The following is a 57,671-nucleotide window of genomic DNA, read 5'->3' as shown; positions in this document are numbered from 1 at the left end:
CCATTTCCAAATCCCCATGCTGCCATTAATCCTATTACCAATCCGTTACTGATTCCCGGTTTCCAAAGGGTCATCTGAAGATAAAATGCTATAAACAGAATAAGGACGCCTACCTGCAATACTCTCTTTCCATATTTTATAATCAGACGGGAAGCCATTACAGAAGAAACGACAAATAAAATCCCCGGAGCGATAAAATACAACCCGGAATCAAGGGCTGAAATGCCAAGCCCATTCTGGAGATACACCGCACTCAATAATAAATAGGCGGTATGCAGCATAAAGTGAAATAAAACGGCCGTTAATCCGATATTAAAATCTTTTATTTTAAATAATCTAACATCAATCAAGGGGTTTCCGCTTCTGCTTAGCTTCATTCTTTGATTATAAATGAAAATAACAAACAGCATAAAAGACAGTCCCAACAGTCCGAAACTCCACAACGGCCATCCAGCCTCCCGCCCCTGAATCAAAGGATAGATAAGGGAAAACAGAGCCAATGTGAGAATGAGTATTCCGGTATAATCAAATTTTGTACTTTCATGTCTGGGGGTTTCAGTAACGTATTTGTGTGTGGCCCAAAGTGTAATGATTCCTATTGGAAGATTGATAAAGAAAACCAGCCTCCAGCCTTCTATCACCCAATGTGTATCTGATAAATAGCCCCCCAGCACCTGCCCTATCGCAGCGGCTGTACCCAAAGTAATTCCGTATAATCCAAATGCTTTTGCCCGTTCTTTGGTATCTGTAAAAAGCACCTGAATGAATGCTATTGTCTGCGGAACCATAAATGAAGCGCTTAATCCCTGAAAAAATCTTGTAACGTTCAATTGGAATGCTGATTGTGACAATCCACATAAACAGGATGCTACGGTAAAGGCAAACATTCCCCAAAAGAAAACTTTTTTCCTTCCGAAGTGGTCTCCAGCCCTGCCTCCTGTAATCAGAAAAGCAGCATACCCGAGAAGATATCCGGCAATCACGAACTGCATTTCGCCATCGGTGGCATGAATTCCTTTTTTAATCGTGGGTATTGCGATATTGATAATAAATACATCGATAACGGAAAGTAAGGGAGCAGCCAGAACAATGATCAGTTCCAGCCATTTATTGGTTGTGGGTTTCATTTTAAATCAGTTTTTGAATAATTTTTTTTGCAGATTGTATTTCATCCGGCTTTTTAAAAACAGAAGCGGTGACAATGGAGCCTTCCAGCATGACATAAATTGTTTCTGTTAATTCTTCATCTGTAAGAGTCTTTTTGTGACCGGAATTCATAACAAGAGTCCTGATAAAATTTTTGCTGTGAACTTTTGTAGCCTGAATCTCTGCTAAAACCCTGGGATCGCTTGTTCCTGCTTCATCATTGGCTTTGATAAACGGACAGCCTCCATACTGCCTGATTTCCTGCCGTTTGGTATGGTGATCAAAAATAGCCAGCAGTTTTTCCTTCGGATCACTCACTTCGCTAACGCTTGCTTCAAGCCTGCTAAACCAAAGCTGATGCATGCGCTGGATATAGGCGACCAATAGATCTGTCTTTGTTTCAAAATGTTTATACAAAGATGCTTTTGCAATATCAGATTCACTGATGATCTGATTAATACCTGTATTACTATACCCTTGCTCGTAGAATAGTTTTTCTGCGGTATCTAAAATTTTGTCAATGACAACCTGTCCTCTCTGTTTCATGAAGCAAAGGTATGTAATAAATAGACAAAGTTGTCTATTTATTGTTTTAGCTTTTCTCTATCTGCTTTATTGATTTTGTCTTCTTTGATCTTAAAAAACCCCAGCATCATTTAAAAAATAAATGATGCTGGGGTTCTATATTTATCATAAAAGTGTCATATTTCCTATTTACTGAAAGGAAGTTCTAAACTCCAGTGGAGAAAGAAGTGTTTTACTTTTAAAGAGTTTTGTAAACGACTGTGGGTGCTCAAAACCTAATTCATAAGCGATTTCACTTACAGATAAATCTGTGGTAGAGAGTTTTTCTTTAGCCTTTTCAATCAGTTTTTCATGGATCAACTGCTGAGTGCTTTGGCCCGTAAGCGTTGTTAATAAACGGCTAAGATAATTGGGAGATATCCCAAGTTCATTGGCAACAAACTGAACCGTAGGCAATCCTTTTGAAACCAAATCATTATCACTAAAATAATGATCCAATAAGGACTCTAAGCGGTTAAGAATAGTATGATGGGTAATTTTTCTGGTAATAAACTGCCGTTCATAAAACCTTTCGGAGTAATTGAGTAATGTTTCAATATGGGAAATGATAATATTCTGGCTGAACTTATCAATCACAGCATGGTATTCCTGCTCAATATTTTCTATAATCCGATTGATGGTAAGCTCTTCTTTTTTTGAAAGAAACAAAGCTTCATTCACGGAATAATCAAAAAAGTCATATTGTTTGATCGTTTTAGCGAGCGATGTTCCCCACAGAAAATCAGGGTGAATCAGGAGCATCCAACCGGATTGTTTTTCCTGGGGACCTGCTTCCGCTTCAATTCTGAAAACCTGATTGGGCGAAATGAAAAATAGGGTTCCTTCATCAAAATCATACTCCTGCTGGCCGTATTTTAACTTACCATTGATTCCTATTTTTAAAGAAATCTGATAAAAATCCAGCATCCAGTTGACCTCTCCAATATCTGAAGGCCGCTTTACATCTTTATAGTCGATCACACTGATCAGCGGATGCTCGGGAGGTGGCAGCCCTCTTGAACGGTGAAATTCTGTGATACTCTTTATTCTTTTTGTAACCCGTCGTTCCATGTCTATAAAATTACAAATTGTTTTTACAGGACACCTTATTATTTCCCTTATCAGCATTAGAAGTTCAATTAACAGAAAAAATCAAAGGTTTTTAAAACTTGTGTGAACGTACTCTACACAAAATATTCTCTTAAGCTTACTTAAGTGTGTATATCTTTTGTGACTTTTGTGGTTCACTATTTACTTTTCATCATGATGATAAGCAGCAGCAAATTCCTTTGCAAAATCTACCAGTTTTACTTTTCCTAAAACAGGCTGATGCTGATAATAGTCTTCATAGAGAATTCCGCTTCCCTGAGCTGCCTGAGTTTCTACAAAACCTCTCGCTACCTGTTCATTGAAACCGATATTAAGCCAGTTTTTTAATAATTCTTCATCTGAAATCACCTTCCACTCTAAATCCGGTTTACCGATAGATTCTCCCAGCGCTTTCGTAATTTCATCAGGAGAAACCTCATCACTGGCTACATAGCGCACTTCCCTTTCTACAAATGGTTTCTCCATTTCTTCAGCGACAACATCTGCAATATCCAATGGAGAAACCCAGGGCTCTTTTTGATCTCCCCCCCAATTGGAAATAATTGCTCCTTTGTTTTTTATCGTATTAATGAACGAAAACATATTGAAGTAAATACCGACAGGCCGAATGAATTTAATCACAACATCATAAGCCAATTGTCTCAAAATCTGTTCTACATGATAATGAAATACAATAATACCTGTCCCTTTATCTGTATGGGCTCCAATACTGCTGAGGTGGATAATCTTCTTCACTCCCGAACGTTCCACGGCAGTTTTGTAATTTTGTCCAATTCTACTGATTTCTCCGATAAAATCAATGTTTTTATCAAACATATCACCTGCCGCTTCCATTGTTTCCATTAAATAGACAATATCCGCTCCTGTAAATGTTTCTGTGAGAAAGTCTACATCAAACATACTTCCTATAGCGGCTTTTGCACCCAACGCTCTGATAGAACCTGCCCGTTCTTCATTACTGCTAATCACCGTTACTGAATGTCCTTTTTGTATAAGTTCTTTGGTAAGCGGTTTTCCGATGTTCCCGATGGAACCAGTTAAAACAATATTCATTTCTTTAATTTTTTGTTGATGTAAAATTCCGAAATGTACCTAAAAGAGACTTCGCCGAATCTATCTTCTTCTTAACCAAAAGAAGAATGTGAGCGGATACCAGGATAAAGCTCTTAATCCCTACTCTTATCATTCTTCATGCTATAAAATAAATTAAAAGTCTACAAAATCAATAGACTTATTGTGTTAATTTTAATTCACCGTGAAAAAGGTTCTTTTTTATAATTTTTTAACATTTTCTAACTCAACTACAACCTATTGTTTTTCAGGTAAATAAATCAATAAAAATATCTTTTATTTTATTAACCTACTAATTTAGTAGACTAATATGATTTATCTCATACTCCTCTTTAATCCTGATTTACCAATTATTAAATAATTTTGACCCAGTTAAAAAAAACATAAACTTTATTCTCATGAATAAGAATACCTTTAATTCTTACTATTGCACCCTTCTGACGGCAGCTCCTGTACAGCATCAATGTTCTGTAGTGTCATGCCATTCACAGCACAACTGTATTTCTCAAAATATGTGCTTTGATATGATGTGCAAAATAATGATGTCATAGCTTTCTAAAAGATACATTCATTACTGTAGGAATTAAAGCCAAAGTCAAGGCTTATTTAATCCGGGTACATCTCCTGTAAATTTTAATATTTTATTTCTTACCACCTCCCTGAAAAAGGAGGCAGGAAATCTCATTTTTTCTTACAGAGATCAACAGTAATACACAGTTCAATTTTAACCCTAGATTAATATATAATGAAAAAGAAACAATGCAAACTTGGTGTATTGGCCTTACTCCTATTCGCGGAATATGGTTTTGCACAAAGTAAAGACAGCCTTTCCAAGGAAACCTCCATAAAAGAAGTCGTGGTGGTAGCTTTTGGAAAGCAGAAAAAAGAAGAAATCACAGGATCTGTACAGTCATTGAAGGCCAAAGACCTTTCTAATCTTCAGAACGGAAATATCCTTCAGGGAATTGGAGGAAAAGTAGCAGGGGTACAGGTGATTTCCTCCGGACAACCGGGCTCCCAGCCCACCATCAGAATGAGAGGAATAGGTTCTATCAATGCATCCAGTGACCCGCTAATTGTACTGGATGGTATTCCGTACAGCGGAAACCTGAACAGTATTGCGTCATCGGATATTGAAAGTATTTCATTTCTTGAAGATGCTTCATCAAATGCTTTATATGGTTCCAGAGGGGCTAACGGAGTTATTATTGTCAATACAAAAAGAGGTAAAAACAAAGGGTTGAGTATTGAAGCAGATGTAAGAACCGGGGTCAATTTCAGATCTATTGAAGACTATTCAGTCTATACCTCTCCACAGGATTATTATACCGCCTATTACAACAGAGCCAGAATTGGTGAGATTGCAAGACTGAAACAACCGGGCGCTGTTCCTTCCGGCCCTAGTCCCCATGATGTAGGACTTGCCGCACTAAACAAACTGGGATATGATGCTTATAATATACCATTCAACCAGCTGATTTCAAAAGATGGATCTTTCAATCCTGATGCCAAATTATTATACCAGGACAACTGGAAAAAACTGCTTTTCAGACCGGCTTTGAGAAGAGAAGCGACTGTAGGTATCAATGCCAATAGTGATCAGGTAAAATCATATACTTCCCTTAATTATCTGGATGATAAAGGATATTTAATTTCTTCAGGTTTTGAACGATTCGGGATCAGATCGAATGTAGACTATTCTATTACTTCAAAATTGAAGCTGACAAGTGCTTTATCTTATACTTACAGCAAGCAGGATTTTGGGGAAACGGGAGGCTTTTCTAATCCTTTCCAGTTTGCCAGAAATATTGCTCCTTTTTATCCTGTCTTTCTTAGAGATGATAACTATCAGAGGCTTTATGACAATAATGGAAATGCCTTATACGACTATGGAGACGGTCAGGGACCCAACGGAGCTACAAGATCTTATGCCGTTTTTGAAAACCCTGTCGGGAACCTTCAAAAAGACAAGTCTCAGATCATAAGTAATATTACCAACCTTAACCTTGGTTTAAATTACGAAATCATCAAAGGACTAGATTTCACTTATAACTTTGGTGCTTATCTCGAAAATACCAGAAACCTGCAGTTCGGAAATACCGAAGGAGGAACTTCATCTTCTGTAGGCGGTACCATTTCACAAGGGTCTAATTTTAAATATACACTGAACCATCAGCAATTGCTTACTTATCAGAAAAAGTTGGGAAGTCACAGCTTTAATATTCTGGTTGGGCACGAACTGAATAAGATAAAAGACGATGGGTTTTCAGGATCAAAACAGCAGCTTTTATTACCCAATTCTCAATCTTTTGACAATGCCGTGAAGATTACCGACTTATCAGGAAGCGGATATGAATATGCTGTAGAAGGATATTTTACGAGATTACTGTATAATTATGACGGGAAATATTTCTTTAATGCCAATATCCGTAGAGACGGTTCTTCAGTCTTTTCTCCGGAAAGCAGATGGGGAAATTTCTATGGACTGGGACTGGCATGGAATATTGCAAAAGAAGATTTCCTTAAAGACAACACTGTCATTAATTCTTTAAAATTAAAAGCTTCTTACGGACAGCAGGGAAATGACAACATTCTTCTGAGTGGTTCCAGCAGAGATTATTATGCTTATCAGGATATCTACGGAATTAATAATTTCGGGGATGACAAACCAGTTCTATCTCTTAAAAAGCAGGGAAATAAAGACTTAAAATGGGAAACTTCCAAAAACCTGAATGCCGGTTTTGAAATCTCGCTTTTAAAAAACAGAATAAACTTGAATGCAGATTATTTTGAAAGGAAAGTATCGGATATGATCTATACCCTTCCTCTTCCTCCATCCAATGCAGGTTATTATGTAAAATACGGAAACATTGGAGATATGACGAACAGAGGTGTTCAGGCTAATATAAGTGTAGATATTCTTCGTGGTGATGAGTTCCAGTGGAGTATTTATGCCAATGCCACACATTATAAGAATAAGATCACCCGATTGCCAGCCGAACAAAGAAATACAGGTTTAGTTTCCGGATTGTTTATTCTGGCAGAAGGAGGAGACCGGTACACTTATTTCCTTAAGGAATTTGCCGGGGTAAATCCTGACAATGGTGACGCTCTATGGTACCGTACCTCTATAAATCCTGTCACTCAGAAAGAGGAAAGAACAGTGACCAACAATTATAAGGAAGCTACAGACTATAACACCGGAAAATCAGCTATTCCGAAGGTATATGGTGGATTCGGAACCGATTTTAGCTATCAGAGATTCAATCTGGCTGTGAATTTTGCATATCAATTTGGCGGATATGGTTATGATGATGTATACAGAAGTTTATTCCATTCTGACAGCTATGGTTCTAACTATTCTACAGATCTTGATAAAACATGGACTCCAGAAAATCCAACTGCCGCTTTACCAAGGGTAGATCTTAATGCAACCAATCAAAACGGAAACTCTACGCTTTATCTGATCAAATCAGATTATATCAGTCTTCAGGATATAACCCTTTCCTATCAGCTTCCTGATGGTTTTGCACAACAAGCAGGTTTATCAGGACTTAAAATTTATGTAACGGGAAACAACCTGTATCTGTGGTCTAAAAGAAAAGGATACGATCCAAGAACCTCGTTGACAGGAGTTTCGGATTCATATCGATATTCTCTGTTGTCCAGTGTTTCTTTAGGCTTTAAACTTAACTTTTAAAAGAATGCAATGAAAAAAATAAAATACTTTATAGCAGCGGCAGCCATAGGCTTTATTACTGCCAGCTGTGCCAATGATCTCAATACCTTACCGGAAGGTGATATTTCCGGTGAACAGCTGAATAACGACTCTTCTACTCCGGAAAAAATTCTGGGCGGCGTATATCTTGACCTTCGCAGTAATGGGGCCGGTGGTACTACCGTTCATTCAGATTTCGGAATCATGGGGGTCAAAGCAGGAGCTGACCTGATGTCCAATGATGTCATCCAGTCTACCAACCAGCATTTGGGAATGTTTTATAATTATGAGGCAACCAATGCCAGCAATATCGCTTCTGAGATTGTATGGACTACTTTTTATGCAAGAATATTTGTGATCAACAAGCTGCTTGATGATTTAAATAAAAATGCCAATGCAAAGAACAGAGCAATCGCAGGACAGCTGCTTGCTTTGAGGGCTTATTCCTACTTTTATCTGGTTCGTTTCTATGCTAATGATTATAATGGTCATCAGTCTGAACCGGGACTTCCATTGGTTCTTACAGCAGCCAATCCAAGCCAGGGTTTACCAAGATCAACGGTTTCTGAAGTATATGTACAAATCAAAAAAGATATTGAAGAGTCTATTGGTCTTTTAGATACATATGCGCGCCCATCCAGAGCCCAGATAGATCAAAGAACCGCCAAAGCCATTGCAGCTGAGGTATTTTTGCAAACCGGAGATTACGCAAAAGCAATTAAATACGCTGAAGAAAGTAAGCAGGGCGTTGCCCTTATGACGGAGGACGATTATACCTCTACCGGATTTTCCAACATCAATAATCCTGAGGTTATATGGGGTTTTCATAATACAATTTCCACGATGAGTATCGGAAATTATTATGCTTCATTCTTCTCCATGTTTGATAATACCAACGAAGGATATGCCGGTGCTGCACAGATCCGTAAGCTGATTGACAAACGTCTTTATGAAGCGATCCCGGCAACAGATTACCGTAAAAAAGTATTCAACGGCAGTCAGAATGCCGCTTATACTTTTAACGGAAAAACAAAAAATTATCCGCCTTACGTAAGCTGGAAGTTCAAAGATCCTACCCTTTTTGAAGGAGATTATATTTACATCAGAGCTTCCTCATTGTATTATATACAAGCAGAAGCCCTTGCCAGACAGGGAAGAGAAACGGAAGCAAGACAGGTATTATTCGACATTACATCGAAAAGAGATAAGGCCTACACGCTGTCTACAAAATCAGGCAATGAGCTGATCAATGAAATTGTCCTGCAAAAAAGGATAGAACTTTGGGGTGAAGGCTATGCATGGTTTGATATGAAAAGATTAAATACTCCTTTAGAAAGAGTATACACACGAACGAATCACACTTTTGGAAGGTTTAACCTGACACCAGATAAATTCCGATTCCAGATTCCAAATAAAGAGATTAATAATAACCCACAAATCAAGCAGAATGAGTAGATAAACCAAAAACAATTTTACATTCAAATATATTCAGTGACGAGGCGCCATTTACTTGTAAATGGTGCCTTTTTTATTGATTAAGGTAAGGTGCTGATATTTTTTTGACTTTCACTTGCTAAAAATCTTTGATTTTTTCGCGCCTTAAAATTATACATAGAATTAAAAAAACTTGCGCCTTTGCGATTTCCAATATAACCTGTTACTCTTTATGTTTTTTTGGAAAATCGCAAAGGCGCAAAATGCTATTAAAAGCCTGCTGCAAGGCGCAAAGATTTTATCTGCGATAAAATTGAATACTGCTTATTTCCAAGTCTCTTGCAAATTATTTATTTTATAACAATATCAGATTTGTAATTGTCTTTTACCAGCTCACCGTTTTTATACAGCCGCTGGTTGATTACCTTCCCTTTTTCATTAAAATAAAGCCACAAAGCATTTTTTCTTCCTAAAGAATCCAGGCGCCCCATTTCTTTCGGCATTTTATTATTGTGAAGAATCTGTACTGGAAACAATCCTTTCAGGTCTTTCAACGAATCCATTTTTTCGGGAATCAGTTCAGATTCATTGCCAATTTTGAATATATATTGATTTCCTTTGCCGCTTTTTAAAATCAGTTCATCCCCTGAAACCTCATATTTTCCGTCTGAAAAAGGAGCTGTCATAATCTGGTCATAACTTACATGCTCCGTTTTTAAAAATTCAAAAGTTCCATTTTTGATATAAAGAGAATATTCTCCGTTCCCAGATTGCAGCTCAACATATTTCGGATATTCTTTATCTTTTTTACAGGAAATAATGGAGACAAGAAGTATAGAAAGGCTAATAATTTTAATTTTCATGGAAACTAATTTATTAAAATATTTAGAATAAAAGGAAATACATATATTTGGAATCTTTTTCATTCCCACATCCCAGTTTTCAAGCAATAAAAAATAAACAATGACCAAAACAAAATTACTTTTCACAGGTGTATTTTCTACCTTGTTATCTATTACTGCAGCAGCGCAGAAAAAAAACACTTATACTCATAAAATCGACAGCATTATAACAGCTTCCAATCCTTTACCATTCAACGGGGTTGTTTTGGTTGCCCAGAAAGGGAAAATACAATATCTGAAATCTAATGGCTACAGAGATTTTGAAAAGAAGGTTTCTTTAAAAACAGATGACCAGTTTGAAATCATGTCAAATTCAAAGCAGATCACCGCGGTGCTGATTTTACAGGCTGCTGAACAGGGAAAACTCAACCTTCATATTCCTATAAAAAAATACCTGCCCTCACTTACACAGACCTGGGCAGATACGGTTACAATACATCACCTTCTGAATCATACTCACGGTATTACAGATATAAATAAACCTACCGCTTTCAAAACCGGTTCCCAATTCAAATATGGTAATCTTTCTTATAGGCTGTTGGGAGAAATTCTTAAAAACACGACCGGAAAAACCTTCACAGAATTGGCCAACTCTCTTTTCAAAAAGCTAAAAATGGATCAAACATTTGTTTACAATACCAAGAATAAGCAGGCTCTTGTTCCCGGCTATATGAACAAAAACAATCAGTTTGAAAAAGTGAAAGAATCATTTCTGAATGATGATTTAGCTCCTGCTGCAGGTGTCATCTCTACGGTACAGGATCTCGCAAAGTGGGACCAGGCACTATTCAAAGGAAAACTTCTCTCTCCGGAGTTTCAAAAACAGATGCTGACCCCTTCTACAACCTCTCAGCACAATGTCTTTGGAAAAGAAAGTATGGGATTCGGATATAATGTGAGATTTATCAAAGAAGCGGGCTTAGATTATTTTGCTGTAACGGGTCTTGGTGACGGATTCACCTGCCTTAATGCCTACTTTCCTTCTACAGATACCACTTTGATTATCCTCGAAAACCAGATGCCTGAAAAAAGTGAATATTGGAGCTTTAAGGAAGCATCAATCAAGAATGTAGTCCTGAAAGCGATTACCTTTAAGTAAATCAAGAAATCATTCTATAAAGCATCTGTCAGAGATCTTAAAACATACTGCCATCAATTTTATCTCAGATAAAATCCTTGCGCCTTACAACAGATATTTTATACTATTTTGCGCCTTTGCGTTTTCAAAAAAAATATAAAGAGTAACAGGTTTAATTGGAAAATGCAAAGGCGCAAGTCTTTTTTTGATCTTACATTTTTTAAGGCGCAAAAAAATCAAAGATTTTTAGCAAGAATAATACCTTTTCAAAACTTTTGTTTTAATTATAGAGAAGGGTTTTTCTATTACAAATCTGTAGAATAAGCCCCCCAGAATACAAGCGAAAAGACACAGAAGAAGGCTTATGTTATCTGACGTTTCAAGTTTAAAATAATGGAGAGATTCCTGTACCATATGAATAATCCCTTTATGTGAAAGGTAAACAGCATAGGATAAAGCTGCCAGCTGAGCGGTAATAGATGACCTCGATCTGTATAGGAAGGATGATTTTGAAATTGCTGCCATAAGGATTATTCCATAGCTTACCGCCACCATTGTAAATCCCAATACAGAAGCTGTTTTGGAAGCCTGTTCATTGCATACCCAAAATGAGATTCCCAACAGCATGATTCCAAGAAAGAAAAGTTTATTTCCATTCGCTTCAACCATTTTTTTAAATACTGATGAATACTGCATAAGATAGCCGATCAAAACTCCTATCCCAAGTCCGTCCAGCCTTGTATGTGTGGGATAATATATTTTCATGTACCATAATTTCCAGAAATCTGAGGAGGCGGTATCTGCTTCTGTGATCAATTCATTCCATGCCATCAATCTGGCCATTAAAGAAAATCCGATAACCGCTATGATCACCAATCCCAGATATTTAAATAATCTGGTTGGCAGTACTGTTACAAGCACCAAAGGAAGGATAAGATAAAACTGTTCTTCGATACACAATGACCATGCATGGGAAAATGTACCCCGGTTGATGACATCCAGCCCGTAATTTTGTGTGAAAGTCAAAAACTTCCATAAAGGGGATAAAGATTCCCGTTCCCTGAAAAAAGGAAGCGTAAAATAGAGAAATACGGTAAAAAAATAAGGAGGTATGATCCTGAAAAACCGTTTTATATAGAATTCTTTCAAACTGATTCCACCCTTGTTTTCTATCTCTTTAAACAGCTGCCCTGAAATCAGAAAACCACTTAAAACAAAGAAGAGATCCACTCCCGTCCAGCCAAATCCCCCGATACTGTCGATCCAGTCAGGATGTTTAAATGCGCGGTAATGGTACATCAATACAAGTACAATAGCAGCAGCTCTCAGATGATCCAATCCGTAAAGTCTTTCAGAACGTTCTGTCATTATTTTTTATGCAAATGTTGACAATTTCCAGTATACTTTCTGATGAAGAGTTTAGACGACACGATATCTAACATCAATAGCAAAATTTGCCATCTGTATCATGAATAATGCTGTCTGCCATTAATTTCAAGCATTTAACATCACTTTTCCATAATGTCACTTAAGATTTTATATTTTTGATGATGATGAAAACTCCGTCAGAAATCCAGCTCAGACCAAACGTTTATTTCCAGTTATTCTTCTGGACGGCTTTATTTTTATTCGGAACCGCAAAAATGTATGGAGAATATGATGGTGGAATTTTTAAAGAAGTGTTGATTTACAACTTTTGCCACTGGATTTTTCAGATTATAGGAGCCAATTTCATCTATTTTATCCTGATCCGGCATTTTTTTGACAGGAAAAGGTATATAGAATTTTCGCTGTATCTTATTATCAGTCTTTACCTTATCTCTGTCATCAATAGGTTTTTTCTTGTTTATATTGCAGAACCACTCTTCACCAATGAAGTCAAAGACAGCATATTCGATATTTTTACTGATATCCCCTATCTTTTAATGCACTATACATTCACGATTATCAGTGGCGCATTTATTTTTATTTCCATCATGTTTTTCATACGGTATAAGGATGAAAAGGAACATACTATCAAATTGCAAAAAGAAAAAACAGAACTGGAATTACAATCTCTCAAATCTCAGCTCAATCCCCATTTTCTCTTTAACACTTTGAATAATATTTATTCTCTGTCAATGAGCCATTCTGACAAGACTTCACAATCTATCAGCCAGCTTTCAGATATTCTGGATTATATTTTGTACAAAGGGCAGAAAAAATGGGTGCCTGTTTCCGATGAGCTGGCGATTATTGATCATTATATTGCGCTGGAAAGTCTTCGCTACCATGATGAAAGATTAAAAATAGATAAGCATATTGTTCTCAACTCACAGAATACTATTCCACCACTGTTGTATCTTACTTTGGTAGAAAATGCTTTTAAACATGGGGCAGGGAAAAGTTCAGGAACCACAGCAATAAAGATTGAATTGGAAACCCATACCCAATATTCTGTTTTTAAAATTGAAAATACATTCCCCGGTCATCAGCCCGAACATGAAAGAGGAATTGGACTGCAAAATATAAAAAGACAACTGGAATATCACTATCAGGGAAATTTTACTTTCCAAATCTCACAGGAAAACAATATTTTTAAAGTTGAAATAACCACTCCTCCACATTATGATTAATTGTATCATTGTAGATGACGAACCGCTGGCAGCGTCATTACTTGAAAACCATATCTCAAAGATTGACGATTTAAAACTGATTGGAAAAGCTGAAAATGCAATGCAGGCTTATAAAATATTGCAACATCAGACGATAGATCTTATGTTTCTGGATATTCAGATGCCTGATTTGAATGGAATAGATTTTTTAAAATCACTGCCCCAAAAGCCCAAGACCATCTTCACCACAGCCCATCGGGATTTTGCCATTGAGGGTTTTGAACTGGAAGCAGTAGATTATCTTCTGAAACCAATTACTTTTGAACGTTTTTTCAAAGCGGTAGAACGTATTCTGAGAAACTCAGCTGAACAGAAAGAAGACTTTATCATTATCAAAACAACAGGAATGCAGCGGAAAATATCCCTTTCGGAAATTCTTTATTTTGAAAGTCAGGGAAATGATATCAAAGTGGTGCTGGCCAACCAGGAAAGTTTTATTTCAAAAACTAAGATAACAGATCTTGAAACGACCTTGTCCGGCAAGGATTTCATAAGAATCCACCGGTCTTTTATCATTAACGCTCAATTCGTTACTGCATTCAGTAATCATGAGGTTCTGCTTGGAAGTCATCAAATTCCTGTGGGGAGAAGTTATAAAAATGAATTTGATACTTTTATCGCTATTATTTCTAAGCGTTCTATCAATACCTAAAAGAATATTTTTCACAATCTTCTAAAATTTAATTGGTTACATTTGGATATACTGAAAGCAAATACAACAAATTGTTGAAAAGTTCCGAATTATAAAACCATGAAATATGAAAAACAGATTCTTTATTCCCTTATTTTCAACCTTATTATGCTGTTTAGTATGGACTAACACTTTCGCACAATCAAAATCTTATACACCAGTCTCTCAGGAGCTCTACAATACCATTATGAAAAAGGACAGCATTCTTTTTAGCGCTGCCAACTCAGGAAATATTGAAAACCTTAAAACATTTTTCACTGAAAATCTTGAGTTCTTCCATGATGTTGGCGGCCTTGCAAACTATAAAGAAACTATTGATAATTTTACCAGGGTAGCTAAAAACTATGCATATACCCGAAGAGTTTTAGTTCCTGGATCAGTGGAAGTATATCCTATTAAAGAGTATGGAGCCATACAAACCGGGACACATCAATTTTGCCGTCTGGAAAATGGTTCCCTGATCAATTGTGGAACATTCAAATTTGTTCATATATGGAAACAAACCCCAGATGGATGGAAAATCTCAAGAGTGATCAGCTATGGACATTAAAATAATTAAATTTTATTTCTATTTAAAAAATTACTCACTATATATCAGCAGATTAAGATAAAAAATCACTCCAATCAATAATTTTAACATTTGTTAAAGCAGCAACACCCTTACAATATAAAACACTGTAAATAAACAGATTACAACCAAATTCACATACAATGATTTGCATAGCATTATTACAGCAACCTGTATGGATATTAAAAAAAATAGTTATTTTTGCTCCAATTGAATAAAATTGCTTTTTACGCTTTTTTATTAGTAAATTTATGTGCACCAAGTTGTAAAATATTAAAATTCATTTCATGAGAAAAATAATTCTACTTATTACATGTATGTTCGGTATTTCGGTTTTCTCACAGATAAAAGTGTTGAAAAATGAAAGTTTGGTGGAAATTGGTAAAGATAATTCCGTTGGTCTCTATAAAAAGGAAGATAAATTTACAGTCAACTACCAGGATCTGAATACCAGCAACCTGAATACGATCCGATCTTTTTCATTCCAGAATCTCAATGGGGATGTCACGGGGTTATTTAAACTTATTATAGATGGTTTTATCTCTACTCCGGATGAGAATATTGTATTGGAACTTCCCAATGATATCATCGAGCTTCATTATGAAAAGAATTATGGACAGCAGACCGTACAGTTTATCCAGGTCATCAACAAAAACCGAAAATATATAGGGAAATCACAGTTTTTGAACCAAAAACAAGTGGAGAAAATTTTTGGAAGAACCAATGGAAAGTATGCGATGTATGAAAAGCCTTCAGCCGTAAGCCCAACGGCGAATAAAGGAGCTTCTAATACTGCTTCTAACGCTACTCCCACAACAGGGGGAGCCAAGAAAAAATCAAGAAAATAAGTATATTTTATAAATATTGCGAAACTCATTCCATCGGATGAGTTTTTTTATTTTATTTTTGCAGAAAGACATTATAACTTATGCCGCTTCAGATAATCAATTTAACCAAAAAATTTGGGGAGCAGACTGCCCTTGACAATATCAACATTTCTATTGATCAAAATGAAATCATCGGACTTCTTGGCCCCAACGGTGCCGGAAAATCTACCTTGATGAAATCTATTGTCGGAGCACTGAAAATTGACCAGGGAGAGATCATTTTCAACGGTTTGAATATCTCTGATCACGAGATTGAAAGCAAAAAGAAAATAGGCTTCCTTCCTGAAAACAATCCTCTTTATCTGGAAATGTATGTGAAAGAATACCTTCAGTTCGTCGCCAATATTCACAAAATCTCTGCATCCAGAGTAGATGAGGTAATAGAACTGGTAGGAATTACTCCTGAAAAATCTAAGAAGATCGGGCAATTATCTAAAGGGTACAAACAACGTGTAGGACTTGCACAGGCGATTATTCATCAGCCGGATTTACTGATTCTGGATGAACCTACGAACGGTCTGGATCCTAATCAGATCATTGAAATCCGTAATGTCGTAAAAGAAATTGGTCAGCAAAAAACTGTTTTATTATCTACTCACATCATGCAGGAAGTAGAAGCGCTTTGTTCAAGAGTGATCCTTATCCATAAAGGGAATATTCTTCAGGACTGCCCTATTAATGAGTTTAAAGGTAAGTTTGAAAGCCTGGAAGATGCTTTTGCTAGTTATACCGCATAAAAAATATGAAATCGCCCGAAATTTTTTCGGGCGATTTTTTTAATTTTTAATGATATATCCTACTGGTACTTTCATGTGTAAAATCTCATACTTTTTATAGTGGACCCAGAATTTATTTCTGTTATGAAAATCCTGGTTCATGTATATCGTATCTTTTTGCGGCATAAGCACTATATAAATATTCTTGTCAAGGGTTCTTATTTTCTCACTTACAACAGTAATATTTGACAATTCTCTTTTTGAAAAAGATAAATTACTCTGCTCGATTTTCGAAGTCTTTATATTCTCTATAAGCTCATTCTTAATCAAATGATCGCGTACTCTATCCATTAACATAAGTGAAATAAAACTAAAAAGAGTAACTAGCAAGGCTCTAGATTCTTTTTTAAAAATCTTACAATAAGTATAAATAAGGAAGGAAATAATAAAACTAATAATTAGAAGTGCAATAATTGACTGAACTATATAAATCATTACTAAAATTTATTGCTTAATTTTTCTAAAATTAAGAATTGTTATCCGGTTTTTCTTCAATTACAGAAACCGTTTCCACATTTTTCTTCTGAACCTGTTCCAGCAGTTGAAGTCCCAGAAGTCCGCTGATTCCGCCATTTGCAGAATCTCCGCTTCCCCCGATAAGAACATCAGGCATTATTTTCACATTTTGTGAAGCTATATTTTCCATTATTTTCAATTGGGTAAAATTATTGCCGCCCATGGCTTCCACTGATAATTTATAAGACTCCGCATTGGACTTACCGATGGCAAGAATTTTTTCCGCTTCTGCATTACCGGTTAATGAAATTTGTTCAGCACTTGCTTTTGCCAGCAATTCTATCTTTTCAGCTTCGGCTTTGGCGAGAAGTCTCGTTTTCTCGGCTTCACCTGTTGCTAAAAGCTGCAATCTATCTCCTTCGGCATTCGCCTGTAGTCTCACGGAATTGGCATCTCCCGTTGCCTTTTTCACCGAAGCATCTGCAATTCTTTCCGCAATTAAAACTCCCTGATCTGCCTTTACAATTTCCTTCTGCATATCAGCAACAGCCGTCTCTTTTTCCAGCGCCTGACGCGTTTCCTGAGCCAGCATTTCAGTTTCATAAGTAATTTTCTGTTCCTCTGCCAATTTTCTGTCCGTTAAAGTTTTCATTAAACTTTCAGGAGGAACAATCGCTCCAATTAAAGTATCAACTGCATTTACATTATATTGTTCCAAAACACTGCTGATATGGTCTTTTGCCGATTGCTGTCTTTCTTTTCGGGTTCCCAAAAATGCAATCACATCACTATCCTGCGCAGAGTTTCTGAAATAATTTCCAATCGTTGGCTCTAAAACCTGGCTGACAAGATTGATCATATTTCCAAAACGGGCAATCACCTTTGGAGCTTCATACGTAGGAATATGAATGATTTGCGAAACATCAAGATTGAAAGGAAAACCGTCTTTACTTCGTACCGTAATGGTTGAAAGATTTTTATCGAGCTGGTGAGATTCTATTCTTTCAAAAGCCCAGTTCAATACTAAATTGGTGGTAGGAACAAGTTCAACCTTCATAATATAAGGGTTAATCGGATATTTCCCGGGACCAATAGGTTCGGCCCAAACGCCTTTACGCCCTTTTTCAACAATATTTCCATGCTTAAAATCAACTCCGCTCAAATCTTTTCCTTCTTCTCCCACATAGCTGATAATTACTCCAACATGGCCAATCGGAATTTCCGTCATTTTCACCATTTCAACTTTTGTAAACCATGGATTTAAGAAGTAAGAACCCGCCAGGATCACCTGCTCCTGAAGACCTTTGTAGCCGCCATTATTTAAAAAAGTATCAACATCCTGAAACTTATTATGGTCATTGATAATTTTACCTGCAATCTGACCTTCTTCTAAAGGACTTCCCTCCATTGTCGTGATAACTCCTACTGCATTATCAGGAATCTGAGTCATATCCGTTAATTCTATTTCAAACAACAACGTATTGATTCTGTAAGATCCCGGTGCAATAATCGCAGTTTGGCGACCTTTTCGCCCTCCGTTTCTTAAAAAAGCTTCAGCATCCTGAAAAGAATCACAGTCGACTTTTCTAGCTAAAATCCTTCCTGTTTCTAATTCTGCACCATCTTTAGCTAATAATAATCCTATTTTACCGGTCGGGATCACTATAAAAGGCTGAAAATCGATAGAATACTGCCATATCCATTTTCTGAAATAAACCCCTGGAGCTAATGTCTGAGCCTGAAAACCAGCTTCTCCATTGGTTGCGATAATTCTTCCTTCCGGAAGTTCCTGCTTACCCACCAGTACGAATTTTTTGGTAACTAAACCGATTCTGTCCTGAGGCACAATGATTAATCCAAAGAAAATTCTCAAAATAAATTTGTAAAAAATTACGCACAAAAGTGCAATTACGGCCGGAATCATCCAGCCATGAAAAGCTAATTCCATAGTTTGTTTGTTTTGTTTTTGATTAAATTTGAAAACAGGGATTGTGCTCTGGTTCTTCGGAATACGAAAAAACAGAGTAAGAATTATATGATAATTCTTTCGAAAAAATTAAGAAGTTATAGGAGGAGATGTATTAAAAATCGTGAAGATGATTTCTGATACTTTTAATAGAAAAAACTTAAAGTTAATTAGTTTCATTTTGATAATAAAGGAACGAGATCCTTTGATGGTACAAATGTACATAAGAAAAGTATTCACTTGTTTCAGAATCTGGCAATATTTCACAAATAAAACGATAATTAATTGAAAATCAGATCTATTATTTTCTAAAACCAAACATTTTGTGACCTCAAACGTCTCTTTACCAGCCTTATACTTCTTCTTTACAATTGAAAAATGGCGCTATATTTGATAGAGTCTGAAATGTTAACCAATAACCATTTAATATGATAAAGCATATTTTATTAGGAACCTTCTGCTTAGCTCAGTTTTCTTTCGTGGCTGCTAAAGAAGTTCCGAACCCGAAAACAGATCATTTTATAACCTCTTCTGCCCTTCAGCAGGTCCCTAAGACGGTTATTATTAAAACTAAAAAGTTTAAGATCAGAATCGACAAGCAGCCCAACGGCAAATACCTTTACCAATCATGGAATGCCAATGCAAAGATTACAGCAAAACCTAGCATGATCATCAGCGATGGTGAACTGATTCCTGATGGTTCAGGAGGGAATTATTATATTGCTTTCAACAATGAAGGTCACAGTTACCAGATCTGGAGAAATTACCTTACAGATTCTGCGAAAAAAGCACCTTATACATTGGTGGTAAACGATGCTAATGATCGTGAAATCGTGCGTCAGGATGGATATGTCGTTAAAAATTAAGTATAAAGGTGGGAAGAGGGAGGATTGAAGATGGAAGTTATTATTGTCTTTCTATAACTATCATTTAAGAACTCAAAATTACTTTCCTTTCTTATAAAATAAAAATCCCGCACTGGTGCGGGATTTTTTATGTTCCGGATTGTCTTAATTCTGTAAATAGACTGCTCTCTTCATAGCTTTCTTTGGCTGCCTTGTAACCAATATTGAAAATCTCTTCCAGTTTGTCTTTTCTGCGTTCAAAAGTTCCGTAGGCAGCTAGTTTCTGGGAAGAAATAAACCAGTCACAGTAGTCAAATTTTATTTTTTCAATTCTGTAGGAAAGAAGGTCATAAGAACGGGAAACAATGGCTTTGATTGAGTTCAGATCTTTGATCTTAGCTTCATTGGGTGGAGATACAAATACACCGATCAGCTTATCACAATCATCCCGGATGATATCAGCAGGAAAATTGTTCAGCACTCCTCCATCACAATACATTTCCTCACCAATAATGTAGGGAGTCGTTATTCCGGGAATGGAGCATGAAGCAATGATGGCATCAACGATCTCAAAATCTTTGTCAAAAATCTTCTGGGTTCCGGCAACGAGTTCTGTTGCTACAATTTTCACTTCTATATCCAGATCTCCTAGTTTCATTTCATGAAAAATAGGTTTCAGATAGTTTCTGAATATGATTGAAGAAACGAGTCCCGGCTGATTGAATGTAAAGTGTTTCCAGTTGAAAAAATAGATGGAATTAAAAAATTCCAGAATTTCTTCCGGCGTTTTTCCGATGGCATGAAGACAGCCTACAATAGATCCGGCACTACAGCAGGAAAGAATATCAACCTCAATATGTTTTTCCTGTAAGAATTTTAATACTCCTGCATGAGCGATTCCTTTGGTACCGCCACCCGATAAAACAAGTCCTACTCTCTCCGAATTCATTGAATAAATGTAAGGAAACAGCCCGAGATAATGAGATTAATTTTTATAAATATGTTGATTTTAAAATTATTTTAATAAAATCTATAATATTCCGTCAAAAAATTCACTACAAAAAATCAGAATGGGATTAATTTGTAGTGCTCCTATGATGATCAATTAATATGTTTTAATACCAAACCTCACAGGTTTTTGAAACCTATGAGGTTTAGTTTACTATATTTCAGATTAGTAGTAATGAAAAAAGCCTGGATTTCTCCAGGCTTTTATGATATAGATTTTTGTATTTCAGATTAAATGTGAATCACTTCACCGTAAGCAGCAGCAGCAGCTTCCATAATTGCTTCAGAAACTGTTGGGTGCGGGTGAATAGACTTGATGATCTCGTGACCTGTAGTTTCCAGTTTTCTAGCTACCACAGATTCAGCAACCATATCTGTTACTCCTTCACCGATCATGTGGCATCCTAACCACTCACCATATTTAGCATCGAAAATCACTTTGATAAATCCGTCTGTATTTCCGTTTGCAGTTGCTTTACCACTTGCAGAAAGAGGGAATTTACCTACTTTGATTTCGTATCCTTTTTCTTTAGCCTGCTTTTCAGTAAGACCTACAGAAGCTACTTCAGGGTGACAATATGTACATCCAGGGATATTACCATAGTCGATTTTTTCAACGTGCATTCCTTTGATTTTCTCAACGCAAGTGATTCCTTCTGCGGAAGCAACGTGAGCCAATGCCTGAGTTGGGATGATATCTCCAATTGCATAGTAACCCGGTACTGAAGTTTCGTACCATTCGTTTACCAATACTCTTCCTTTGTCTGTCTGGATTCCTACTTCTTCTAATCCGATGTTCTCGATATTAGCAGCAATACCTACAGCAGATAATAAGATATCAGCTTCAAGAGTAATGTTTCCATTAGCTGTTTTTACATTAGCTTTTACTCCTTCACCACTTGTATCAACGCTTTCTACAGAAGCATTGGTCATGATTTCGATCCCCGTTTTTTTCAGAGATTTCTCTAAGTGCTTAGAGATTTCTTCATCTTCTACAGGAACGATATTTGGCATAAATTCAACAACAGTTACTTTAGTTCCCATTGTGTTATAGAAATCAGCAAATTCTACCCCGATCGCTCCAGAACCTACAACGATCATAGATTTTGGCTGCTCAGGAAGAGATAATGCCTGTCTGTATCCGATTACTTTTTTACCATCCTGTGGCAAGTTTGGTAATTCTCTTGAACGAGCTCCTGTAGCAATGATAATATTGTTTCCTGAATATTCAGTTACTTTACCATCCTTATCTGTAACAGAAACTTTTTTTCCTTTCTGTACTTTTGCAGTACCAAGAATTACGTCAATCTTATTCTTTTTCATTAAGAATTCGATTCCTTTGCTCATTTTGCTGGCAACACCACGGCTTCTCTGAATCACATTCGGGAATTCAAAGCTTGCCTCCACTTTATTCAAACCATAATCTTCAGCATGGTTGATATAATGAAAAACCTGAGCAGATTTCAATAAAGCTTTAGTTGGAATACATCCCCAGTTAAGGCAGATTCCTCCTAAGTTTTCCTTCTCGATAATTGCGGTTTTGAAACCCAATTGTGCTGCTCTGATCGCAGTAACATATCCACCAGGACCACTTCCAATGACAATAATATCGTAATTCATTACTTTAAAAATTTTTATGCGAATTTAAGGAAAAATATTGGATGTTTCATGTTTCTGAAAACTGATCTTAAAATGCATTAACAAAGCTATTTTCATTCAATTTAAAGTAAAAAAAGAGAGCACAATACGCACTCTCTTTCAATGTTTTTTATTTTATATTGAAAATTTCTCAAAATTAAAGATATAAAAAACGAGCTTTTAGATTTTAATAACCGCAAGAATTCTGCATTATTTCGCCTTTTGAAGCAATCGTTTTTCAGTTTGAAATCTGTTATTTAAAGCTTTCATCTGATCTCTCTTCATCTGTTTGGTGGCAAGTGGATGATTAAGGATCAGTTTTTTCTCCATATTATATTTTTTGGTAAGCTCTTGCATTTTAATATTAACCAGCTCGGTTTTTGAGGGATGCGGTGGAGCTGGCGGACGTTTCTGAGCAGAAACATTCATAGATAAACCTAATACTAGTAGTGTTGAAATTAATACCTTTTTCATAATGTTCATATTTTTTTTGAATGATTTCAATCAATTCTATATTATTAATTAAATTCATTCTGGTTCATGACAAATCTTGCATATATCATACCAACATTTTTTCATACATTTATTTATCATTTAAATGAGCACTTATGAAAACGTCTGTGAAAAAAAATAATCTTTCCAAAAACAGCATCTGGATGAAAGAACCTGAAGACCATGATTTTCCTGCAGCACAGGATTATCTGGAACTTCTTTTCACGCCGGATGAGGCAAAAAAGAGGGTTGACAAATTAAAGAAAGCACCTACCATCACAAAAAAGTCGAAAGATATTTTAAGAGCCAGTAAGCTTGCCCTGCTTCCGGAGACCAATATTCATGTAAAAGAAAACCTGAAAAAAGTAGAAAAAAACAAGAAACTTTCGCCCATACTACTGGTAAGAGGTCAGAATGAACTGATCATTGCGGACGGCTATCATAGGCTATGTTGCAGCTACTATCTTACTGAGGATCTGGAAGTACCCTGCAGATTGATTTAATTTTTTTATTCATTTTTTTACCACGTCCCCATCTTTAATATTAAAATATATCATTTATTCCTTACGAGGTGAATTTTGCATCATATTTTTTATATTTTTGTTTGAAACCAAATTTTATAAATATGAAAAAATACATCTCAATCCTTTTATTTGGAGCTCTCCCTCTGTCTGCACAAGTGGGCATTAATACTTTAACTCCAAACAGCACCCTCGCCATCAACGGTTCACTAAGAGCCGGATATACCCAGATCACTGCAACAACGTATAGCATTCTGTCTACCGATCATTATATCACTTATAACGGAACAGCAGATGCAACCTTCACACTTCCTGTCATCGGAACGGGAACAACAAGCTATACAGGAAGAATTTATAAAATCAAAAACATCTCTCCTAATGCGATTACGTTACAGGCATCCAGTGGTAATACCTTAAGAATTGACAGCAATCCGGTTGCTTCATTTATAATTCCTACAGGAGCTTATGCTGAAGTGGTCAACAACAGTAATACAACCGGTGGAACATGGGATTTGTCATTTACGGTTCTTCCTAAACCCAGCAACGTAGAAATTTATGGTACACAACTTTTTGTTCCTCCTCATGCGTCAGGAACTGCTCCTGTTGGAGACTGGACCGCTCATGCTAATGCAGGTTATGACACGGGCAGCGCCACTGACAGATGGTGGATCATCAGTAAATCATCAGTAGATTATGCCCATACGGCTTCCTTTACCAATGCAAGCAGAATGACTCTTGTCTATGAATATCAGGGTACTCCTTTTAATGTTTCTAATATGTATCCTATCCTTACCGCAGGGAACAACTCAAGTTTCCCGGATGTATTTACAGCTTCGTTTGTAAGCCTTGCTAATAATGGTACTTCCGGAAGAACCAGACTTACCGTGTCTGTAGCACGTATTGATTTCATGGGAAATAATGGATCTAATAACAGTAACTGGACAGGAACATTCTTACTGAACGTTCTATTAGCCAGAAAATACTAGATATCTTCAACAATATATACGTAAAAAGAGCAGAAATTTCTGCTCTTTTTTATTGTTATAAAACTTCAATATTTTGTTTTAAAGGAAGGTTCTTCGATGAATTACCTACCATAATTCTATATATTCCTTTTTCTACAGCCCACTCCATTTTTTCATTTAAAAACTGCAGTTGTTTTATCGGAATTTCAATAGTGACAGACTTTGATTCTCCAGGCTGTAATTCTATTTTCTGAAATCCTTTCAGCTCAATAACAGGTCTTGAAACGGTAGCCAATAAGTCTTTTACATACAGCTGAACAACTTCACTTCCGGCCTTTGAGCCTGTATTTTTCACATTGACTTTAGCAATAATGGTGTCATTTTCTGAATATTTCGCTTTGTCCAGCTGCAAACCGGAAATTTCAAAGGTCGTGTAACTTAAACCAAACCCAAACGGATACAGAGGTTCACCACTCAGGTCATAGTAATCATTCCCTCTTCCTGTTGGGTGGTGATTATAGGTTAAAGGCAATTGACCTTCCTCCATAGGAAAAGTGATGGGTAATTTTCCGGAAGGATTTTCAACACCGAAAAGAGTCTTTGCTACTGCATTTCCCCCTTCTTCTCCCGGATACCAAACATCCAATATAGCTCCTACTTTATCTTTCCAGGCTATTGTTTTTATGGCTGAACCCCCAACTAAAACCACGGTTGTCGGCTTATTTAATTTTGAAACTTCATGAATAAAAGACTCCTGATTTCCCGGCAAACTCAATGAGGCACGATCCTGAAATTCACCTTCATGAATTCCGGCAGTGACAACAATATAGTCTGCATTTTGAGCAAGATGTAAAGCTTCTTTATAATCTTTCTGGTAATCATGCAGACCATAGTTCCAGATCAGTTCAAGGTTGGCTTCACCACGGTTTTCATGAAATTCAATGGTAATGTCATATTTTTTTCCTTTTACAAAATCTACATGTACTGTTTTTGTGGAGTAGCTTAGTTTTTCCCATTGGTCAATCACTAATTTCCCGTCCAGGTATAATTTAAAACCATCATTTCCGCGCAATCCCAATTGGTAGTTTCCGGAATCCGGAGCTTCCAGTTTCCCTGTCCAGCGGATACTGTAATGATCCGGCTGGAGTTTTTCAGGATCTGGAGAATATAAAGTCCACTTGAAATTGAATTGCTCATCCTGTTTTTCGAAAGCGGGGTCTCCTTTTAAATCGGTATTGGAAAAATAGATTCCTTTTAATCCTTTTTTATTTTCTGAGGATAAATATTCATTAGAAATGGTGGTAAAATCTTTTATATTCCAATCGATTCCTTTTGAATAAATGATTTCTATGTCTTGATTTTTAGTGTAATTTTTAATCCCGTCCAGAATATTTACTTTTTTGTTTCCGGGTCCGGAATAGCCGCCTAATCTTGCATCCAAAGCATCTGTTCCTACTACCAGAATCTTTTTTACATTTCCGGGAACAGGAAGGGTCCCGTTATTATTCTGGAGTAAAACAAAAGACTCTGCAGCCGTTTTTTCTGCTAAAGGTTTATGGTTAAGCTTTTTTAATTCTTCAATCTGCTGAACTGAAACGTATGGATTTTCAAATAATCCTAGCTCAAACTTGGCTCTCAATACTCTTGAAACAGCATCATCAATTCTTTCTTTTGAGATTCTTCCATCTAAAAACGGAGGTATGAATAGTTTATAATGGGTATATTCTGTCTGGAAAATCACATCAAGCCCTGCATTGATCGCCTGTGCAGAAGCATCATCATAATCTTTTGCTGTAAAATGGAGTACATTTGCTCCTCCTACGGCACTCGCATCACTAATGACAAAGCCTTTAAAATTCCAGTCTTTTTTTAATTTTTCCGTCAGTAACCAATGGTTGGCAGTCGAAGGTCTTCCATCCAACAGGTTATAAGAGGTCATCACGGAACGGCTTTTCCCATTTGTAAAGGCATTATTGAATGGTATCAAATGGGTTTCCTCCAAATATCTTTTGCTCCAATGAATGGGGTATGAATCTCTTCCTCCCTCGCCAACATTGGCTAAAAAGTGTTTAGGCGTAGTAATAATTCCCTGATTTTCAAATGAGCTTACAAAATTTACTCCCATTACGGAAGTCAGAAAGGGATCTTCGCCATAGGTTTCCTCTGTTCTTCCCCATCTCACATCGCTGGCAAGGTTTACTACCGGTGTAAGAATTTGACGAATTCCTCTCAATTTTGACTCTTTTGCAATCGCTGTTGAAACTTTGTTCATCAACTCAGGGTTGAAAGTGGCTGCGAGAGCTATTGCCTGTGGAAAAGCAGTTGCTCCTTCCCGAACCAATCCATGTAAAGCTTCATCAAAAGGAATAATGGGAATTCCCAACCTTGATTCCTCCACAAAATATTTTTGAATGGCGTTGATCTTTTTTGCTAATTTTTCAGCATCTTCATTGGCATTGTATTTCAGTAATTGTCCTGCTGCTCCGCCTCCCTGGTTTCCTGCACTTACCTGCAATCCAAAAATCCCATGTGCATATTGGCCTTTGGGAACATGATCCAGATCTCCGGGAATCATAAAACACTGCCAGAATTTTTCTTCAGGTGTCATTCTCTTCAAAAGGTCCTGAACTCTGGCTTCAATGGGCTGTTTTGAATCTTTATACAAAGGTTTTTGAGCAGAAATAAAGACTGAGCTCAACAAGAAAATTCCTATAATTTTAAATCGAAGTTTAAAACACATCTCAAGAATAATTTAGTTTAAAATTTGTTCTTTTACCTTAAAGCAAAAGAACCAAAAGTTCAAGAATTGGAACGCTCATATAAAAATGAGTCACAAATTCAACTATTGCATTATTTGAACTACAGTTGAATATTTTAACTGAGTTCTTTCTTTAGGTAAATTAATTTCAATTGAATTTCCTGATTTTTTCCATTGAATTTTGTTTGATAACCCTAAAACTTTCAAAGATTTTGGTTTAAAATTATCAGGAATTGTAAAACTTAATGTTGATGGAGACTCATAATTTGATTTTTCATCTAAGTGAAAAATATTCACTGTTTTCCCATCTTTGCTTTGCGTATAATAAAAATTTCCTTCGTGATATGGCGCAATAGCACGGGTTGCAAAAACAGCAGATTGATTTTTATCCATCCAACCGGAAATCTGCTGTAATCTTTCATATACGATGGCATCATAATCTCCATTGGGACCGGGAGCAATATTCATCAGGTAGTTTCCTCCTCTTGAGATGATCTTTACCAGGGTTTCTATGATCTTTTGGGAGGTTTTATAATGGTCATTGGGAACGTAGGAAAAGGAATCTCCCATTGTGATACAGCTTTCCCAAGGGATAGAAAGAGCGTGTTCCGGAACGGCCTGCTCCGGGGTAACATAGTTTTCCCATTTCCCCGGAACGGTACGGTCTACAATAATGATCCCGGGCTGATTTTTTCTCGCCATTGTTCCTATTTTATCCATATCAATATCTTGCTCTACTTTGATGGTACGCTGCCATTCTACTTTCGGATCTATGGTGTGAAAAGGACGCACCCAGCCTCCATCCAGCCAAAGAATATCCACTTTACCGTAATTGGAAGTGATCTCATTCAGCTGATTGAAGGTGAATTTTTTAAAATTCTCCCATCTTTCCGGATATTTTTTAGGATCATAATTAACATTTCTGTCTTTTGGTGGAAAGTAAGACCACCAATAGTCATCGGAATGCCAATCCGGTTTTGAGAAATAAGCCCCTATTTTAAAACCTTCTTTCCGAAAGGTATTGAAAATCTCTTTCGTGACATCTGATTTTGGATTCTTTGAAAATGGGGTTTTAGAAGAAGTAATCTTATAATCTGATTGTTGAGTATCAAACATCGCAAAACCATCGTGATGTTTGGTGGTAAAAACCACATATTTCATTCCTGCTTTTTTTACAGCATCAGCCCATTTTTGAGGATTGAATTGAGTTGGATTGAAAGTTGTCTGAAGGTTTTCATAATTCTTTACATATTCGTCATAAGATTTTCCGTGTTCGGGCTTTCTCTGTGTCCACGATTCATCTTCAGGGCATAGGCTCCAGCTTTCAACAATCCCCCACTGGCTGTAGGTTCCCCAATGCATAAAAAGTCCGAATTTCATATCCTGCCATTGGTCCAGATTCTGCACAACAAGTGGATCTGTGGGTTTCTGATATCCATCGGATACATTGTGGGCTTGTGAAAATACCACTGAACTGATAAGAAGGGATGAAAGGAAAAAAGGTTTTATTTTGGGTATAACCAGCATATGGAATAGTTTTCCGCTAATTTAATTATCCTTTGGGATATCCGCAAACATTAGGATTCCAAGAGATTAAGAATAGCCTCATCAAATCCGGGATATGAAAACTTAAATCCGCTTTTTATAAGTCTTTCAGGGTAAACATTTCGGCTTTTTAAAAGGAGTTCAGTTTCTGTTTTCAGAAATAGGGAGGCTATTTCCAACTGCCAGACAGCAGCATTGAGTCCAAAAGGTGCTTTTAATTCTTTTCTCAATTTTCTCATCATCGTTTCATTAGAAACCGGGCCTGGAGCAGTGATATTAATGGTTCCTGAAATATTTTCATTTTGAATGATCCAGTCTATTGCTTTGCAAAAATCATCGATATGAATCCAGCTTACCATTTGGTTTCCTCTCCCCTGCTTTCCTCCCAGTCCCAGTTTTGTAACCGTTTTCAATTTTGGGAAAGCGCCACCATTATTCCCAAGAACAATTGAAGTACGAAGGGCAACTTTTCTTATTTCAGCATTTTTGATCTTAAAAAATTCCTGCTCCCAACTTTTGCAGATATTCATAGAAAAATCATCTCCGATAATTCCGTTTTCTTCTGTATTCAGATGTTTTTCAGCGTGAACATAAATGGTTGCAGAGCTGGCATTCAGCCAGATTTTTGGTTTTCCAGAACACTGATCGACTGCTTTTTGCAAAATTTTTGTACTGTCAATTCTTGAAGAATAGATTTCCTGTTTATTTTTCTCGTGATACCTACAGTCTACAGATTTCCCTGTGAGGTTGATCAGAACATCTGCTTTTTCGAGACTGTTTTTCCATTCGCCTATTGTTTTAGCATCCCAATAGATTTCGTTTTTACGCTGGGGGTTACGGGTAAGAATATACACCTCGTTTCCTTTTTCTGTAAAATATTTTTCTAAGTTTTCGCCGAGAAATCCGGTTCCACCTGCTATGATTATTTTCATTGTTTTTAAATTTAAGAAATTAGCCCACTGATCGCACAGATTTTCACAGATTTTTGTGGTAAGAGTTTTGTATTTATGATTTTTTTATTTTTAGCTGATGTAATTTTTCGTTTTTACTTCAATTTCTGAGCCTTCTGCCAACATAACAGAAATTGGGTTTTGATGATTCAGGCACTCAAAATCATTTCCATAGATCTTTTGAAAATCGATTTCTAGCTGGTGGTCTTTTACGGTATAAAATTCCCATTTTGGGTGGCATACTTCATATTCTGAGGTTGTATTTTCTTTTTTGGTAAAGCCAAAATAATGTTCCGTGATGAATTCAAACTCTGAATTTTCTTCCATTGGCCTTGTTCTATTTTCTGCCATAATCTGAATAGAATGCCAGCTTTTATCTTTCCATGAATAGCGAATCAGCAGTTCATCTTCTTTCTCCTGAATCAGATTTTTCATCGGCATGGTGTGGTAATTTTCTTTGTATACAGAGTTCGCTACCAGGCTTAATGCAGGTTTCGGAACAATTTCCTTGATGAATACCACCCCTCTTTTCCAAACTCCATTTTCCTTTTTCCTGACATAAAATCTTAGGTTCACTTCTTCAAAATTCCGGTGAAAAGGGATGGGTAGTCCTAACAGTTTGGTATTTAAAAACATGAATCCTACCAGGCTTATATAGCATTTGTCATTATAAAAATCGAGTTCTGTACCTTTGGGCAGGTATGCTGATAATAGATCAGGGTTGATCTCGTAATTGATGATGGCTAATTTTCGCCATTCTGCTTTTAAAAAGTTCATAATGATGTGTTTTTAGATTAAAAAATAGCAACCCCTTCCTTCATAGAAGATTCTGCAACGGTCTTTATCAACTGATTTCTTTCCAGCAGGAAGTTTTTGAGATATCCGTTGAGAAAAATGGCATTAAATAGTTTTCCTATGATGCCCAGCGGAGATTCAAATTCAAAAATGTCTGTCATCAGCGTTTTCCCATTCACGGATTTAAAAATATGGCGGTGACGCATAGATTTGAAAGCTCCTTCCTGCATTACATCGATAAATTGAACAGGTTTTTCCATATTGACAATTTTTGTGGTCAGGGTCTGATAGACTCCCAGATGTTTTGCTCTCCAGGTGACCGTTTCATTTTCTTCAATCAATCCTGATGTACGTCCTGCAATGGCTTTTTCATCAGTTTTTGAAGTTGACTGCTGATGAAGATCAATATTCCTTGCCAGATCGAAGACATAGTGAATATCTGCATTGATTACGGTATTTAAATAGATTCTTGACATTTTTAAAAGGTTTGTTTTTTGTTTAATTCTGGCAGCTTTTTGTCTATTCTTTCTGCAAGCTCTGGGAGTTTTATGGTTGGCACCGCAGGAAAAAGATGGTGTTCCATATGATAAAACATGCTGAAACTCAATTTATTTTTCCAGAATCCTCGCTGTGTTCTGGCAATATCAGGATGCTCGTGGGTATCGTGATGAACAGTCCACACGGCAAAAAATGCCATCAGAAATTCACCAAAAACCATTATGAGGACGTGATACATCAGGAAATAAATTTGAAAATAAAACACTACTGCTATAAGAATGGCTATAGATGCGAGCTCTAACATCATATTCTTCCGATAGGTTTTATTGGCTTTTTTTAAAGTGATCCAATGAATCAGAAACATATGTTTGGGGCCATATAGAATGGCTTGATACCATTTCATAGAAGCTGATTTACCTTCATAATCTTCTTCTGAAAGACAAAATTTATGATGTCTCAGGTGATTGAATTTTACGGCGTGAATAGAGGCCATCATGGTAAGGCTGTTAAGATATAAAGACAACCATGTCAACCTTTTTCCGGTTCCCAATGAATTGTGAAAGCCGTTATGTACCTGTCTCAATGCAGTGAGGAAATAAAAACCGGAGAACGGCAATGCTAATCCATAGTATCCTTTATATGCTAAAAACAGGGAAATAAAAAGCCATGGCAGACTGATGTTATTTTCAATCAGTATTTCCTTTGGAGAGAGTTTCTTTAGGTCTTTCCACTCTATGGTTCTGATAATTTCAAGATGATTCATGTTTTAATTTTTTAAATGGTTGTCAGAATGATAATAACGAGCGCTGTTATTCTAAACAATATCCATGAAATGGTAGGAAGAAAATTCAGTTTTAGTATTCTGCATCTTCTTATATGTTCCAGAAACATGATCAACACTACAATTCCAAAGTATATCATATAAAAAACAGATGTAAAACTGGTTATCAAAGCAGGAATTAAAAGTAAAGTCCCAATCAGAGAAACAGTCATCATGTTTCCTAGATAATCCCAGATCTTGTCTTTGACATACGTTTTTAAAAAGATGGTCTGCCAAAGGATCTGACCGAGACAAACTGCAAATTCTCTCAGGAAATTCTTTTCCAAATTCAAATTCAGTTTTCCGGAAAACTCACTTAAGATATAGGCTGAAAAAATAACCACAAAACTGATGTATGCTACTCTGTATTTCAGGTTAAAATCCGGTACACAGGATTGGTCTGTATAGTCTTTTTTAGATGGAATAATTTGTTTCCGGTTATAAGAAACGAAGGAATACAACTTTTTGAAAAACCAATACAAAGGTTTTGTTCCTGCAATTTTTGCCAACAACGGAAAAGAGTTTCCAATGATGAGAAGCAGACTGTCTAATCCATATACAACTTCATTTTTGCTGTGATCTACCAGTGCAATTTCATTTTTCGCCCTGTTAAAGTCTATCAGATCTTTATTTTTCAATGACATTTCTGTAAATGCTTCTCTTCCATCTTCATCCAACATTCCGCATGCTGTGAAACCTTTGGAATACAGATTACACATGGGGCATTCATTGTCGTAGATCAACGTGTGATTTTTGAGCGTTTTCATAATAATGATTTATAGGGTTCATACGTGTTGTAACAATCATACACATAGAGAATGGCCATTATCGGTGTATAGAACAATGCCAGAATCAGGAAAATTCCCATGAGAGCCATTGTGAATTCATTATAAATTTTTTGGTCAACCAAAAGCAGACATATCCAGACCGGCATTACGGTTAAACCATAGACTCTGAATTCGGATGACTGTTTTAATTTTAAAAACAGTCTGATCAGATAGCTTATTAATTGTACTCCTCCCACAACAAAGTAAAATTCAATAAATTTCCAATCCTTGTATCGCATCACTGCACCCACAATGCAGACTATGAGAATGATTAATTGAATAAAGTAATCGTATTTTGTAAATGTCTTCATGGCAGGTATTGTTTACAGTGATCCTTTTCCTCTGAAATAAATAATCAGGAATAAATGAATGATTAAATTTTTCATAATTATTATTAATTTAAAATTTTCAGTAATTTTTGAAATATCGTTTCAAATAAAAAACTAGTCTCTTTTTACGTGAAGAATTTCTACCAGATCCAAATATCTTTTGTGTGAAATGATAGACAGCCTGTTCTTGATAAATTGGATTTTCAAATCTTCCAGACTCTCATTTTTGTTGATATAATGAAAGAGTTTTCCAAACTCGCTTCCAAAAAGTTTTGAAACCAGAATTTCAATATACCATTTTACACAAGTGAATCTCCATACTGTTTTGGGTTTTACAAATTCTACAATGATTATTTCTCCTTTTTCGTCAATAATCTTTGATAGTTTATCTGCAAAAATCTTTTTCTTATCTTCCTCTATCGTCTTTGTACCGTAAGAACACAAGATAATATCCATAGAACGGTCCGGAATATGACTTTCAAAAAAATCATCCTGAATTTGTTTTACAAAGAGTTTCTTTTTAAATGTTGAAGACAGTTTCAGATTCATTGCTGAAGAAAAATCCAGAGTGACAATTTCTGTATTTTCATTATGCAGCTGAAGGAATTTCAGGTTTTCTCCCTGTCCGCTCATCAGATCAAGAACTCTTTTATCTCCGTAACTTTTCACCTTTTGGACTGCCATTTTTCTGAACAGCCTGGTAAACCCTAAAGATGCTATTTCGTTGATATAGTATCTGGGCTGTATACGGTCAAAATATTGCTGTAGATCATTCATTTTCAGATTGTGTTTTTATAGATTGTAATACATGGCTTTGCATTTTATCAATGATATAGCCAGACCATTTTTTCCAGTACCAGGTAGGTGCTATTTTGTAGCTGTATTTTGTTTTTGCAATTATTTTTGTTTTATTTTCTGACAGTTTGTCTAAAGTAATTTCACCATACTTCACGATAAAATAATCATGTAAATGCTTAGCATCAATTTCTTCATACGGTGTTATCTCTTTCATTGGAACAGTTTGATTTTCAAGAGAGAATTTTACTTTTTTATTTTCTATAAACTCGTCGATATTAAGTTGTAGTTCATCATTATTGGTCTGGCAGCTATACCCTAATTTTCCGTTTTTATCTACTAGTTTTATATTCTTTGGATAGCTGACTCCTTTTTCAAACAGGATAAAATCAGGTGCATTGAAATTGATTTGTGTATTTAAAAGTTTCCATACTTTATCACTGGAAGAATTCACAATCATTTCTGTAGTAATAGTCTCCTCAATAGGTTTTGTATAGGTATCAAAAATATAAGATGCCGGATTGATAAAAAGGATAAATACCATAACACTTCCGGTATGTCTTTTTTCATCAAGACCCCCAATAATAAAACCAATCGTAAAACCCACAAACATGGCAAAGCCAATAAATGGGATAGCCATAATAATGCAAATAGCTCCTTCTGTTCCGGCTGCTATCAAGATCACAGAGAAAATGACTAATCCTAATGCTATTTTGAAGATGGTCTTCAAAACATTCATGAATCCAATTCTTTTAAAATACTTTACATATCCGATAATAAATCCAATAGAAACCGGAATGGTAAAGAACATTGTGACTCCATACTCACCTTTGGAAACCAGAAAAAACCATACTGCAACAATTAAAACAACAGTCAAAAAGAGACTTAAATAGAGGTGTTTTTTTAAAAAATTCTTCATGATATTATAAGTTTTATATTTTCAGTAATTTTTGAAAGTTAAATCGAAATAAAAAAGGATTTTCATCCAGATTTATTTTTTATTGCAGCTTATTCTTTTTCAGATAATCCTTCAGCGTATACCAGGTGGAAAATTCACATGTACCGTCATAAATGGTATCTGATTTCCCTTTATGATAGAAAATATACTTATCTCTTGTGGTACAACCACCATCTTTAGGAATTTCCCTTATCCTATTTTCCGTTTTTACAAAATATGCCCATACTGCTTTATCTATAGGCTTCAAACTCCCGTTTTTTTGACGGAGAAAGTATTTTCTTTCTTTGTTAATGATGATAATTGAATCTTTATCCTCATGAAAACATCCTATAGATTGAAATACCAATTTTGCTTCTGAGTCTTTTAGATTTTCAAAAATTGATTTTTCATTTTTCTTTATTAAAAGATCAGGGTTGATACCTATTCTGTATGTTTTGGAATCATCTACTTTGATCTCTTTCTTTATTTCTTCTCCAAAAATACTTTCATAAACAAATGAGTATTTTCCTTCTTTTAAACTATCCAACTTTATATGGGCATCTAAGAAAGGGACAAACTCTTTAGGCTCTAAAATTTTGAATATCTTCTCGTCTTTATAGATTTCAATTTTATACAAATAATGATGCTTATTATCATACTGATCTAAATTTTCTATATGAATATCAAAATTTGCATTCACATTTTTCTGACAGCTTATTACCAAACTTAAAACACCTAATAACAGAAGATTTTTCATTTTAGAAAATTTATTTCAACAAATTAGTAATCTTTCCTACCAGCCAGTGATCATCACTTTTGATCGCCAGATCCATAATATTGTTGATTTTTCCGGTTACAGAACTGAAATCATTCATCAGCTTGATAAATTCCTGAGCTTCTTCTGAATCTTTATCTTCAATATTCTTCAGCTCTTCCAGGAAAGAAATTACAGGCTCTATTTCTCTCTTTCTGCGTTCCTTCGTAATTTGTTTGAATAGATACCAGACATCTTTTTCTGCTACGAAATATTCTTTACGGTCGCCTTTTACAAATTCTTTTTTCACGATTCCCCAGTCTATCAGAGCACGAAGATTCATATTGGCATTCCCTCTTGAAATCTCCAACTGCTCCATGACCTCATCTGTAGAAAGTGGTCTGCCAGTTGCCAAAAGCAGTGCATGCACCTGTGCCATCGTACGGTTGATTCCCCAATTGGTAGCAAAGGTTCCCCAGGTTTGAATGTATTTTTCTTTTGCTTCTGAAAGTTGCATTTTCTATTTCTTTTAGATTTCTATAGCAAATGTAATTATATTTTTTGAATTTTCAATAATTTTTGAAAATTAATTTTTAGAAGGTTTTATTGATATTTATTTTTGCTGCCCTAGTATTTTTGTTTTACCTCTTTTCAGAAGTCATTCCAAGCTTGGCTTCTCCTTTTCCACGAATTCATTCTTTCTTCCAGCCAGATTATTTTCATCCTTGTCAAGGTTTTAAACCTTGACAAGGATGAAAATTAAAATTAAGGTTCAATATGGGTTGTTATTCCTTGATTCCAGTACTTTGCTTCCGGCATATAGTACAGATATACATTGCTTGATTTTCCGGTATAAGTGCCTGCAAATTCAACTTTGAGATCAAGATTGATTGTTTTTGTTTCCTCAGCATTGAAATGTTCCCAGTATAAAACCAGATAGTTGTCAAAGATTTCATAATAAGAAACCTGTTTTTTATCAATCAGATCTTTCAGTAATGCATTTTGAAGGGTCAATCCTGCAGGAATCCCAATTTTTGCAATTGTCATGGGAAGCTGGCCATTTATTTTGTTTTTAATGGTAATCGTCATTCTGCTGGTCTCTCCTACTTTTGATATTCCGGATTTCAGCTTTGTTTCCATGGTAAGAGGAATATCTTTGCTTTCCGGTGCCTGGAGTGTATGATATTGATATTCCAGCTTATAAGGAAGTCCATTTTGAGTTGGATAATGAATACTGATATTATTTTCTCCAGCTTTAAATGCAGATGAAAAACTCATCATAGGTGAAGTTTGCGCCTGATTAATTTTGATGACAGGTTTTTCAGTTCCATATAATTTTTCATTTTTAGAGAAAAATTCTGAAAGAGTTTGTATTGCCAAAGTTGTTGCCTGGGTAGAACCGAACCCATAATATCCATTGAAATTGATCAGCTGATCTGCTGCTTCGGCAATTTTCAATACATTGAGTTTTTCATTTTTCTGAAGCGCCATCATGTACAATGAAAGTGTTTCTGCTTCAGCAGAACGTCCCCAAGATCCTGTAAATGTAATTTTGGATTTTGTATTCTTTGCTTCATACTGCTGGTCCAGAATCTTCATCAGATCATCATATTCTTTTTGCTTTCCAAGATTCGCGGCCGCATTGGCAAGCAAAGCCAGCTGATAAGTATCTTTTGTAGCCAAAGCTCTTTTCATTGTTACTTTAAAAGAATCTTCTATTTCACTTTTAAAGCCCAATTTGGATAAGGCATAGATAATGTACATATTTTTTGACCATAAATGTTCCGAATAGGTATCTTTTGATTCATACCCTCTTCTTACTTCGAATAAGCCGTTTGTATTCTTTTTGGATAAAATAAATGAAGAAAGTCCCTGCATCAATTTAACATCCGGATGTACGTATTTTTTTAAATATGTAAATTCCAGTAATGCAAATGCAGAAAGTGCCACATCTGATTCTTCGGAACTGAAATATCCGAAACCACCATCTTTATTTTTATAGCTCAACATCTTCTGAAAACCTTTTTTCATATTCTTAATGATCTGATTTTCCGTTGTGGTATTTATTTTTTTACTTGACTTTAAGTAATCCAGTATAAAAATATTAGGATATATCGTTGAGGAAAGCTGTTCAAAACATCCGTAAGGTTCTTTCTTCAGCTGTTCAATATCTGCAAACATCTGTAAAGCAGTATTTTCAAATACATAATAGTAAGAATGCAGACTTCCATTGATATATTCCGGAATATTGATCTTCAGATCTTCTGTTTTATTATTGATGATGGAAAACTGATGCGGAAACCCTTTTTCTTCTACTTTAAACGGAAGAATCATGGTTTCTCTGAAATCTCCGGATCTTACTGAAAACTGAATATCAGAATTCACGATCTCATCAGTCTGTATTTTGACAAATAATCTTCCTGATTCTAATGGTTTCAGGGTTATCAAACTATCAGAATGGATCAGTTTTACATGATTGGGAACTATCACATCCATGGTCATTTTACGGGTTTCAGAAGAATTATTTTTAATCACCACAGGAATCGTCATCTGATCCGTTCTCGTCAGATACTGTGGGATTTTAGCATCCAGTGAAATAAGGCTCTGTGCAGCATAGGTTGTTTCATCTCTTCCTAAAAGCCCAGTAGCAGAAATACCTTCTGTCATCACTCTAAAAGTAGAATTGGCATCTGAATTATAAAACTCTACTTTTGCCTTTCCGTTTTTATCGGTTTCCACTACCGGATTCCAATAAAGCGCTTCTCTGTAATCAAATCGGTAGGAAGTGTTGGTGGTTTCATATTCCGGATAAGCAAATTCTCTTGTCCCGGCGTATGATGTAAGCCTTCCATATGGCACAGCTTCTACAGCAATATAAGATTTTGGGGTGATATCCCATTTAATTTGCGAACTTCCATTTTTATACGAATTAATAATCACCACTCCATTTGAAGCCCTGCTTCCGTAAATAGCGGTAGCAGCAGCATCTTTCAGAACGGTAATACTGTTGATATCATTAGGGTTGATCGTTGTATTGAAATTTTCTACGGGTGTTCCGTCAACGATAAATAATGGATTTTTGTTGCTAATAGAGGCTTCTCCTCTTATTCTGATCTGTGCATTTGCGCCAGCCTGCCCAACTGGGGTTACCATTACTCCGGCAGCTCTTCCATTTAATAATGAAGTTACATTGGGATTCTGAATTTCTATGGAAGATGTTATTATAGTAGATGCCAACGTACTTTTATTCCTGGCCATTGAACTGTACCCTAATACAACGACTTCTTCAATACTTTTATTTTTAATGGTATCGGTTCTTGAGTAAACGGGTTTACTCACCCGGTTGGTATTGTTTTTATTTTCTTTTATTACTTCTTCTTTTTTTTCAGCTTCTTTTACAATCTCTTCCACATCTATATTGGAGAGTTTTTGTTTTTCCAAAGGATTTACATCCAGATTATAAGATAAGATGTTGATTTTAAGTTTCTGTTTAGGCTGATAGGACTTTGCAATAATTTTGTATGAATTTCCTGCATTTAAATCCGAAAAATAAAACTTCCCGTTTTCCGCAACTGTTTGTTTAAGAATCTTTTTATCATTTGTGCCTACAAGGAAAACATCAGCTTTCACTGTTTTTTTGTTCTCATCTTCCACTACACCATAAATGGTATTCTTCTTTTCGGGAAGATATTTGTATTTATTGGTCTTCAGAACTTCGGGAATCGGTTCGAAGTATCTATAGCCGTTCGTCAACATAACAAGATCTAAGCTTTTATTGGCTTTTTCTTCTTTTTTATCGAAATAAAACTGAGGTTTTTCAATTTTCCCTTTCAGTTCAGAGTCCATAAGAAGCCAGGAGATGATGTGATTCTGTTTGTCATCAGCATACGTCCAAAGCCTATCATCTACTACACTCAGGCCGAGATTGGCAGGGATGGGTTTGTTATTTTCATCGGTCGTTTCAATATTCAGAATTACTTTTTCTCTGGGCAGATAATGCTTTTTTATGGGCTTAACTGTTATATTCATTTGATTCACTTTATTGGTGAATACAATACGTTCTGCAAGAGGAAGATTGTTTTCCAGCACTGTGAATCTACAGATTCCCACCGGGAAATCTTTCTCCTCAATTTCTAATGAATTGCCCCCGATTTTTAACGGAAAAACTTTGCTGTATACTTCTTTTCCGCGGAAGCTTCCTTTCAACGTAATGGTTTTCTCCTGAGTTGAGGTGATGGTAAAGTTCAGTTTCTTATTTTCATTTTGAACATTTAAAACTACTCCTTCATTTTTTGCGACCGGGAAATTAAAAGTCTGGGCTATATTTTCCGGCTTTACAACTTTTGCATAGTAGGTTTCTCCTTTTTTAGGGGTAAAATGGAAGCTTCCCATACCAAAATTATAAGCAGAAATTTCTTTTATCTTTTCATGATTCTGATTGTAAACCGCTAAAACAGCATCTACAGGCTTTTCAAACTCATCAAGAATTTTAAAAGCTATATTTTGCTCTATTCCATTAATGAAAGTTCCTCCTTCAGGTAAGAATTTCACATCCAGATTATTCAGAACAATGGGAATATTTCTGGAAATAGATTCTGTAAATCCGTCAAAATTCACCTTAATGTTTAAAAGAGCGTCAGAGGATTTCAAAACTTCAGGAAGCTTAAAAGTCAATAGCTTTTTACCTTCTTTATCTGTAATCAATTTCCCCTCTGAAATGGTTTCTCCATCGTGCATTACTGTATAATCCGCTTCATAAAAAGGAATCGGAAGGCTGCTCAGGCTTCTCATTGAAAAATCGGCCGTTACCTCATCTCCCGGTCCATATCCTTTTTTAGGAAAATCAAGCTTCATTAAAATCCTTGGGGAAACAATTTTCTGCAGGGTAATCTCTTTTTCAAAGGTATTTTTTCCTTCTTCATTCTGCATCCAGTTGGTAAAAGCCCTGATTTTATAAATCCCACCTTTCATGTCTTCATCAAAGTAGAAATAACCTTGTGCATATCCATTGGTAATTTCATATTTCAATTTTTTCACAACACTTCCTGCCGGATCAATGATTTCAAAATTAACAACCCTGCTGTCTTCTGCCGGAAGGTTATTATTTCCTTTTACCACGTATATTTTAAAATACATTCCCTCACCAGGTTTATAAAAAACATGATTGGTCTGAATGTAGGCCTTTTCTTTTTCAAAATCCTGAAATGATTGTTGAGCTTTTAGAGAAATCGTTGACAACAATAAGCTCAGCAGGATGATATAGTTTGATATAAATTTGAAATTCATAGGTTAAAATCTAAGTGAAACAACGCATCCAAAAGTTTTAAAAGACGGAAGGTTGAAAAAATCCAGTCCTCTTCCGTTGTCCATATCATAAAAATTCTGATTGGGATCTGCTCCTTTATTAGCCTGCCAGAGCATTATATTATTCACATAAAAAGTCAGTCTGAGATTTTGTTTTCCATAGTTGATCGGAAAATTGGAAGACAATGAAATATTGTTGATTCTTATATAATCTGCCTTTTGAATATAATTTTCAGCCACCCCCAGATAGCCATATCTTGACCATCTGTTTTCCTGAACATTCCGGTTGGGATCATAGAAATCTACAGGAATCTGGTTGACAGTTCCATTGGCGTGCACCCCCTGGAAAACATAATTTTTGATATTTCTTTCTTCACCCGAATCGTCAGAACGTCCGTAATAATCGAGAACAGCCTGTGTTCCGTTCCAGAGGTGACCACCTTTTTTCCATTCCCAATTGATATCTAGGGAAAAGTTTTTATAAACAAAATTATGATTGAATTTCATCACAAAATCCGGTGTGGGATCTGCAATTATTTTCATTCCGTCTGCTTTTTTGGGGAATCCGAACTCATCAATAATCAATTGTCCGGCTGCATTCCTTTCAAAATAACTTCCCATTACAGCGCCCAAAGCCTGCCCTTCCGACAATGTTTTATAAATATCTTTGAATCCTGATACTGCCAGATTCTGATATCCGGGAGCTACCCTATCTACAATATCTCTATATTTGAAAAAGGAAATTTTTTGGGTTGTATATGCATCATATCCCAGTCGTAACCGTTCATAAGTAAAATTGAATTCATATCCACTGTAGGTGTGATCTCCTATATTCTTTAGCTTCAATTGATTATTTTCAAAAACAGGAAATATATCGTCTGTATTTTTTTTATTGAAATACTCTCCGTCTACACTTATGTTATAGCCAAGATTCAGTTTAGCTCCTATTTTCCATTCTTTAGTATTGATATTGGATAAACCTCTGAAACTTTCCACTTCCTGTACCGGAAAATATTGATGATAGTTTTCTGCCTTCAGTAATGTTGTAGCATATGACGCATATGACCTTGTAATATCCGGTTCGGAGCTTAAGTGTGTATAGCTTCCCAATAGTTTAAAACTGTAATTATCCCAATCAAAAATATCATTGAATTTGACATAGAAGTTAGTTCTTGGCAGCCAATAGCTATTTTTAAGAGAGGTATTAGAGATGTAAAATGAATTTCCGAGGTTAAAACCTGCTTCAAAGTCATAATCCTGGATGTTCATATTATAATTAAAGATATGATCCTGTGAAGTTCTTTGATAGAGATACTTTTGGTTGACAAAACTATTATAAACATCTGATTTTCTATCGTTTAAAATAAAGTTCAGGCTGAATGTATTTCTAAAGTCATCATCTCCCAATGTATACGTTCCCAATACATTAGAGTGGTACAAACTGTTATTTTGAATCCTTTCATTAAAAGCTCCGCTGCTGAAGCCATAAGTAGAAGGTTTATACTGATCCCAATTCCTGATATTGTCATTTTCATAAGACTGATTGAGATTCAATCTAAAATCTCCCCATGCTTTAACAAGATTAAGGCTAAACTGTCTTTGTCTGTTCTGATATCGGTATTTGCTATCCTGTTCAAAAAGGAATGAAGGGTTGTCTGCATATTTACTGTAACTTCTCTGTAAGCCGTTGTTCAGAAAGGTATTTTGCTTATTTGAAAAAGAAATGGGAGTTAGCAATGAACTCTGATAGGCTCTGTTGAACAGCCCTATTCTATTGGTATTGGTTGCTTTATCTTCTTCGTAATTAAACGCAAGATTTATAAGATATCCTGAAAAATTTGTATTCAGCTTTGCTTTAAAGGTATTGGCAATATCAAACTGATCTATGAAATATGTCTGGTTCTTTTGCTGTCCCAAGTTAAAAGAAAGACGAATTTTCTCATCATATCCTTCTTTTATAAAAGCACTTATGTTCAATTGATTATTGTAACCAACCGTAGTTTTAAAAAGGGTATTATTATATTTTTGTGCATGCTGAAGGCCATCAATCCAGGGTATTAATTTTCCGTTCTGATCGTATTCATAAGGCAATCCATTAAACCCCAGTGTAGAAATATCCGGTCCGAAACTGAACATTTCATTGGTTTCAGGGCCTTTCCAGATAAGGTTCCCGTTTTCAGATCTTCCCTGTGTATACTTATTTTGAGTCCCCGGAATGGCATTTCTGCTTTTAATATCAACCGATGTGGTAAAGGTTCCATTCAGCAACAATGTTTTTTGATTGATACTTTTTAAGTTGTAAATACTGTCATTCTTCCGCCTTAATTTTCTTATTTCATGAAAATAGGTATAGGACTTTTTACTCAAACGGGTCTTCGTCTTTTCAATGCTGAATTCATCTTTAGTTTCTTTTGAAACCAGACTGTCATAAGCTTTACTGTAAATATTGTCTACACTTTTCTTTGCCGTCTGATTTTCAAGAATTGATTTTAATTCCCTTACTTCATAGGTAGCAACAACATGAATGTTTTTACCCTGATTCCATACGAGCGTATCATAAGGCTTGGCAGCGATAATTGCAAATCCTTTGTCATCAGTAAGTTCAAAAATTCCACTGTTTTTATTATGAACTTTTAAAAAATTCTGTGCTTTATCTTTAGATGTTAAAAATTTTCCGGAATAATATAATTGTGAATTTTGTGCCTGTAAAACGGTAATGGTAAATGGCAATAACAGCAGATAATTCTTTTTCATCAGTGATTAGTATGCTTAAAAATATGAAAAAAGAAATTTCCGGGGAAATTTCTTTTTTACAGATTATTTTTGAATTGTTTTATAGCTCTCTATCAGCCTTATGAATTCTGACCGGTACCCTTCTTCATCTTTACTTTTGCCCTGTTTAGCAAGATTTTCAATGTCAGAAAGGTCTTTCTTTGTAATCAGTTCTGAATTTCTTAATACCAAACCGAACCACGCTACTGAAGAAGCAAATTTAAAATCCGGACTTGCAGAAGATATTCTGTTATCAACATTTTTAATCACCTGGCTTATTTCTCGGCTGGAGTCTCCATCAGGCTTTTTATATCTGAATTTTATCGTTGCCAGCTCATCTCCAAATTCTTTTGATGAAGTATTCTGAGTATATTTCAGGGTGCTTTCTTTAGGAACGAAGTCCGATTTTACATCTACTGGAATCACCTCATACAAAGCAGTAACGGTATGTCCGCTTCCCAGTTCCCCGGCATCTATTTTATCATTTGCAAAGTCCTCATTTTTTAGTTTTCTATTCTCATAACCGATCAGGCGGTATGATTTTATGTATTCCGGATTAAATTCAATCTGAATTTTCACATCCTTGGCGATGGCATACATATTTCCTGCAAATTCTTTTCCTAAAAACTTATTGGCTTCCTGCATATTATCAATATATGCGTAATTCCCATTTCCTTTATCTGCAAGAGTTTCCAGCGTATTATCTTTATAATTGCCCATTCCAAAACCTAAGCAAGTAAGGAAAACGCCTGATTTTCTTTTATCTTCAATTAAGGTTTTAAGATCTGACGTTGAAGACGTTCCTACATTGAAATCTCCGTCTGTTGCGATAATGACACGGTTATTTCCATCTTTCACAAAATTTTCCTGTGCCAGTTTATAGGCAAGCTCAATTCCTGCTCCTCCTGCTGTGCTTCCACCGGCCTGAAGATGATCCAATGCCTCAATAATTTTTTCTTTTTCTCCTGCGGAAGTAGGTGGTAAAACCATTCCTGCACTTCCTGCATAGACCACAATCCCAACTTTATCTTTAGGTCTGAGCTTATTCAGCAGCACTTTAAAGGAAGATTTCAATAACGGTAATTTATTTTCTTCATTCATTGAGCCTGAAACATCAATCAGAAACACAAAGTTGGATGCAGGCAGTTTATCCATTGGAAGATTTTTTCCCTGAAGACCTATTTTAAGCAGTTTATGCTTAGGGTTCCATGGCGAGTCATTGTATTCTGTGTTGATCGAGAAAGGGTCTCCTTTTTTAGGCTGAGGGTAATCATATTTAAAGTAATTAACCATTTCTTCAATTCTTACTGCATTTTTATCGACTGCCTGTCCGTTATTGATCATTCTTCTCACATTGGAATAAGAAGCATTATCAACATCAATAGAGAAGGTAGATAAAGGCTGGCTTTGCGTGAGCTCAAAAGGATTTTCAACAAACGCATCATAGCTTTCATTATTTTGAGGAACCGGTGCAATCTGCTGTTGTTTATTGAGTTCCTCCTGCAGCTTTTTCATTTTTCTTCTTTCTCTTCTTGAAAGATCTTTGGTGGTTACCACAATCACCCCATTTGCCGCCTTACTTCCATAAATTGCTGTAGCAGAAGCTCCTTTTAAAACATTGATACTTTCAATTTTATTAGGATCTAATTTTCTAAGTTCCTCCTCTGCTCTTACGATCCCATTAAGAACAAACAAAGCTTTATTTTCTGCTTTTATAGAAGCAGCGCCTCTAATCATCAGCTGATTGTTATTAATATATCCCGGAGCGATGTTACTACTACCCGGATTTCCTCCCGATTTATCGACTTTAATTCCTGCAACAGCCCCCTGCAATGAAGAATAAACGGTAGCCTGTGGTAAGTTACTGATAGAACTACTTGTAACGGTATTGGATGCTGTCACCTCCTTTCTTCTAACTACTTTTGAATATCCCACCACTACAACTTCATCAATACTTTGCGTTTTTAAAGTATCATTATATATTTGGGGCAAAGATGCTGTTATTCTATCAGGAGCTTGTACTGGCGGTAAATTGCAGGTAGGTGGAGATTTGTATACATCTATTCCTACAATCGATGAAGGTTGATTCGGTAAAGGAAGAGGTACAGATCCAGGTAATTCTTCTTTTCTGATATTCTCTTTTATAGTACGGTCTATTTTTGCAATATCTGTTTTGTTAATCGGGCCTCTTGACGTTGTATTCTCTACTATTACAGGTTTTAAAGGTTCGGCAGCTTCTTTTTTATTGATAAAATAAAAAGCCCCCAGACCAATCACCAAACTTGCAGCAATACCATACGGCAGCCAAAGAGGAATCATTCTCTTTTTCTCTTCTTTTTTATCTAATTTTTCTTCAATTTTTTCCCATACTTTTTCAAAACCAGGAAAAACTGTTGGTTCTTCTGAAAGCTTAGAGGCTTCATTGAATTGTTGATCTATATGATTATTTTCCATTGTTGTAAAAGTTTAAATGTTTTGATTCACTAAAAGTTCCTGTAGCTTCTTTCTTGCAAAATTGAGCTGGGATTTTGAAGTTCCTTCACTGATGGAAAGCATGGTAGCAATTTCCTTATGAGGATATCCTTCAATAGCGAAAAGATTAAAGATTGCTCTGCAGCCTTCCGGGAGAAAATTCAGCAGACTCAGAATATCTTTTTCCAGGGATAGGCTATCTGTAGTCCCTTCAGAATGATCAATAAAGTTTTCTTCAAGGGAAATAAACAGTCCTTTGTGGGTTCTTAATTTCTGCAGGCATTCGTTCACCGCAATTTTTCTGGCCCATGCTTCAAAGGTTTCAGGATTCTGAAGCTGGGTGATTTTCGTGAAGATTTTATAGAACGTATCAGCCAATACTTCTTCTATATCTTCATCGTTTTTCAAATAGCGTCTGCAGACTGAGTAAAGCCTGCCCGCCATTTTCTCGTAAACTTTCCGCTGTGCATTGCGGTCGCTACGCTGGCATTCCAATAATAATTCTTGTTCCATAGTCAGGAGTTATAATAGTATAGATGCCGAAACTTTTGTGAAGGTTGGAAACATGATAAACTTTTTTGGTAAAAAGATGAAAATCAAATTTATAAATCATCCTATTTGCCTTTTAGGATTTTACGGTTTGGTCTTTTCATATTTTTTTTACATTTCAAATTTAACTTTTCCTTCTGTAACAAATCTCTATTAGCAACGACTATTAATACAAATAATCTTTTTATAGTAATGAAAAATGCCAAAATTGCATCATTACTTTTTGTTTTGTCTGCAGGAAGTATGATGTTTGCCCAAGATGACTTAATCAATAAGTTAAAAAACAACCAATCACAAAATGCTAATTTTCAGTTCACAACGTTAAAAGACGTTGGTGCAACTTCTGTAAAGAACCAAGGTTCATCAGGAACTTGCTGGAGCTATTCAGGAAATTCATTCCTTGAATCTGAAATGCAGAGAATGGGCAAAAAGCCTGTAGATCTTGCTGAAATTTTTACAGCAAGAAATTCTTATCATGATAAAGCGAAATTATATGTTTTAAATAATGGCGCCATCAGCTGGGGTGACGGAGGTGAACTTCACGACGTAATCAACATGTACAAGAAGTACGGAGCGGTTCCTCAAGATGTTTACACGGGTTTAAAATCCGGGCAGACTACAAATAACTTCAAGGAAATGCAGGGGAAACTGAAGCCGGTTCTTGACAGTCTTGTTCAGGCTTCTTCAAAAGGAAAACTGACAGATAACTGGATGGATTCTGTAGATGCTATTCTTGATGAATATCTAGGAAAAGTACCTGCGAACTTTACATATGAAGGGAAAAACTACACTCCTAAAACATTTGCTAAGGATGTGGTAGGAATCAATGCTGAAGATTATGTAGAATTATCTTCGTATAAAGATTATCCGTATTTTCAGAAATTTGTAGTTCCAATTCCTGATAACTGGAGCCACGATTCTGACTGGAATGTTCCGATGAAAGATCTTACAGCGATTATCGACAACGCAGTAACGAAAGGATATTCTGTAGGTTGGGCAACTGACGTTTCTGAGCCTTATTTCTCTTACAAAAACGGAGTAGCTTATGTTCCGGATATGGAGCTTGATCAGATCACTGCAGAGAACAAGCAGACTTTGTTTACAGAGCCTAAAAAAGATAAAACCATCACTGAAGACATGCGTCAGAAAGCGCTTAACAACCTTTCTACAACGGATGATCACGGTATGCATATCGTAGGATTGGCAAAAGATCAGACGGGTAAAGAATATTATATGGTAAAGAATTCTTGGGGAGTAACCAATGATTTCGCTGGATATCTTTATGTAACAAGACCTTATGTTGAATATAAATCAACAGCTATTTTGGTTCACAAAAACGCCATTCCAAAAAGCATCTTGAAGCAGTTGAAGCCAACTAAGAATATTGGTTTATAAGAAAATCATTTCTGCCATTTTAAAGGCAGTTTTAGATATTTAAATCTGTTAAAACCCGCTCCCGGAAATTCCAGGAGCGGGTTTATTTTTAGAATATGCTATTTGAAAGAATATATTTCACATTTTAGTGCAAAGTATTGTTTGATTTACAAAAAATATTATATTTGTATGAATCAACAAACTAATCAATATGAAAAATCTAAAGAGATTAACAAAATCGACATTAAAGAACATCAATGGTGGAAATGCTCCACAGTGTGAAGCCGGACTTATTGCATGCCGTCACAAAGCTGAAGATGGTGTTCCTGCCTATTGGACGTGTGAGCTTGCAGCAACCGGATGCAGATTCTTATAAAATGGAATTCAAAGCTTTTAGAAATTGTTTATAAAAAGCAAATAAAAACCCGATTTCAGAAATTCTGAAATCGGGTTCTTTAATAAATAGGTGAAAATTAAATATAAAATAAAGTGAATTATGCTGATTTAATATCAGGTATGAATAATCAATTTTGCTCCGCAAGTGAATAAAATATGCTGTTAAAAAATTGACAGCGAAGCAAATTTTCTATTCATTATTGACATTAAAATAAAACGCTCATACTTTCTGCTGAAAAGTCCAGAAGAGATTCGGTATTTCCGTCTTTGATCTTCTGTACCCACTGGTGATCCTGTAAAATGGCTCTTCCTACTGCAACGAGATCAAATTCTTCATTATCAAGTCTTCTGATCAGTTCTGTAAGATCAGATTTCTCTGTTCCCTCCCCTGCAAAAGAATTAAGGAAATCACCGTTTAATCCTACAGATCCTACTGTAATAGTTGGCTGTCCGGTAATTTTTTTAGCCCATCCTGCGAAGTTTAGATCTGAACCCTCAAATTCGGGTTCCCAGAAACGACGCTGTGAACAATGGAAAATGTCTACTCCAGCTTCTTTTAAAGGTAATAACCAATCTTCCATTTCATTAGGAGTAAAGGCCAGTTTAGTTTTATAATCCTGTTGTTTCCATTGTGAAAGACGAATGATAATCGTAAAGTCCTCTCCCACTGCTGCTCTGATAGCTTTCACTACTTCAACAGCAAATCTGCTTCTTTCTTTTAGTGTTTTACCACCATACTCATCTGTTCTTGTATTGCTTACTTCCCAGAAAAACTGATCGATAAGATACCCATGAGCGCCATGAATTTCAAGACAGTCAAAGCCAAGATCTTTCGCTGATTTTGCAGAGGCTGCAAACTGTGCAATGGTATCCTGAATATCTTCAATGGTCATTGTTGAAGCTTTTTCCATTGGAACCAACGGATAGTCTTCCGACGATCTTGTATCGCCTACATGCCAGATCTGAGGTCCCATTTTGCCTCCGTTTTTATGTACGGAATCAATTACATTTTTCCAGCCATTCAACGCTTCAGTTCCGTAGAAATCTGGAATGTTCTGTAAGTTTTTTGATGCGGGTCTGTTGATAACAGTTCCTTCTGAAAGGATCAATCCTACGTCTGAAGCAGCTCTCCTTCCGTAGTAATCTGCGATATTCTGTGTAGGAACTCCATTGTCAGACTGTGCTCTGGTCATAGGAGCCATTACAATTCTATTTTTAAGCTGTAAATTTTTGTATTGAAACGGTTTAAATAATGATGATGTGCTCATATTTAAATTTATATTTTATAATTGTTACACAAAGTAACTAATAATAGTTCGTATTTGTACCCTTTATTAAAAAAATAGTGGTAACTTCGCAGTAACTTACATTAGTAACATCAAAGTAACGTATGAAACTTAGGTTCCATATGATAATTAAAATACCTATTTCCCTATGAAAAAGAATGAATTAATGCAATACAGCTGTCCTCTGGGTAAGGCAATGGCCGCTTTGGGAAGCAAATGGAAACCCATTATTGTCCTTGTTATTAAGGACAGAAGGCTGCGTTTTGGAGAGCTTGCTGTGCGCATTAATGTTATTTCCAGAAAGGTCCTGACCGATCAATTGAGAGAAATGGAAACGGACGGACTTGTTATCCGTGAAGAGTTTAAAGAACTTCCTCCGCGGGTAGAATATTCTCTTACAGAGAAAGGATTGGCGTTGTTACCAATTTTATATTTACTGGAAGAGTGGGAAGCAAAATATCAGGTAAAAGGATTATATTCTGAGGATTGTAGCATAGAGAATAAAAAAACAAAAAAGCCTGTCAATATTTGATGGCATCTGGATTTTAAAAATTCCAGATTTATTTCAATAAACAATAACGAAATAAATAAAAGCCCTATTTCATATCTACACAGCAATAATTTAAGATAAACAATATTCGCCGGTGGAAAACGATATACAGACTTTAAAAGACTTTGTTGGAGGTAAAGTATCTGAAAAAGATTTTGAGCAGCAACTTTATGCCAACCCGAATTTAGAAAAACTGCTTTCAGACCCTAAGCTTGATTGGCATGGAACGTATCTACAGAATACTACTCCATTTTTATATTTAGCTGAACAAGATTATAAAAGTGCTTCCGGGAAATTAAACGCTCAGGGAACTGTCAGTTTGTTTCTTACAAAAATCGGAATTGAAAGCACTCCATCATCAAAGTTTTCTGATGAATATGATCTTATTCTAAGTACTCGTCCCAAATATGTAAATGCTGAACTCAACTTTATTGAAAAGTATATTTTACCCAAAGACAAAAAGCTTTCAAAAGCTGAGCAAAAACTGTACATTAAACAACAATATACTGAACTTTTTAAATACCAGACCCAACCACCAAAATGGATACAAAATCCTAACTGGCCCATTAAAAATGATAACCCTTTATTCTTTTTAGGCCAGGTGGAAATTAAAAATTGCTATCTGTTTCATGATGATGGATGTGTTTATTTGTTTGTTGACCAAGAAACAGGAGCTATTGAAAGCATAAAACAATTTTACTAACCCCTGATTTATAATTCGTTATAGTTCTCATTGGAGTATACTTTCAAAAAGGTAAGTATAGAACCAAAAGGTAAGCATATAGGTTCGAAACTTTTTCTGATGCAAATTTGCAGAAAATATTTCATTATGAATTACAAAGAAATTGCAAAAGAAACTATTGGAAATCTGTATAAAGCCCACAACAGTATTAGAAAATCTGGTATTGATGAAAAACTAATCGCCTTGGTCGAATTACGAGTTTCTCAAATCAATGGATGTGCCTATTGCTGCAGTTATCACGCTAAAGAACTTTCCAATTTTGGTTTTGAACAGGATATCATTAACCGGCTTCCAGGCTGGAAACATATTAATGTCTTCAATCCTTTACAAAAGCTTGCTTTAGAATGGGCAGAAGCAGTCATTTACAGTAAAGATGACTGGCAATCGATCAAAGCAAAACTAACAGAGCATTTCACAGAACAGGAAATTGTAGAACTTACAGCAAGCATCACCTTAATGAATACTTTGAATAAATTACGGATTACTTTGGCTGAAGAGGATTAAAAAACAAATTGCTATCAGTATATGACGGATTTTTATTGGTCAACTGGTAATTTATTAAGTTTTATTTGAATACTTTCATGATAACTGCCATTAATATAGTTTACAAACCCTTTGTCTATGACTGCTTTTGAGCCTGCTTTTGGAATTGAGTCATTATATTTAAAATAAAGAGTATCACTCTTCAATTCATAGCTTCCTTTGTAAATATCGTTATCTCTCATCATTCCTCGAGAAATAAATTCGAAGGTTCTATCATCATACATTTTCAAATAAATCCATCCCAAGGGAGCTTCTCTATCTGCCAGCAAAACTTCTTTTTTATCTTTTTTACAACTGATAATTATTAATATTAAATATAAGAGTCTAAGCTTCATGGTTTATGTTTGAATTATTCAAACAAATATAAATTAAAAACCGCTTCCTTTTGGGAGCGGTTTCAAAGTTTATCTAAAATCCCAATTAGAATATCGCAGGATATTTCTGAGGATTTGTTTCATTAAACATCGCGTAGATCTTTTCTACCATATCGTCTGTAGACGGCTTACTGAAGTAGTCACCATCACTTGCATACGCTGGCCTGTGATCATTTGCTGAGATCGTCAACGGATCTGAATCCAGATATCTGAATGCTTTTTGTTTTTCAAGGATCTGCTGCAAGATAAATCCTGTAGTTCCCCCTTCCACATCTTCGTCGATTACGACTAATCTGTTGGTTTTCTTAACGCTTTCCGCAATTTCATGAGATAAGTCGAAAGGAATCAACGACTGAATGTCAATTACTTCTGCAGAAATTCCCAATTTTTCCAATTCGTTGGCTGCTTCTGTTACAATTCTCCATGTAGAACCATAAGTAACCAAAGTAACGTCTTTTCCTTCTTTTGTTACTTCAATTTTACCTACAGGAACTGTAAATTCACCTAAGTTATCGGGTTGTTTTTCTTTTAATCTGTATCCGTTCAGACATTCTACGATAATCGCAGGTTCGTCAGCCTGAAGCATTGTATTATAGAATCCAGCTGCTTTCGTAAGGTTTCTAGGTACCAATACCAGAATACCTTTTGAAAGGTTTAGAATTCCAGCCATTGGAGAACCTGAATGCCAGATTCCTTCTAATCTGTGGCCTCTTGTTCTGATAATCAACGGAGCTTTCTGCCCTCCTTTGGTTCTGTAATGTACCGTTGCAAGGTCATCACTCATCCCCTGTAAACAGTAAAGAACATAGTCTAGGTACTGGATTTCAGCAATCGGTCTCAAACCTCTCATTGCCATACCAATTCCCTGTCCAAGGATCGTTGCTTCTCGAATTCCTGTATCAGCAATACGCAATGCACCATATTTTTCCTGCATTCCTTCCAATCCCTGGTTTACGTCACCGATGTTTCCGGTATCTTCTCCAAAGATTAAAGTTTCAGGATATTTTTCAAAAATTTTATCAAAGTTATTTCTGATGACTACTCTTCCGTCTACATCTTCAGAACTGTCAGAATATACTGGCTTGATTTCTTTGATGTTTTCAGACTTCCATTCCGATTGAGAATACAAGTGAGAAGAATAGTTATCTTTTTCAACAGCTGTTACTTCATGGTATTTCTGCATCAACTGGTTTCTTTCTGCAGAATTAGTCCCTCTGGTAACCAGTAAAGATCTTCTTACCAAATGGAAGATATCTTTTTTAGCTTTTGAAACAAGCTTGTTGAAGTGAGCAATATAAGTTTCAACTTCAGCATTCTGACCTTTAAGGCTTTCTACTAAAGGTAAAATAGACTGAATTAATTCTGTAATGGATTTCTGATAGTTTTCCCAAGCTGCTTTCTGTCCTGTTTTCGCAATCTTTTTTGCTTCATCATCAATTGTTTCCAATTCTTCAGCAGTTGCAATTACTTCTTCTTTTCCTTCAATTTCTATAGAGTAGTTTAAGATCCACTCTTTGAATTTTGCTAAACCATCGTACTCAGCTTCCCAAGCTAAACGCTCTTCGTTTTTATATCTTTCGTGAGAACCTGATGTAGAGTGCCCCTGAGGTTGAGTAACATCAATTACGTGAACCACTACCGGTACACTTTCTGTTCTTGCAAAATGTTCTGCTTTAGCATAGGCATCCAATAATGCAGGATAATCCCAAGCTTTCACCTGAATAATCTCACATCCCTGATTCTCTCCTTCTTTTCTCTGGAAACCACTCAACATTTCGCTGATATCAGCTTTTGCTCTCTGATTTTTTGTAGGCACTGAAATCCCATAGCCATCGTCCCAGATAGAAACAATCATAGGAACCTGAAGTGCACAAGCTGCATTTAAAGTTTCCCAGAAATGCCCTTCTGCTGTAGAAGCATCTCCAATCGTTCCGAAAGCAATTTCATTCCCTTCTCTTGAGAATTTTTCAGAACCATCGAATTTTACATTCTTATAAATTGTAGAAGCCTGAGCCAACCCCAATAATCTTGGCATTTGTCCGGCTGTAGGAGAAATATCTGAAGAAATATTTTTCTGAGCTGTCAAATCTTTCCAGCTCCCGTCTTCATGTAAACTTCTTGTTGCAAAATGCCCGTTCATCTGTCTTCCAGCTGAAGCAGGTTCTCTTTCCACGCTCGTATCTGCATACATCTGTGCAAAAAAGCTGTCTACTGTTAAGGCATCTATTGCCAATGCAAAAGTCTGATCTCTGTAATACCCTGAACGGAAGTCTCCATTTCTGAAAACTTTCGCCATCGCAAGTTGAGGAAGTTCTTTTCCATCCCCAAAAATTCCGAATTTAGCTTTTCCTGTAAGTACTTCTCTCCTTCCGAGATAAGACATTTCACGGGAGATCCTTCCTAACCTGTAATCTTCAAGTATTTGATTTTTAAAATCTTGAAAGGATATTTGCTGTGTTTCAATATAGGTTGTTTGCATAGCTAAGTAAAAAAGTTTTTAGTCTTCAAGTATTTTGCTAATATACAATTTTTAAATTAATTTTAATTTTTAATAAAATTTTTTAAAAATTTGATAATAAAAAAAATTGTGCTTTATTTTGAAAAAAATTGTAAAGATGGAAAAAAAGTCACCCCATATTTTGAATGCATCGAGTAATCTTTTGGGTTTTTCACTGATCATTATCACCTCATTGAAAATCTCTAAGATCAGTCAGAACACCTATTTGGACGAATTTGCAGGATTTGCCTGCATCCTTTTTGCGTGCAGCTGCTTCTTTTCATTTCTGGCGATCAGAACAAACAATAGAAAGCGCGAATACACGTTTGAGAATATTGCGGATTATTTATTTTTAACAGCTTTATTTTGTATAGTTCTAGCTGTTATTATTGTAACTCTGAAAATAATCTAGTTTAAAATTTTCGCTCAATTACATAATCCAGCATATTATGTAACGATTTTCTTGCTTCAGAATCTGGGAATTCATTAAGAATATCCTTTGCTTTCTGCTGGAAATCTTTCATAACCGTAATGGCATATTCCAATCCCCCGGAACTCTTAACGAATTCTATAAGCTCTTTTACGCGCTTGGGATTGTTATTATATCGTTTTATGGTATCGAAATAGTATTTTCTATCCTTTTCATCGGCTTTCTTCAGGGTATGAATCAAAGGCAGTGTCATTTTCTGTTCTTTAATATCAATTCCTACAGGTTTTCCAATCACATTTGAGCTTAAGTAATCAAAAAGGTCATCTTTGATCTGAAATGCCATTCCGGTAAAGGTTCCGAAATCCAGCATCTTTTTAGCAAGCGCTTCATCTGTACTGTTGGAAAGAACACCTATTTCGCAGCAAGCAGCAATCAAAGTTGCTGTTTTCTGACGGATAATTTCATAATAAACATCCTCAGTAATATCCAGCTTTCTAGCTTTTTCCAGCTGAAGAAGTTCTCCTTCAGACATCTCACGGATCGTTCTGGAAATCACCCCAAGCAGGTCGTAATCTTTATGGTCTGTAGATAATAAAACTGATTTTGACAAAAGATAATCTCCTACCAAAACGGCAATCTTATTCTTCCATAGAGCATTGATAGAAAAGAAATTACGGCGTTTGAAACTTTCATCCACCACATCATCATGTACCAGAGTTGCGGTATGAATCAGCTCAATCATCGAAGCTCCACGATAGGTCTTTTCTGTCACCTCACCTACCAGCTTGGCACAAAGAAACACAAACATAGGACGCATCTGCTTTCCTTTGGTGGTAACAATAAAACGGGTTACTTTATCTAATAAAGCTACTTTACTCTGCATTGATTCATAAAACTTCTGTTCAAAAAGTTTCATTTCATCATTGATGGGTCGTTTAATCTCTTCTACAATGTTTGCCACAATCTGGGATGCTGGGTGAATAATTATTAATTCTCACAAAGATAATTTTTTTCGGTCAATTTTAAGATAAAATTAATCCTTGACTTGTTCTTTCGGGATAAAATAAAAAGAGGGTTTTGTAGTTCCCAATGGAGATTTGAATTTTTCCCCGGAAATATAAATTCCATTTTCATCCACACTTATTCCTTCGATCTGTCCTATTGAAAGTGCTGTTCCAAGATAATAATGCTTGGGTCTTTCTTTGAAAAATATTCCTGGTTCTGTTTCTGTAAAGATATCCAAAAAGACCTCTGTTTTTCTGGTATACCCCACCAAATAAAGCTTTTTATCAAAATAAGCAGCATCTGTAACCACGAAATTGGTCTTATAGGATTCCACTTTTACAGCATCCTGCTTCTCTTCTTTTTCCGGATCTATGATATAATGAGTCACAGCTTTTGCGGACCATTCTTTGGTGAAAAGATGAATCTTCCCATGAGCATAGACCATCGCTTCCGCATCAAAATCTGTTTTTAAATAACCGGATGCGTAATCATCCTGCTCCGGATACTGGAATTGTATTTTTTTTATCTGACTATTCTGAAGGCTGTCATTCTGAAAAGGCACCTTGTAAATTTCAAGATCTCTCCTCTTCCCGCCATTATTTCCAAAATCTCCTATATAAAAATGAGTCCCATCGTTCGTAAGCGCCTCCCAATCTTTATTCTTACCATTAACTTTTAAGACATTTACAATTTCCCCTGATGTCTTATTGATTTCAAACAATTCGGGGTCGTTTCCACTGTCGTTGAAAGTATAGAGTTTTCCGTTCAGAAGATTCAATCCTGACGTTTCTTTGATTTTATCATCCAGATGATTAACTCTATATTTTTTTATTTTCAGGAAGTCAGCCTGCTGTGAAAATACAGATTGAGTAATAATAAGAGTAACGATCAAAAGAAACTTTTTCATAAGACAAAAGTAGGGTTTTATTACGAGTTGAGGGAGTTGGGGAGTTTGAGGGTTTGAGATGCGGGTTATGGGTTGTGGGTTGTGGGTTGTGGGTTGTAGAATAGCTGATAGGTAGGAAACAAAAGTTGATCTGCAATTTTATCTTTTGCTTTTTTACTTACTCTGTCACTCTTCAACCAACCCATTTCCTACAATAGAAAAACGAGCTAAAATAGCCCGCTTTTCCTTCAGATTTTTTATTGATTTTAAATCAAAAGTTAAGCAGTTTTCTGCTCTTTCTGATTTTGTTGTTGTTCATTTTTTTTCGCCTGTTTTGCAAAATACTCTTTCTGGTATTGTCTTACCGTCTTACCGGTTCCGTCATGTCTCCATCCCGGTGCATTGAAAATATAGTTGATTCTGTCTGTGAATTTTAATCCCGGCTGTTTAAGATCTTTCCAGATTTTTCTCCATTCATAAAAAAGAACGGTATCCGGTCTGTTGTCTGGCATTTTAGGATAGATTCCGAATTTTACAGGTATATTCGGGTCTTCTTTTTGGAAAGTTCCGAATATTTTGTCCCAAATAATCAGACACATTCCCATGTTTTTATCCAGATATTTCACATTACATGCATGGTGTACACGGTGATGAGAAGGAGTTACCAGAATGTATTCTAAAAATCCCAGCCTCTTCACAGTCTGTGTATGTACCCATGTCCCATATACCTGTCCTATAGCATAGGCAACCATAATATGCCATGGATTGAATCCTAAAAACGCAAGCGGTGAAAAATATAAATATCTGTAAAGCGGCTGCAATACAGGGCTTCTGAAGCCTGTTGTAAGGTTAAAATATTCTGAACTGTGGTGTGTGATATGAACTGCCCAGAAGGCTCTGGAGCGGTGGTCAACATAATGCAGTACATAATAGGCAAAGTCTGTGATTATAAAACATGCTAATAAATACCATACGCTAAAATCCCATGAAAAA

49 protein-coding genes (2 of these 49 running past the window's edge) are annotated in these 57,671 nt (G+C 35.9%); 17 read left to right on the top strand and 32 right to left on the bottom strand.

Annotated elements, in window-relative coordinates; translation table 11 throughout:
* The 4 genes from C1634_RS05690 to C1634_RS05675 all read right to left on the bottom strand — a co-directional run.
* Nucleotides 1-1,127, bottom strand: the 5' portion of a protein-coding gene (locus tag C1634_RS05690) for an MFS transporter (protein WP_109738026.1). 286 nt of this gene lie to the left of the window's left edge; the window shows 1,127 of its 1,413 coding nt (coding positions 1-1,127); the start codon lies at nucleotides 1,125-1,127; its stop codon lies off the left edge, out of view.
* 1 nt (nucleotide 1,128) lies between these two features.
* The gene (locus C1634_RS05685; RefSeq protein ID WP_103233367.1) at nucleotides 1,129-1,692 is read right to left on the bottom strand and encodes a TetR/AcrR family transcriptional regulator; all 564 of its coding nucleotides are present in this window, start codon (nucleotides 1,690-1,692) and stop codon (nucleotides 1,129-1,131) included.
* 168 nt (nucleotides 1,693-1,860) lie between these two features.
* The gene (locus C1634_RS05680) at nucleotides 1,861-2,781 is read right to left on the bottom strand and encodes an AraC family transcriptional regulator (RefSeq protein WP_103233366.1); all 921 of its coding nucleotides are present in this window, start codon (nucleotides 2,779-2,781) and stop codon (nucleotides 1,861-1,863) included.
* A 180-nt stretch (nucleotides 2,782-2,961) separates the two neighbouring features.
* Complete coding sequence (locus C1634_RS05675; protein ID WP_109738025.1) at nucleotides 2,962-3,873, bottom strand: SDR family oxidoreductase; 912 nt, start codon at nucleotides 3,871-3,873, stop codon at nucleotides 2,962-2,964.
* 763 nt (nucleotides 3,874-4,636) lie between these two features.
* On the opposite strand from C1634_RS05675, the gene C1634_RS05670 reads away from it, so the two are divergent.
* Nucleotides 4,637-7,591, top strand: a complete 2,955-nt coding sequence (locus C1634_RS05670) for a SusC/RagA family TonB-linked outer membrane protein (protein ID WP_103233364.1) — start codon at nucleotides 4,637-4,639, stop codon at nucleotides 7,589-7,591.
* 9 nt (nucleotides 7,592-7,600) lie between these two features.
* Nucleotides 7,601-9,064: a RagB/SusD family nutrient uptake outer membrane protein gene (locus tag C1634_RS05665; RefSeq protein WP_103233363.1), complete on the top strand. Its 1,464-nt coding sequence runs from the start codon at nucleotides 7,601-7,603 to the stop codon at nucleotides 9,062-9,064.
* Nucleotides 9,065-9,393: 329 nt separating this feature from the next.
* On the opposite strand, the gene C1634_RS05660 is transcribed toward C1634_RS05665, so the two are convergent.
* On the bottom strand, nucleotides 9,394-9,906 hold the full coding sequence (locus tag C1634_RS05660; RefSeq protein WP_123921386.1) for a hypothetical protein: 513 nt from the start codon (nucleotides 9,904-9,906) through the stop codon (nucleotides 9,394-9,396).
* 100 nt (nucleotides 9,907-10,006) lie between these two features.
* Here C1634_RS05660 and C1634_RS05655 point away from each other — a divergent pair, with 100 nt between their 5' ends.
* On the top strand, nucleotides 10,007-11,044 hold the full coding sequence (locus C1634_RS05655; protein WP_103234603.1) for a serine hydrolase domain-containing protein: 1,038 nt from the start codon (nucleotides 10,007-10,009) through the stop codon (nucleotides 11,042-11,044).
* A 225-nt stretch (nucleotides 11,045-11,269) separates the two neighbouring features.
* Here C1634_RS05655 and C1634_RS05650 read toward each other — a convergent pair whose 3' ends face one another.
* Entirely contained in the window at nucleotides 11,270-12,391 is a 1,122-nt protein-coding gene (locus tag C1634_RS05650; RefSeq protein WP_109738023.1) for an acyltransferase family protein, read from the bottom strand.
* Nucleotides 12,392-12,576: 185 nt separating this feature from the next.
* Between C1634_RS05650 and C1634_RS05645 the strand changes: the two genes are divergently transcribed.
* The 5 genes from C1634_RS05645 to C1634_RS05625 all read left to right on the top strand — a co-directional run bounded on the left by C1634_RS05645 (nucleotide 12,577) and on the right by C1634_RS05625 (nucleotide 16,560).
* A complete protein-coding gene (locus C1634_RS05645; protein WP_228409995.1) occupies nucleotides 12,577-13,638 on the top strand; it encodes a sensor histidine kinase in 1,062 nt (353 codons plus the stop codon).
* Nucleotides 13,631-14,329 carry a LytR/AlgR family response regulator transcription factor gene (locus tag C1634_RS05640; protein ID WP_103234601.1) on the top strand — a complete coding sequence of 233 codons (699 nt, stop codon included), beginning with the start codon at nucleotides 13,631-13,633 and terminating at the stop codon, nucleotides 14,327-14,329. Before C1634_RS05645 ends, C1634_RS05640 begins: the two co-directional genes overlap by 8 nt.
* Before the next feature lie 106 nt (nucleotides 14,330-14,435).
* A complete protein-coding gene (locus tag C1634_RS05635) occupies nucleotides 14,436-14,918 on the top strand; it encodes a nuclear transport factor 2 family protein (RefSeq protein WP_103234600.1) in 483 nt (160 codons plus the stop codon).
* 305 nt (nucleotides 14,919-15,223) lie between these two features.
* On the top strand, nucleotides 15,224-15,784 hold the full coding sequence (locus tag C1634_RS05630; protein ID WP_103234599.1) for a hypothetical protein: 561 nt from the start codon (nucleotides 15,224-15,226) through the stop codon (nucleotides 15,782-15,784).
* An 80-nt stretch (nucleotides 15,785-15,864) separates the two neighbouring features.
* Nucleotides 15,865-16,560 carry an ABC transporter ATP-binding protein gene (locus C1634_RS05625; RefSeq protein WP_103234598.1) on the top strand — a complete coding sequence of 232 codons (696 nt, stop codon included), beginning with the start codon at nucleotides 15,865-15,867 and terminating at the stop codon, nucleotides 16,558-16,560.
* Nucleotides 16,561-17,065: 505 nt separating this feature from the next.
* On the opposite strand, the gene C1634_RS05615 is transcribed toward C1634_RS05625, so the two are convergent.
* Nucleotides 17,066-19,003 carry an SPFH domain-containing protein gene (locus tag C1634_RS05615; RefSeq protein WP_109738022.1) on the bottom strand — a complete coding sequence of 646 codons (1,938 nt, stop codon included), beginning with the start codon at nucleotides 19,001-19,003 and terminating at the stop codon, nucleotides 17,066-17,068.
* 446 nt (nucleotides 19,004-19,449) lie between these two features.
* On the opposite strand from C1634_RS05615, the gene C1634_RS05610 reads away from it, so the two are divergent.
* Nucleotides 19,450-19,887, top strand: coding sequence for a hypothetical protein (locus C1634_RS05610; RefSeq protein WP_103233331.1), 438 nt, complete (start codon nucleotides 19,450-19,452; stop codon nucleotides 19,885-19,887).
* Between the two features lie 127 nt (nucleotides 19,888-20,014).
* Here the strand turns inward: C1634_RS05610 and C1634_RS05605 are convergent, their stop codons facing one another.
* From C1634_RS05605 to C1634_RS05595, 3 genes are all read right to left on the bottom strand, one after another.
* Nucleotides 20,015-20,815, bottom strand: a complete 801-nt coding sequence (locus C1634_RS05605) for a patatin-like phospholipase family protein (RefSeq protein ID WP_103233332.1) — start codon at nucleotides 20,813-20,815, stop codon at nucleotides 20,015-20,017.
* A 290-nt stretch (nucleotides 20,816-21,105) separates the two neighbouring features.
* Complete coding sequence (gene lpdA / locus C1634_RS05600; RefSeq protein ID WP_103233333.1) at nucleotides 21,106-22,494, bottom strand: dihydrolipoyl dehydrogenase; 1,389 nt, start codon at nucleotides 22,492-22,494, stop codon at nucleotides 21,106-21,108.
* 228 nt (nucleotides 22,495-22,722) lie between these two features.
* On the bottom strand, nucleotides 22,723-22,986 hold the full coding sequence (locus C1634_RS05595; protein ID WP_228409993.1) for a hypothetical protein: 264 nt from the start codon (nucleotides 22,984-22,986) through the stop codon (nucleotides 22,723-22,725).
* Between the two features lie 134 nt (nucleotides 22,987-23,120).
* Here C1634_RS05595 and C1634_RS05590 point away from each other — a divergent pair, with 134 nt between their 5' ends.
* Nucleotides 23,121-23,507 (top strand): hypothetical protein, encoded by a 387-nt coding sequence (locus tag C1634_RS05590; protein ID WP_103233335.1) that lies wholly within the window; start codon nucleotides 23,121-23,123, stop codon nucleotides 23,505-23,507.
* Between the two features lie 122 nt (nucleotides 23,508-23,629).
* Nucleotides 23,630-24,511 (top strand): hypothetical protein, encoded by an 882-nt coding sequence (locus C1634_RS05585; protein ID WP_103233336.1) that lies wholly within the window; start codon nucleotides 23,630-23,632, stop codon nucleotides 24,509-24,511.
* A 55-nt stretch (nucleotides 24,512-24,566) separates the two neighbouring features.
* On the opposite strand, the gene C1634_RS05580 is transcribed toward C1634_RS05585, so the two are convergent.
* From C1634_RS05580 to C1634_RS05505, 16 genes are all read right to left on the bottom strand, one after another.
* Nucleotides 24,567-27,230: a beta-glucosidase gene (locus C1634_RS05580; RefSeq protein WP_103233337.1), complete on the bottom strand. Its 2,664-nt coding sequence runs from the start codon at nucleotides 27,228-27,230 to the stop codon at nucleotides 24,567-24,569.
* A gap of 102 nt (nucleotides 27,231-27,332) precedes the next feature.
* Complete coding sequence (locus C1634_RS05575; protein WP_109738021.1) at nucleotides 27,333-28,775, bottom strand: alpha-L-fucosidase; 1,443 nt, start codon at nucleotides 28,773-28,775, stop codon at nucleotides 27,333-27,335.
* 50 nt (nucleotides 28,776-28,825) lie between these two features.
* A complete protein-coding gene (locus C1634_RS05570; protein WP_103232503.1) occupies nucleotides 28,826-29,725 on the bottom strand; it encodes a TIGR01777 family oxidoreductase in 900 nt (299 codons plus the stop codon).
* Nucleotides 29,726-29,815: 90 nt separating this feature from the next.
* Nucleotides 29,816-30,520, bottom strand: a complete 705-nt coding sequence (locus tag C1634_RS05565; RefSeq protein ID WP_103232504.1) for a YqjF family protein — start codon at nucleotides 30,518-30,520, stop codon at nucleotides 29,816-29,818.
* A gap of 17 nt (nucleotides 30,521-30,537) precedes the next feature.
* A complete protein-coding gene (locus C1634_RS05560) occupies nucleotides 30,538-31,014 on the bottom strand; it encodes an SRPBCC family protein (RefSeq protein ID WP_103232505.1) in 477 nt (158 codons plus the stop codon).
* A gap of 2 nt (nucleotides 31,015-31,016) precedes the next feature.
* Nucleotides 31,017-31,799, bottom strand: coding sequence for a fatty acid desaturase family protein (locus C1634_RS05555; RefSeq protein WP_103232506.1), 783 nt, complete (start codon nucleotides 31,797-31,799; stop codon nucleotides 31,017-31,019).
* Nucleotides 31,800-31,810: 11 nt separating this feature from the next.
* Complete coding sequence (locus tag C1634_RS05550; protein WP_103232507.1) at nucleotides 31,811-32,623, bottom strand: thiol-disulfide oxidoreductase DCC family protein; 813 nt, start codon at nucleotides 32,621-32,623, stop codon at nucleotides 31,811-31,813.
* Nucleotides 32,620-32,994, bottom strand: coding sequence for a hypothetical protein (locus C1634_RS05545; RefSeq protein WP_123921384.1), 375 nt, complete (start codon nucleotides 32,992-32,994; stop codon nucleotides 32,620-32,622). The genes C1634_RS05550 and C1634_RS05545 overlap by 4 nt, the downstream gene beginning before the upstream one ends.
* Before the next feature lie 132 nt (nucleotides 32,995-33,126).
* A complete protein-coding gene (locus C1634_RS05540; protein WP_103232509.1) occupies nucleotides 33,127-33,789 on the bottom strand; it encodes a class I SAM-dependent methyltransferase in 663 nt (220 codons plus the stop codon).
* Nucleotides 33,782-34,726, bottom strand: coding sequence for a hypothetical protein (locus tag C1634_RS05535; RefSeq protein WP_109738019.1), 945 nt, complete (start codon nucleotides 34,724-34,726; stop codon nucleotides 33,782-33,784). The genes C1634_RS05540 and C1634_RS05535 overlap by 8 nt, the downstream gene beginning before the upstream one ends.
* Before the next feature lie 79 nt (nucleotides 34,727-34,805).
* Entirely contained in the window at nucleotides 34,806-35,501 is a 696-nt protein-coding gene (locus tag C1634_RS05530; protein WP_103232511.1) for a hypothetical protein, read from the bottom strand.
* Between the two features lie 10 nt (nucleotides 35,502-35,511).
* Nucleotides 35,512-36,015 carry a GbsR/MarR family transcriptional regulator gene (locus C1634_RS05525; RefSeq protein ID WP_103232512.1) on the bottom strand — a complete coding sequence of 168 codons (504 nt, stop codon included), beginning with the start codon at nucleotides 36,013-36,015 and terminating at the stop codon, nucleotides 35,512-35,514.
* 248 nt (nucleotides 36,016-36,263) lie between these two features.
* Nucleotides 36,264-40,784 (bottom strand): TonB-dependent receptor plug domain-containing protein, encoded by a 4,521-nt coding sequence (locus C1634_RS05520; protein WP_109738018.1) that lies wholly within the window; start codon nucleotides 40,782-40,784, stop codon nucleotides 36,264-36,266.
* A 3-nt stretch (nucleotides 40,785-40,787) separates the two neighbouring features.
* Nucleotides 40,788-43,556, bottom strand: coding sequence for a TonB-dependent receptor (locus tag C1634_RS05515; RefSeq protein ID WP_103232514.1), 2,769 nt, complete (start codon nucleotides 43,554-43,556; stop codon nucleotides 40,788-40,790).
* A 63-nt stretch (nucleotides 43,557-43,619) separates the two neighbouring features.
* Complete coding sequence (locus C1634_RS05510) at nucleotides 43,620-46,028, bottom strand: vWA domain-containing protein (RefSeq protein WP_103232515.1); 2,409 nt, start codon at nucleotides 46,026-46,028, stop codon at nucleotides 43,620-43,622.
* 12 nt (nucleotides 46,029-46,040) lie between these two features.
* Complete coding sequence (locus C1634_RS05505; RefSeq protein WP_103232516.1) at nucleotides 46,041-46,559, bottom strand: RNA polymerase sigma factor; 519 nt, start codon at nucleotides 46,557-46,559, stop codon at nucleotides 46,041-46,043.
* A gap of 228 nt (nucleotides 46,560-46,787) precedes the next feature.
* Here C1634_RS05505 and C1634_RS05500 point away from each other — a divergent pair, with 228 nt between their 5' ends.
* Nucleotides 46,788-47,990 (top strand): C1 family peptidase, encoded by a 1,203-nt coding sequence (locus tag C1634_RS05500; RefSeq protein WP_109738017.1) that lies wholly within the window; start codon nucleotides 46,788-46,790, stop codon nucleotides 47,988-47,990.
* A gap of 190 nt (nucleotides 47,991-48,180) precedes the next feature.
* Complete coding sequence (locus tag C1634_RS25880; RefSeq protein WP_153816325.1) at nucleotides 48,181-48,345, top strand: bacteriocin-like protein; 165 nt, start codon at nucleotides 48,181-48,183, stop codon at nucleotides 48,343-48,345.
* A 226-nt stretch (nucleotides 48,346-48,571) separates the two neighbouring features.
* Here the strand turns inward: C1634_RS25880 and C1634_RS05495 are convergent, their stop codons facing one another.
* Nucleotides 48,572-49,633, bottom strand: a complete 1,062-nt coding sequence (locus C1634_RS05495) for an NADH:flavin oxidoreductase (RefSeq protein ID WP_103234343.1) — start codon at nucleotides 49,631-49,633, stop codon at nucleotides 48,572-48,574.
* 166 nt (nucleotides 49,634-49,799) lie between these two features.
* Between C1634_RS05495 and C1634_RS05490 the strand changes: the two genes are divergently transcribed.
* The 3 genes from C1634_RS05490 (at nucleotide 49,800) to C1634_RS05480 (ending at nucleotide 51,447) form a co-directional block, all read left to right on the top strand.
* Nucleotides 49,800-50,183 (top strand): winged helix-turn-helix transcriptional regulator, encoded by a 384-nt coding sequence (locus C1634_RS05490; RefSeq protein ID WP_103234344.1) that lies wholly within the window; start codon nucleotides 49,800-49,802, stop codon nucleotides 50,181-50,183.
* 112 nt (nucleotides 50,184-50,295) lie between these two features.
* The gene (locus tag C1634_RS05485; protein ID WP_109738016.1) at nucleotides 50,296-50,904 is read left to right on the top strand and encodes a hypothetical protein; all 609 of its coding nucleotides are present in this window, start codon (nucleotides 50,296-50,298) and stop codon (nucleotides 50,902-50,904) included.
* Between the two features lie 126 nt (nucleotides 50,905-51,030).
* Nucleotides 51,031-51,447, top strand: a complete 417-nt coding sequence (locus C1634_RS05480; RefSeq protein ID WP_103234346.1) for a carboxymuconolactone decarboxylase family protein — start codon at nucleotides 51,031-51,033, stop codon at nucleotides 51,445-51,447.
* A 32-nt stretch (nucleotides 51,448-51,479) separates the two neighbouring features.
* On the opposite strand, the gene C1634_RS05475 is transcribed toward C1634_RS05480, so the two are convergent.
* Both C1634_RS05475 and C1634_RS05470 read right to left on the bottom strand, forming a co-directional pair.
* Complete coding sequence (locus C1634_RS05475; protein WP_109738015.1) at nucleotides 51,480-51,821, bottom strand: hypothetical protein; 342 nt, start codon at nucleotides 51,819-51,821, stop codon at nucleotides 51,480-51,482.
* 85 nt (nucleotides 51,822-51,906) lie between these two features.
* Nucleotides 51,907-54,339: an alpha-ketoacid dehydrogenase subunit alpha/beta gene (locus C1634_RS05470; RefSeq protein WP_103234348.1), complete on the bottom strand. Its 2,433-nt coding sequence runs from the start codon at nucleotides 54,337-54,339 to the stop codon at nucleotides 51,907-51,909.
* 136 nt (nucleotides 54,340-54,475) lie between these two features.
* Here C1634_RS05470 and C1634_RS05465 point away from each other — a divergent pair, with 136 nt between their 5' ends.
* On the top strand, nucleotides 54,476-54,769 hold the full coding sequence (locus C1634_RS05465) for a hypothetical protein (RefSeq protein ID WP_103234351.1): 294 nt from the start codon (nucleotides 54,476-54,478) through the stop codon (nucleotides 54,767-54,769).
* 1 nt (nucleotide 54,770) lies between these two features.
* Here the strand turns inward: C1634_RS05465 and C1634_RS05460 are convergent, their stop codons facing one another.
* From C1634_RS05460 to C1634_RS05450, 3 genes are all read right to left on the bottom strand, one after another.
* Nucleotides 54,771-55,748, bottom strand: coding sequence for a polyprenyl synthetase family protein (locus C1634_RS05460; protein ID WP_103234349.1), 978 nt, complete (start codon nucleotides 55,746-55,748; stop codon nucleotides 54,771-54,773).
* 72 nt (nucleotides 55,749-55,820) lie between these two features.
* Nucleotides 55,821-56,699, bottom strand: coding sequence for a hypothetical protein (locus C1634_RS05455; protein ID WP_109738014.1), 879 nt, complete (start codon nucleotides 56,697-56,699; stop codon nucleotides 55,821-55,823).
* Between the two features lie 257 nt (nucleotides 56,700-56,956).
* Nucleotides 56,957-57,671, bottom strand: the 3' portion of a protein-coding gene (locus C1634_RS05450) for a sterol desaturase family protein (RefSeq protein ID WP_109738013.1). The gene runs 236 nt beyond the window's last position; only the last 715 of its 951 coding nucleotides appear in the window; the start codon falls outside the window, past its right edge; its stop codon occupies nucleotides 56,957-56,959.

The organism is Chryseobacterium viscerum, from assembly GCF_002899945.2.
GTDB lineage: Bacteria > Bacteroidota > Bacteroidia > Flavobacteriales > Weeksellaceae > Chryseobacterium > Chryseobacterium viscerum.
The sequence above is the reverse complement of the archived record's forward strand: the minus strand, read 5'-3'. Positions and strand labels throughout refer to the sequence as shown.

Excerpts from the sequence above, each read along its gene's own strand:
- C1634_RS05490 (WP_103234344.1), top strand. The coding sequence starts at position 49,800 with ATGAAAAAGAATGAATTAATGCAATACAGCTGTCCTCTGGGTAAGGCA.
- C1634_RS05540 (WP_103232509.1), bottom strand. The coding sequence starts at position 33,789 with ATGAATGATCTACAGCAATATTTTGACCGTATACAGCCCAGATACTAT.
- C1634_RS05565 (WP_103232504.1), bottom strand. The coding sequence starts at position 30,520 with ATGAACTTTTTAAAAGCAGAATGGCGAAAATTAGCCATCATCAATTAC.
- C1634_RS05660 (WP_123921386.1), bottom strand. The coding sequence starts at position 9,906 with ATGAAAATTAAAATTATTAGCCTTTCTATACTTCTTGTCTCCATTATT.
- C1634_RS05495 (WP_103234343.1), bottom strand. The coding sequence starts at position 49,633 with ATGAGCACATCATCATTATTTAAACCGTTTCAATACAAAAATTTACAG.
- C1634_RS05685 (WP_103233367.1), bottom strand. The coding sequence starts at position 1,692 with ATGAAACAGAGAGGACAGGTTGTCATTGACAAAATTTTAGATACCGCA.
- C1634_RS05535 (WP_109738019.1), bottom strand. The coding sequence starts at position 34,726 with ATGAAGAATTTTTTAAAAAAACACCTCTATTTAAGTCTCTTTTTGACT.
- C1634_RS05510 (WP_103232515.1), bottom strand. The coding sequence starts at position 46,028 with ATGGAAAATAATCATATAGATCAACAATTCAATGAAGCCTCTAAGCTT.
- C1634_RS05525 (WP_103232512.1), bottom strand. The coding sequence starts at position 36,015 with ATGCAACTTTCAGAAGCAAAAGAAAAATACATTCAAACCTGGGGAACC.
- C1634_RS05615 (WP_109738022.1), bottom strand. The coding sequence starts at position 19,003 with ATGGAATTAGCTTTTCATGGCTGGATGATTCCGGCCGTAATTGCACTT.
- C1634_RS05585 (WP_103233336.1), top strand. The coding sequence starts at position 23,630 with ATGAAAAAATACATCTCAATCCTTTTATTTGGAGCTCTCCCTCTGTCT.
- C1634_RS05555 (WP_103232506.1), bottom strand. The coding sequence starts at position 31,799 with ATGAATCATCTTGAAATTATCAGAACCATAGAGTGGAAAGACCTAAAG.
- C1634_RS05665 (WP_103233363.1), top strand. The coding sequence starts at position 7,601 with ATGAAAAAAATAAAATACTTTATAGCAGCGGCAGCCATAGGCTTTATT.
- C1634_RS05625 (WP_103234598.1), top strand. The coding sequence starts at position 15,865 with ATGCCGCTTCAGATAATCAATTTAACCAAAAAATTTGGGGAGCAGACT.
- C1634_RS05475 (WP_109738015.1), bottom strand. The coding sequence starts at position 51,821 with ATGAAGCTTAGACTCTTATATTTAATATTAATAATTATCAGTTGTAAA.
- C1634_RS05455 (WP_109738014.1), bottom strand. The coding sequence starts at position 56,699 with ATGAAAAAGTTTCTTTTGATCGTTACTCTTATTATTACTCAATCTGTA.
- C1634_RS05645 (WP_228409995.1), top strand. The coding sequence starts at position 12,577 with ATGAAAACTCCGTCAGAAATCCAGCTCAGACCAAACGTTTATTTCCAG.
- lpdA (WP_103233333.1), bottom strand. The coding sequence starts at position 22,494 with ATGAATTACGATATTATTGTCATTGGAAGTGGTCCTGGTGGATATGTT.
- C1634_RS05650 (WP_109738023.1), bottom strand. The coding sequence starts at position 12,391 with ATGACAGAACGTTCTGAAAGACTTTACGGATTGGATCATCTGAGAGCT.
- C1634_RS05505 (WP_103232516.1), bottom strand. The coding sequence starts at position 46,559 with ATGGAACAAGAATTATTATTGGAATGCCAGCGTAGCGACCGCAATGCA.
- C1634_RS05575 (WP_109738021.1), bottom strand. The coding sequence starts at position 28,775 with ATGCTGGTTATACCCAAAATAAAACCTTTTTTCCTTTCATCCCTTCTT.
- C1634_RS05580 (WP_103233337.1), bottom strand. The coding sequence starts at position 27,230 with ATGTGTTTTAAACTTCGATTTAAAATTATAGGAATTTTCTTGTTGAGC.
- C1634_RS05570 (WP_103232503.1), bottom strand. The coding sequence starts at position 29,725 with ATGAAAATAATCATAGCAGGTGGAACCGGATTTCTCGGCGAAAACTTA.
- C1634_RS05595 (WP_228409993.1), bottom strand. The coding sequence starts at position 22,986 with ATGAAAAAGGTATTAATTTCAACACTACTAGTATTAGGTTTATCTATG.
- C1634_RS05670 (WP_103233364.1), top strand. The coding sequence starts at position 4,637 with ATGAAAAAGAAACAATGCAAACTTGGTGTATTGGCCTTACTCCTATTC.
- C1634_RS05635 (WP_103234600.1), top strand. The coding sequence starts at position 14,436 with ATGAAAAACAGATTCTTTATTCCCTTATTTTCAACCTTATTATGCTGT.
- C1634_RS05470 (WP_103234348.1), bottom strand. The coding sequence starts at position 54,339 with ATGCAAACAACCTATATTGAAACACAGCAAATATCCTTTCAAGATTTT.
- C1634_RS05550 (WP_103232507.1), bottom strand. The coding sequence starts at position 32,623 with ATGAAAACGCTCAAAAATCACACGTTGATCTACGACAATGAATGCCCC.
- C1634_RS05630 (WP_103234599.1), top strand. The coding sequence starts at position 15,224 with ATGAGAAAAATAATTCTACTTATTACATGTATGTTCGGTATTTCGGTT.
- C1634_RS05680 (WP_103233366.1), bottom strand. The coding sequence starts at position 2,781 with ATGGAACGACGGGTTACAAAAAGAATAAAGAGTATCACAGAATTTCAC.
- C1634_RS05480 (WP_103234346.1), top strand. The coding sequence starts at position 51,031 with ATGAATTACAAAGAAATTGCAAAAGAAACTATTGGAAATCTGTATAAA.
- C1634_RS05655 (WP_103234603.1), top strand. The coding sequence starts at position 10,007 with ATGACCAAAACAAAATTACTTTTCACAGGTGTATTTTCTACCTTGTTA.
- C1634_RS05610 (WP_103233331.1), top strand. The coding sequence starts at position 19,450 with ATGATAAAGCATATTTTATTAGGAACCTTCTGCTTAGCTCAGTTTTCT.
- C1634_RS25880 (WP_153816325.1), top strand. The coding sequence starts at position 48,181 with ATGAAAAATCTAAAGAGATTAACAAAATCGACATTAAAGAACATCAAT.
- C1634_RS05560 (WP_103232505.1), bottom strand. The coding sequence starts at position 31,014 with ATGTCAAGAATCTATTTAAATACCGTAATCAATGCAGATATTCACTAT.
- C1634_RS05675 (WP_109738025.1), bottom strand. The coding sequence starts at position 3,873 with ATGAATATTGTTTTAACTGGTTCCATCGGGAACATCGGAAAACCGCTT.
- C1634_RS05515 (WP_103232514.1), bottom strand. The coding sequence starts at position 43,556 with ATGAAAAAGAATTATCTGCTGTTATTGCCATTTACCATTACCGTTTTA.
- C1634_RS05605 (WP_103233332.1), bottom strand. The coding sequence starts at position 20,815 with ATGAATTCGGAGAGAGTAGGACTTGTTTTATCGGGTGGCGGTACCAAA.
- C1634_RS05520 (WP_109738018.1), bottom strand. The coding sequence starts at position 40,784 with ATGAATTTCAAATTTATATCAAACTATATCATCCTGCTGAGCTTATTG.
- C1634_RS05590 (WP_103233335.1), top strand. The coding sequence starts at position 23,121 with ATGAAAACGTCTGTGAAAAAAAATAATCTTTCCAAAAACAGCATCTGG.
- C1634_RS05640 (WP_103234601.1), top strand. The coding sequence starts at position 13,631 with ATGATTAATTGTATCATTGTAGATGACGAACCGCTGGCAGCGTCATTA.
- C1634_RS05500 (WP_109738017.1), top strand. The coding sequence starts at position 46,788 with ATGAAAAATGCCAAAATTGCATCATTACTTTTTGTTTTGTCTGCAGGA.
- C1634_RS05545 (WP_123921384.1), bottom strand. The coding sequence starts at position 32,994 with ATGAAGACATTTACAAAATACGATTACTTTATTCAATTAATCATTCTC.
- C1634_RS05530 (WP_103232511.1), bottom strand. The coding sequence starts at position 35,501 with ATGAAAAATCTTCTGTTATTAGGTGTTTTAAGTTTGGTAATAAGCTGT.
- C1634_RS05465 (WP_103234351.1), top strand. The coding sequence starts at position 54,476 with ATGGAAAAAAAGTCACCCCATATTTTGAATGCATCGAGTAATCTTTTG.